This window comes from Streptomyces boetiae (assembly GCF_031845405.1).
Lineage (GTDB): Bacteria > Actinomycetota > Actinomycetes > Streptomycetales > Streptomycetaceae > Streptomyces > Streptomyces boetiae.
The window spans coordinates 1-56387 of record NZ_JAVREN010000004.1; the positions used below are offsets into that span (position 1 = coordinate 1).

Here is a 56387-nt window from a genome sequence, read left to right on the forward strand (position 1 = left end):
GTTGGGGTGTCCGTGAGGGCCGGGAGGAGGGCCGCCAGGCCGGCCGTCAGTGTGGCCAGGGCCGCAGCGGCGGCGGCCGGTACCGCCACCCGGCGTGCGCGCAGCCGGCGCTCGCCCGCCGTGATCGCCCGCGCCACGTTCACGCCGGGTCCGGCGGGCGGCGGGGCGTCCGCGCGCAGGGCAGCGAGCAGCCACGCCGCTTCGCGGGCCGCGTGCTCGTCCGGAAGGTCCGGGCCGGGGCCTTCTGGCGGGCCGCCCGGGCCTGGTGCGTTCACGGCCGTCCCTCCTTCGATCCCGTTTCACGCGACGCCGGAACGTCCTTGCGGGTGTCCCCCGGCGCACCGCGCCCATCCGCCGACGTGGGCCGTTCGCCCGGCTCCGGCCGCGGGGCCGCCCATTGCGCCGGGTCCGGCCGTTCTGCCCGTATCGGCTGTCGGCCCGGGCCGGCCGTGCAGTCCGGCCCTACCGGCAACTCCGGCCGCCCGGCGGGCCATTCCTCCTGCCGCGGCCGTTTCGCCGACGCCGGCCGTCGCTCCGGTTCTGTCGGCCGCGACCATTCAGCCGACGGCGACCGTCGCTGCGGCTGCGTGCGTTCTGCCGGCCCCGGCCACTCAGCCGACGGCGGCCGTCGGCCCCGCTCCGTGCGCCCGGCCACCCCTTCCGCCGACGCCGGCCGTCGGGCCGGTTCCCGCCGTCCCCGCCCCGGGCGTTCGCCGTAAGCCGGGTGCAAGGAGACCGACAGCAGCTCCCGGAGGCGGCCCAGGCCGCGGGCGGTGAGGGATTTGATGTTGCCCTCGGAGCAGTTGAGGATGCGGGCCACCTCGGCCACGGGGAGGTCGCACAGGAAGCGGAGGACCAGGACGGCGCGCTGGCGCGGGGGGATGCGGGTGAGGGCCGTGTGGATCACGGCGCGGGTCTCCGTGTCGCGGGTGGCGGGGGCGGGGGGCAGGCCGGGGGTTTCCTGGGGGGCGCCGGTGAGGCGGACGCGGGTCCAGGCGAGGCGTTGTTCGCTGAGGAAGGCGCGGACCAGCATCGCGTCCACGTAGCGGTCGAGGTCGGCGGCGGCCGAGGCACGGTGCCAGTGGACGTACAGGCGGGTCAGCGTGGTCTGCACGACGTCGTCCGCGCGGTGCGGGTCGCGGCACAGCAGGTGCGCGACGCGGCGCAGGGCCGGGAGCCGCGCCGCCACGTAGGCCGTGTACGCCGCCACGCCGTTCTCATCCCGCCGCACGCCCCGTCACGACCCCTTCCGCGACACCTCCCACAGCCACACGCCCCCCACCCACCTCTCCTCCTGGCCGAGCAGGGCCCGCAGGGTGACACGCAGGGCGGCGTCGCGCGGTTGCGGGGACAGGACCAGCAGCCCGGCCCGCCAGAACGCCAGGTCCTGCCGCGCCCGCTCCCGTTCCGCCTCCCCGATCTCCGGTACGAGCCCGGTGTCGGCGACGTCCCGCAGCAGCGCGGCCGTGGGCCGCGGCACCGGCCCGTACACGCCCCGGCGCTCCTCCCCGGCCGGGCCGACGAAGTACCCGCCGGGGACGGCGAAGCCCAGGTCCGCGACGGTCTGCCAGCGCAGGGCCGCGGCGTCGTGGGGCGCGGGCAGCGGCACGGGCACCAGCGTCCGGCCCTCGGGCAGGTACTCCCGCCAGGTGCCGTCCGCGACGAACGCCGGGACCGGCGGCCGTTCGTCCGTGGCCAGGGGCGTGGGAACGATCGGCACCAGCGCCGCCGCGACCGCGGACCAGCCCGCCACCCGGACCGCCCGGTCCCGCGTCGCCGCGAGGCCGTCGCAGGCCAGCGCGACCAGGATGCCCAGGGCCGGGACGGCGGCCATCGCCATCCGCGACTCGATGACCGACTCGAACAGCGGCAGCCCGTCCACCAGCCGCCACGGGCCCGGCAGTTCGACGCCCGTGCCGGGCACGGGTATGGACCGGCCCAGCGAGAGCACCACGGCCGCCGCGGCCGTGAACGCCAGGGCGCGGGCCCGCGCGTCCCGCCACAGCCAGGCCGTCACCACGGTGGCGAACGCCAGCAGCGGCCAGCCGAGGAAGGCGTTCTGCTCGGTGCGGTTCAGCGCCAGGGCGTCGGCCGTGGCCTCGTCGCCGGCCAGCGAGCGCCCGGCGAACTCCACAATGGCCAGCGGGGAGTTGCCCGTGGGCCCGTGCTCCAGCCCGGTGTAGCTCTGCGGCCCGAAGAACTGCCAGGCCAGGGGGTACGCCAGCAGCAGCGCCGCCACGCCCCCCGCCACCGCCAGGCCCCGGGCCACCGGCAGCAGCGCGGCCCGCGCCTCCCGGGGCCGGGCCGCCGCCCAGGCCACGGCGAACAGCAGCAGCCCCACCGCCGCCAGCAGCAGGGCCTCCTCGCCGAGGAAGACCTGGTAGGCGGCGAACAGGCCCAGCAGCACGCCGTCCCGGGCCGCCCCGTTCCGCAGCCGCATCGCCCGGTCCGCGATCAGCGGCATCATGAAGAGCACCGCGAAGTTGGGGTGCGCGTTGGCGTGGCTGACCATCGGCGGCCCGAAGGCGCACAGCGCGCCGCCGAGTGCCGCCGCCCACCGGGAGCGCACGAAGCGCCGCAGCAGCAGCCAGTACCAGGCCGCCGCCGTGGCCGCCAGGCCGCCCGTGAGCACCACCGCCCACGTGACCTCCGGGCCCAGCACGGCCGTCAGCGGGGCCAGCGGCACGGACAGGCCGAACATCGCGGTGTTCGCCATCAGGTTCACGCCCAGCGGGGCGTTCTGGAGCGTCGTGAACAGCAGGTCGCCCAGGCGCAGGTGCAGGACGTTGTCGGCCGTGACCGCGAAGAACCACTCCCACTGCGTCTGGTCCTGCCCGCCGTCCACCAGGTAACGGCCGTCCAGGTCCGCCCACAGCCCGCCGAACAGCACGGCTGCGAGCGCCAGATAGCCCGCCACGACCAGCCGGTCCGCCGGACGGGGCCCGCGCGTCAGCAGCCGCGCCAGCTCGCCCAGCACCCGCAGGTAGTCCACCGCCCGCACCTTCGAGCCGACCTGGTGCGACCAGCGCACCGGCACCTCCGCCACCGGCCAGCCCGCCCGGCCGAATCCCCGCAGGATCTCGACGTCGATGCCCCACCCGTCCAGCCGGGAACGGGAGAACGCCGCCCGCGCGCGCTCGCCCTCGAACAGCTTGAAGCCGCACTGGGTGTCCCGCAGGCCCGGAACCGCGACGGCGCGGATCAGGACGTTCCCCGCCTGGCCCAGCGCCTGCCGCAGCCGCGGCTGGCGCACCTCGATCCGCGCCCCCGGGTGCGCGCGGGAGGCGACGGCCGCCGCGTATCCGGCGTCCAGGCGCTCGTGCAGCGCCGCCAGCTCCTCCACGGGCGTGGCCAGGTCGGCGTCCATCACCAGCACCCGGCGCCCGCGCGAGGCCAGCACGCCCAGGCGCAGCGCGTGCCCCTTGCCGTGGTTGTGCCCGCCGCCGCCCACGCGGCGCACCCGCGGCTCCTCCCTGGACGCCGCCTCCACCACGGCCGCTGTCCCGTCGCGCGAGCCGTCGTCGGAGACGATCACCTCCCAGGCCGCGTGCCGGCCGGGCGAGGAGCGCAGGTAGCGGCAGATCAGGTCCAGCGTCCGGCCCAGCCGCCGCTCCTCGTTGTACGCCGGGATGACCACGGTGAGGTCCACTTCGGCGGCGGCGGTCGGCAGGGTCCCGGGGGTCTCGGGTGTTTCGCACAGCACGTGCTCATGACCGCCCCGGACGCCCCGGAGGTTGTGTGACCTGCGTCACGGGTGGGCGGGGCCGCACGGCGGCTGTCAACACGGCGCACGCGGGCGAACGCCGTCAGCGGGCCGGGCGGGGCGGGCCGCGCCGGTGCTTCGGCTAGCGTGCGGCTCTCATGGAGGGACGGACGATGGCAGACTCCGCAGACATCTTCGCCAAGTGCCGCGACTGGACGGCGGCTCGGGAGGCGCGCGCCGCGCGGACCTACCCCTACTACCGCCCGCTGACGGAGAGCGGCGGCGGCGCCGAGGGCGTGGTCGACGGGCGCCGGGTCGTGATCGCGGCCTCCAACGACTACCTGGCCCTGGCCTCCGACCCGCGGGTCGTCGAGGCGGGCGGCGCCGCGCTCCGCCGCTTCGGCACCTCCTGCTCCGGCTCCCGGCTCCTGAACGGCACTCTCGCCCTGCACGAGCGCCTGGAGGGCGAGCTCGCCGCCTTCCTGCGGCAGCCCGCGGCCCTGGTCACCACCACCGGCTTCCAGGCCAACCTCGCCCTCGCCTGCCTCCTGGGCCGCGGCGACCTGCTCCTGCTGGACCAGCACAGCCACGCCTCCCTCCTCGACGCCGCCCGGCTGGGGCAGGCCCGCCACCTGCGCTTCCGCCACAACGACCGGGCGGACCTGGCCCGCCTGCTGGGCGCGAGCGGGACCGGGACCGGGAGCGCGGCTGGGACCGGGGCCTGGGTCCGTGGGGGCCGGATGGCCGTCACCGAGGGCCTGTTCTCCATGGGCGGCGACCTGGCCGACCTGCCCGGCCTGGCCGCGACCCTCGCCGAAGCCGCCCCCGCGCGCCTGGTCGTGGACGGCGCCCACGACATCGGCCTGCTGGGCGAGCACGGGCGCGGCGCGGCCGAACTGCTGGGCGCCGAGGGGTCCGTGGACCTGATCACCGGCACCTTCTCCAAGTGCTTCGGCTCGGTCGGCGGCTTCCTCGCCGGGCCGGAGGAGGTGATCGACTACCTGCGCCACCGGGGCCGGTCCGTGCTCTTCTCGGCCGCCGCGCCCCCGGCGGCCGTCGGCGCGGCCCTGGCCGCGCTGGGGATCGTCCGCGCCGAGCCCGAGCGCCGCCGCCGCGTCCTGGCGCTCAGCGCGTGCCTGCACCGCCTGCTGCGCGAGCTGGGCTGGGACACCGGGAGCAGCCTCATGCCCGTGGTGCCGGTGCACGTCGGGGACGACGCGGCCTGCCTGCGGCTGTGGCAGGGGCTCTTCGACGCCGGGGTCTTCGCGAACGCCATCCTGCCCCCGGCGGTCCCGCCCGGCCGCGCGATGATCCGCCTCTCGGTGACGGCCGCCCACACCGAACGCCATCTGGCCGTCATCGCGGACGCCTTCGCCACCCAGGCGCGCACGGCCGTTCCCCGCGCCCGCGCGTCCCTGCCCGCTCTCCCGAGGTAGGGGGAACGGGGAACGGTCCGCGGGGCGGGCGCGGTGACGGTCCGGCGGCGGGTCAGCCCTCGGGCAGCAGCAGCGGGCTCTTGGTCAGGGTGCGGAAGCTCTCCAGCGGGTCCGCGACCAGGCGGCGGGTCTTCAGGTCCAGGATGCCGCCGACGCTGGTCAGCTCGGCCGAGGTCTCGCCCTCGGCCGTGGTGATGCGCTGCTCGATGCGGAAGACCTTCCCCCCGCCCCAGGTGAAGGCGCAGCTCACGTCCACCTCGTCGCCGGCGCGCAGCTCCCGGTGGTACCGGATGCGGTTCTCCAGGACGACGGGGCCGATGCCCTGGGCGAGCAGGTCGGCCTGGCGTATCCCGGCCGCCTCCAGCAGCGACCAGCGGGCGTGCTCGCAGTACTGCAGGTAGACGGCCTGGTTGAGGTGGCCCTGGGTGTCGGTCTCGTAGCCGCGCACGGTGACGCGGACCGCGAAGGGCGCGCCGGAGGAGGCGGACGGGGCGGACGGGGTGGTGGTCATGGTGCCGATCCGTTCGGGGGAGGTCAGGACGCGGGGGCGGCCAGCTCGGCGAGCACCGCGTCGGTGAAGGCGGGCCACGCCTCGGCGGCCCAGGAGCCGAAGGCCCGGTCGGTGAGCACGACGCAGGCCGCGGGCACGGCGGCGGCGTCCGGGTCCACCCACAGGAAGGTGCCGGACTGGCCGAAGTGCCCGAAGGTGCGGGGCGAGGAGGAGGACCCGGTCCAGTGCGGCGACTTGTGGCCGCGCAGGGAGAAGCCCAGGCCCCAGTCGTTCGGCCGCTGGTGGCCGAAGCCGGGGAGCACGCCGTTCAGCCCCGGGAAGACGACGGAGGTGGCCTCGGCCAGCGTGCGCGGGTCGAGCAGCCGGGGGGCCAGCAGCTCGGCGGCGAAGCGCGCGAGGTCGGCCGCCGTGGAGACCCCGTCCCTGGCGGGCGAGCCGGACAGCTCGGTGCCGCTCATGCCCAGCGGCTCCAGCACGGCCTGGCGCAGATACTCCCCGAAGGGCATCCCGGCGGCCTTGGCCACGTGCTCGCCCAGCACCTCGAACCCGGCGTTGGAATACAGCCGGCGGGTGCCCGGCGCGGCCATCTCCCGGTGCTCGTCGAAGGCCAGCCCGGAGGCGTGCGCCAGCAGGTGGCGGACCGTGGAGCCGGGCGGCCCGGCCGGCTGGTCCAGCTCGACCGCGCCCTCCTCCACGGCGATCAGGACCGCGTACGCGGCCAGCGGCTTGGTCACCGAGGCCAGCGGGAACGGCCGGTCCTGCGGCCCGCGCCGGGCGTCCCCGCCGTCCGCGGTGAGCACCGCGGCGGCGGCCGTCCCCACGGGCCAGGCGTCGATCAGCTCCAGGCTGCGGATCAGCATGGGTCCGAGCGTAGCGCGGGGGTCTGACACGGCCGATACGCGGTCGAAACAGCGGGTATCTAGCGTCCAGGCGCGGGCTGAACGGCCGGCGCCGCGCGCCCGGGCCGAGCGACCGGGAGGGGTGGCGGGTCCGGGAGGCGCGGCGGGTGCGCACCGGTCCGGCAGGCGCGGGACGTTCCGGCAAGGCGTGGGCAGGAGGCTGTGGGATGGATCTCAGTGCGGCGGGCTTCGTGCCCAGCAGGGTCTCCGGGCCCCGGGAGGCCAGGGAGGCGATCGCCGCCGAGGGCGCGGCCCTGGTCCCGGGGGTGGCCGGCGAGGCGGAGGCCGTCGCGTTCGGCCGCCGCGTGATGGGCGCCAGGGCCGTGCGGATCGGCACCCAGATCGAGGCCACCAAGGAGCGGCAGGAGCGCGAGGGCCGGACCCTCGCCGCCCAGCCGCCCGACGCCCGGGGCCGCACCCGCGCCTTCGCGCCGACCGATGAGCGGATGGTGGCCCACAACGACGGCTTCGCGTTCGGCGACCTGGCCCCCGACTACCTCTTCCTGTGGTGCGAACGCCCGGCCGAGCGCGGCGGGGAGTCCTTCCTCATCGACACCCGGCGCCTGATCGCCCTGCTCGCCGCCGCCGAGGAGACCGTCGCCCTGGCGGATTTCTGCCGCGAGGTCCCCGTGGACCACTCCGAGCCCCACCACCCCCAGGACACCCTGGCCCCCATCGTCCGGATGACCCGCTCCGGCCGCTTCCAGGGCCGTTACCACCCCTACCTCTCGCCCGCCCCCGGGGAGCGCGAGGCGGCGCACTGGCCGCTGGTGCGCGCCTGGGAGGAGGCGGTCGTCCGCGCCCGGGACACCGGGCCGATGTTCCGCGCCGAGGCGGGCGACCTGATCTGCGTCGACAACTACCGCGTCCTGCACGGCCGGGACGGCCACAGCGACCCACGCCGCCGCGTCTGCTCGATCTGGGGCTGGTCCACCGAGGCCGTCGCCGTCCCCGAGGGCCCCCTCGACTTCATCGCCCCCCGGTCCGCCGCCTGAACCGGTCCGCCGCCTGACCCCCGCCGGTGGCCGACGCCCCGCGCGGGCGCGGTGACCGAGCGGTGAACATCCCGGGCCAACCGGCACCTTCCGCCCGGCGAGGCTTGCATGGAGCGCACTCCAGGGTTTTAGCGTGCAGGTATGACCCTGACACGGCAGGAGCAGGCACCGGACCTGATCGGCGAGGAGCCCGAGGGCTGCGACCGGGGGCCGGGCCTGCGCCCGCTCCCGGAGGGCCGGGACCGGTACACCATCAGCGAGGTCTCGGCGCACACGGGGCTGAGCGTGCACACCCTGCGCTGGTACGAACGTATCGGGCTGATGCCGCACATCGACCGCTCCCACACCGGGCAGCGCCGTTACAGCGACAAGGACGTGAGCTGGCTGGCCCTGGTCAACAAGCTCCGGCTGACCGGGATGGCCGTGGCGGACATGGTCCGCTACGCCGACCTGGTGCGTCAGGGCGAGCACACCTACGCGGAACGCCGCGCCCTGCTGGTCGCCACCCGGCAGAGCGTCCTGGACCGCATCGAGGAGCTGCGCAGCACGCTCGCCGTGCTCGACTACAAGATCGACCTGTACAGCTGACCGGGTACGGACGGAAAGGCCCACCACACCCAATGAGCACTCCCACCATCGCCACCGCCACGCTGGGCAACGCCGGACCCGAGGTCGGCGTCCAGGGCCTGGGCTGCATGGGCATGAGCTTCGCCTACGGGCCCACGGACGCCGACGAGGCGCGCGCCACCCTGGACCGCGCCCTCGACTTGGGCGTCACCCTGTACGACACCGCCGACATGTACGGCTTCGGCGAGAACGAGACCTTCCTCTCGCCCTTCTTCCGCGCCCACCGCGACGAGGTCACCATCGCGACCAAGTTCGCCATCGTCATGGACCGCGAGGACCCCGCCAAGCGCGGCGTGCGCAACGACCCGCCCTACATCCGCGAGAGCGCCGAGAACAGCCTGCGCCGCCTGGGCGTGGACGTGATCGACCTCTACTACATGCACCGCCGCGACCCCGGCGTCCCCATCGAGGAGACCGTCGGCGCGATGGCCGAGCTGGTGAAGGAGGGCAAGGTCAGGCACCTCGGGCTGAGCGAGGTCACCGGGCCCGAGCTGCGCGCCGCGCACGCCGTCCACCCCATCGCCGCCGTCCAGTCCGAGTGGTCCGTCTTCTCCCGGGACGTGGAGCGCACGGCCGTGCCCGCCGCGCAGGAGCTGGGCGTGGCGTTCGTCCCCTACTCCCCGCTGGGCCGCGGCTTCCTGACCGGGTCGTTCGCGGACGCCTCGGCCGAGCTGACCTCCGACGACTTCCGCCGGATGCAGCCGCGGTACAACGGCGCCAACGCCGTGGCCAACGCCGCCCTGCTGGAGCCGCTGCGGGCCATCGCCGCCGCGCACGGCGCGACCCCGGGGCAGATCGCCCTGGCCTGGGTCCACCAGCAGGCCGAGGTCTGGCAGGACCTGACGGTCATCCCGATCCCGGGCACCCGCCGCCGCTCCCGCGTGGAGGAGAACACCGCCGCCAGCCGCATCCGCCTGAGCGCGGAGGAACTGGCCACGCTGGACGGCATCGCCGAGAAGGTCGCCGGCACGCGCTACCCGGACATGTCCTTTACCTCCGCCGGGCGCGAGTAGTCCCCGCGCCCCGCGGGTAGCCGCCACTGGACGGATCACCAGCGGCCCCGGCCCTCGCCGCCGTTCCCCCGGGAACGCGGGCGGCGGCCGGGGCCGCGTCACCGGCCCCGCGTCACCGGCCCCGCGTCACCGGCCCCGCGTCAGGGGTGCCGCCTCACAGCTCCGCCAGCAGCTCCGACTTCTTCCGGGTGAACTCCTCGTCGGTGAGCAGGCCCGCCGAGTGCAGCTCGCCCAAGTGCCGGATGCGGTTGGCGATGTCGGCCGGGTCGGAGCGGCGGGGGCGGCCCTCCAGGAGGTCGGTGCCGGCCGGCTCGGCGGCCCGCACCGCCTCCAGAACGGCCGCCGCCAGCGGCAGCGACTCGTGCACCAGGCCGTAGCCCAGGCCGAAGACCACGGCGGCCGGGTCCTGGTCCGCCGGGCCGCCCGCCTCCGCCGGGGCGCCGTCCGCGCCGCGCCGGCGCAGCCGCAGGTGGCCGCCGGATATCTCGGGGGAGCGCCACTCCACGCCCGCCAGCTCCCCGACGGGGAAGGACTGGTCCCCGGCCTTCCACTTCGCCGAGGAGGCCCCGGTCCAGAACCAGCGGAAGGAGACCACCTTCCCGTCGAAGGAGACCTTCCCGTCGAACGCCTTGAACTGCAGCGGCGCGGGCGGCGCGGCCACCAGGTACCCCTCGGCCTCCTCGTCGGCGGCCGGGCCCAGGGCGGTGCGCAGCTCGGTGGCGTAGTAGTCGGCGAGCGTCTCGCGCTCGGAGGGCAGCACCAGGCGGTAGGGGTCGGCGGCGTGCCGCAACTGGCCCGCGGCGGCCTCCAGCAGCGGGTCGGCGCCCGGGCGCGGCACGGCGTGCAGCACCACGGTGCCCTTGCGGGCCCCCGGGCCCAGCTCCACCGAACTCAGCGCCTCGTAAGGGATACGGCGCTCGCCCAGGACCTGGAAGAGCTTCGGCGTGCGTATTCCCCGTTCGAAGCGGATGAGCACGGCGTCGGTCTCGAATTCCCACCTCGCGTGGATTCCGGCCAGCACATCACCCATGCGGCTCATCGTATGCGGCGCGTCGGACGAAACGGCGGCCTCCGCGCGGGTGTGTTCCTGGTGTGTTCCTGCCAGAAGCGCATTCGAAGACCCGCTCAGGCGGGGCGTTCCCGCGCCCTTCCCTCGCGCGCGCAGCGTGTGAACGGCGCGCACGAGGGCGCCCCCGGCGCGCAGGTGACCTCCTCCACCTCGCCCGCGCCCACCCGCGCCAGGTTCCGCAGGCTCTCGGTACCCGGCTCGTAGTAGCCGCTGTGGCCCTCGGAGCCGGCGGCGCTCAGCACGTGCGCCCCGAACTCCGGGGCCGCCGGGTCCGCGCCGTGACCCAGCGGGCCGATGGCCAGGTGCGGCACCTCCCGTATCCAGTCGCCCTCCGCCCGCAGCGCCCACACCCGCGCGCCGGTGCGCAGGCCGTTCACGTCCTCGGCGCGCATGCCGGGGCTGCCGGTCACGGCGATGTCGGTGATGCGGCCGGGCAGCCGGGGCGCGGCAACGCCGCAGACCACCGAGCCGTAGGAGTGGCAGAACAGCGCGACCGGAACCCGCCCCGGCAGCGCGCGCACGGCCTCGGCCAGCCGCTCGGCGCCCGCGGCGGCCGGGGCGGCGATGGCCGCGGACATGGTCAGGCCGTCGGGCGCGTCGTAGTCGGCCCAGGCGATGACGGCCGTGCGCAGAGCGCCGGGCCGCTGCACGCGTTCCTGCCGGTAGAGGGCCCGGGCCATGCCGGAGGGGGCGGTGTGCCGGCCGCGGGTGCGTTCGAAGGTGAGGAGTTCGGTGTCCGCGCCGGGGACGACGAGGGAGATCCGGGCGGCGCGCTCCAGGTCCCCGAAGACCTCGGCGGCCCGGCCCCGGCCCGTGGGGTCGAAGGCCAGGAAACGCCGCTCCGGGCGCAGCATCGACTCCAGCCGGTGCATGCGGCGGCCCGCCTCGTGCCGGCCGGCGGGGGAGAGGCGTTCGTCACGCATCCGGCCCCGTTCCTCGCGGCGCGCGTCCTCGATGGCCAGCCGGTTGGCGCGGTAGCGCAGCGCCAGGGGCGCGCCGGGCAGGTTGCCCACGACGAGGGGGTAGCGCTCGGCCAGCCCCGCACGCTGGGCGGGCGTCAGGCCGGCGAAGTACCGCGCGATCCTCGCCGGTTCCGCCTCGGGATCGGGCAACGCCCGCCCTCCGGCCGCCCCCCGCCCCCAGGCCGCGAGCTGCCGCTCGTACACCCCCGGCTCCGCCCCCTCCCCCGCCACCACCCACCCGGCCCCGGCCAGCACGACGAACACGACGGCCAGTACGGGAAGTGTGCGCCTCGCGACGGCCCACCGCGCGGGCGCGACCGGAGGCCGCGAGGCGCCTGGGGCCTTCGCCACGGTCGGCCGGGCCGGCGCGGGGGGAGCCGGCCGCTGCGCGGGCAGGGACGCCGGGCCCATGGCCGTCGCGCGCCGCGCGGTCTCCGCGGTCTCCGCGGTCTCCGCCGGAGGCGGGCCCGCGGCCGACGGCGGCACGGCCGTCGCCGGTGCCTCCCCGTCCGGGGGCCGGGACCGTGGGGGCGGCGACAGCCGCGCGGGCGGTGGCGCGGCGGGACCTTGCGCCCCCGTCCGGGCGGACGGAACGGTGGGGGAGGAACAGTTGCTCAGCACTGCCGAGCCATCATAGGTGGCCGTCCCGGCCCCCGCCGGGCCGCCCGTCACGGCCTACGAAGAGCGCGGTCGCCGGGCGAAAGCCTGCGGCCCCATCGGGGCGGCAGCCCCGGCCGGCCGGCGGCTGACGCGGAGGCGCCCGGCCGCTTTCCGGGGGACGGCCCCGACCGCCGGGTCCCGCGACCGGGCGGAAGCCCGGGGCGTACGGCGGCGGGAGGTGACCCCGGCGCCAAGCACGACCCCACCGGGCGGCAGCCCCCGTCGGCCGAAGGCGAGTGCGGCGGCCCGCCCGCCCGGCCAGGGCACAGCACGGCGCCCGCCGGGCGGAGCCGGCGGGCGCCGTGGGAGCGGGGCAAGCCCGCCCGGGGAGGGCTACGCGTCGCCGCCCGCCGGGCCCGGGTCGGCGGCGGAGACGTCGAGGAGCTGATAGCGGTCGATGGCCTGCTTCAGCGCCGAGCGGTCGATGCGGCCCTGGCGGGCCAGCTCGGTCAGCACGCCCACCACGATCGACTGCGTGTCGATGTGGAAGAACCGCCGTGCCGCGCCGCGGGTGTCCGCGAAGCCGTAGCCCTCGGCGCCCAGCGACTGGTACGGCCCCGGCACCCAGCGCGCGATCTGGTCGGGAACGGACCGCATCCAGTCCGAGACGGCCAGGACCGGCCCCTGAGCGTCCTGCAGCGCGCGCGTGACGTACGGCACCCGCTGCTCCTCCTCCGGGTGCAGCAGGTTGTGCTCCTCGACGGCCACGGCCTCGCGGCGCAGCTCGTTCCACGAGGTGGCCGACCACACGTCGGCCCGCACGTCCCACTCCTCGGCGAGGATGCGCTGGGCCTCCACGGCCCACGGCACGGCCACGCCGGAGGCGAGGATCTGCGCCGGGATGGACCCGGCCTCCCCGGCCCGGTACCGGTACAGGCCCTTGAGGATGCCCTCCACGTCCACCCCGTCCGGCTCCGCGGGCTGGGCGATCGGCTCGTTGTAGACGGTGAGGTAGTAGAAGACGTCCTCCGCGTTCTCGCCGTACATCCGGCGCAGGCCGTCCCGCACGATGTGCGCGATCTCGTAGCCGAACGCCGGGTCGTACGCCACGCACGCCGGGTTCGTCGAGGCGAGCAGGTGCGAGTGCCCGTCCGCGTGCTGCGTGCCCTCGCCGGTCAGGGTCGTGCGCCCGGCGGTCGCGCCCAGCACGAAGCCGCGCGCGAGCTGGTCGCCCATCTGCCAGAACTGGTCGCCCGTGCGCTGGAAGCCGAACATCGAGTAGAAGACGTACACCGGGATCAGCGGCTCGCCGTGTGTGGCGTACGCCGAGCCCGCCGCGATCAGCGAGGCCGTACAGCCCGCCTCGGTGATCCCGTCGTGCAGCATCTGCCCGTCGGGGGCCTCCTTGTACGACAGCAGCAGCTCGCGGTCCACCGACTCGTAGACCTGCCCCAGCGGGTTGTAGATCTTGGCCGAGGGGAAGAGCGAATCCATGCCGAAGGTGCGGTACTCGTCCGGCGCGATCGGCACGAAGCGCTTGCCGATCTCCTTGTCCCGCATCAGGTCCTTCAGCAGCCGCACGAAGGCCATCGTCGTGGCTACCTGCTGCTGCCCCGAGCCCTTGCGCACCGCCGCGTACGCCTTCTCGCCCGGGAGCCGAAGGGGCTTGGCGCGCACCACGCGGGTGGGGACGTAGCCGCCCAGCTCCCGGCGGCGGTCGTGCATGTACTGGATCTCCTCCGAGTCCGGGCCCGGGTGGTAGTACGGCGGCAGGCCGGACTCCAGGTCGCGGTCGGGGATGGGCAGCTTCAGGCGGTCGCGGAAGCCCTTGAGGTCGGCCACCGTCAGCTTCTTCATCTGGTGGGTGGCGTTGCGGCCCTCGAAGTTCGGCCCCAGCATCCAGCCCTTGACCGTCTGCGCCAGGACCACGGTCGGCTGGCCCTGGTGCTCCAGCGCCGCCTTGTACGCGGCGTACACCTTGCGGTGGTCGTGGCCGCCGCGGCCCAGGTGCAGGATCTGGTCGTCGGACATGTTCGCGACCATGGCCCGCAGGCGCTGGTCGCCGCCGAAGAAGTGGTCGCGGATGTACGCGCCGGTCTCGGTGGCGTAGGTCTGGAACTGGCCGTCCGGCGTGGTGTTGAGCTTATTGACCAGCACGCCGTCGCGGTCCTGGGCCAGCAGCGGGTCCCAGGAGCGGTCCCAGATGAGCTTGATCACGTTCCAGCCGGCGCCGCGGAAGACGGACTCCAGCTCCTGGATGATCTTGCCGTTGCCGCGGACCGGGCCGTCGAGGCGCTGGAGGTTGCAGTTCACCACGAAGGTGAGGTTGTCCAGGCCCTCGCGGGCGGCCAGGGAGAGCTGGCCCAGCGACTCGGGCTCGTCCATCTCGCCGTCGCCCAGGAACGCCCACACGTGCGAGCGCGAGGTGTCCTTGATGCCGCGGGCGTGCATGTAGCGGTTCATCCGGGCCTGGTAGATCGCGCTGATCGGGCCCAGGCCCATGGAGACGGTCGGGAATTCCCAGAAGTCCGGCATCATCCGCGGGTGCGGATAGCTGGAGAGGCCGTGCGGGGCCTTGGAGCGCTCCTGCCGGAACGCGTCGAGGTTCCCCTCGGAGAGGCGGTCCAGCAGGAAGGCGCGGGCGTAGATCCCCGGGGACGCGTGCCCCTGGAAGTAGATCTGGTCGCCGCTCTCCCCGCCGTCCTTGCCGCGGAAGAAGTGGTTGAAGCCGACGTCGTAGAGAGAGGCCGAGGAGCCGAAGGTGGCGATGTGCCCGCCGACCCCGATCCCGGGGCGCTGGGCGCGCGAGACCATCACGGCCGCGTTCCAGCGGGTCGCGTTCAGGATCTTGCGTTCGACCTCCTCGTTGCCGGGGAAGAACGGCTCGTCCTTGGTCGCGATGGTGTTGACGTAATCCGTGCTGCGCATCTCGGGCACGGCCACCCGCTTCTCACGGGCGCGCTCGATCAGGCGGAGCATGAGGTAGCGAGCCCGTCCCCGGCCTCGCTCGTCGACGGCCGCGTCGAGCGAGTCGAGCCACTCCCGGGTCTCCTCGGGATCGAAATCCGGGACCTGGCTGGGAAGGCCACCAATGATGATCGGGTTGCGATCTGATCCGGAAGCCACGCTGTTCCTTCACTGTGAGTTGTCTGCTCTGCATGTGTCGCGCCGCCTCCATCGTGGACCTCGAAAGGCGAAACGTCATCTCTACCGAGCGGTAACCGGGGGCCCGCAGCCGTCACGCACCGTGGAGAACGCCCCGCGCCCCCCGCGCGCCCCGGCCTGCGGCGCGTCCGGGGCGTCAACGTTTGGCCGGGCTCGGCGGCCGGGTACTTGCGCGATCCGTCCCGCCCGTGTGGACTACGCCCAAGCCGCGCGCACGCGCGGGCGACCCGAATTTTCCGACTTGAGGGACAGGAGCAATCCGTGAGCGCGACCGCGGACCACGCGGAGGAGCGGACCAATCCCGCCGCGAAGCTGGGATTCCAGCCCGGCCAGGTGGTCCAGGAGATCGGCTACGACGAGGACGCCGATCAGGATCTCCGCGAGGGAATCGAGGCCATCACGGGCCAGGAGCTCGTCGACGAGACGTACGACGACGTGGCCGACGCGGTGGTGCTGTGGTTCCGCGAGGACGACGGCGACCTCACCGACGCGCTGGTGGATGCCACGACGCTGATCGACCCCGGGGCGCCGGTGTGGCTGCTGACGCCGAAGACCGGCCGCGAGGGCTACGTCGAGCCGAGCGAGATCGGCGAGGCGGCGACCACCGCCGGCCTGGCCCGCACCAGCAGCGTCAGCGCCGGCAAGGACTGGTCCGGCAGCCGCCTGGTCACGCCCAAGGCGGCCGGCAGGAAGTAACGCGCGCGGCCCCGCCCGCCGGGCCGGGCCCCGGGACGCCCCGGGCCCGGCCCCGCTCCGCTCTGTGCCGCCCCGGCCCGCCCGCGGGCGCCACCCCGGGTGGCCGGATCCGCGCGAACCGAAGCGGCGTAGGCTGTGGCGCGTCACCCATGTCCCCGACAGGGAAACGGATTACCCGCCCATGGCGATCGAGCCCGGCACCAAGGCCCCCGACTTCCGGCTGCGGAACCAGCACGGCCAGACCGTCGGCCTCGCGGACTACCGCGGCGCCAAGAACGTGGTCCTGCTCTTCTATCCCTTCGCCTTCACCGGCGTGTGCACCGGCGAGCTGTGCGCCCTGCGCGACGAGCTCCCGGCGTTCGTCAACGACGACACCCAGCTCCTCGCCGTCTCCAACGACAGCCCCTTCGCGCTGCGCGTCTTCTCGGAGCAGGAGGGCCTGGAGTACCCCCTGCTCTCCGACTTCTGGCCGCACGGCGAGGTCTCCCGCGCCTACGGCGTCTTCGACGAGGACAAGGGCTGCGCGGTGCGCGGCACCTTCATCATCGACAAGGAGGGCGTCGTCCGCTGGACGGTCGTCAACGCCCTGCCCGACGCGCGCGACCTGAACGACTACGTCAGCGCCCTCGCCACTCTGTGAATCGCCGCCCCGGTCCGGGGGAATCCTTCCGGACCGGGGCGCCGCCCCGGCCGGGCCAGGCCGGGGCCCACGCGCCCGGCGCAACCGCGCACGCTCACCACCGGGGCCCGCACGCCCCGGCCGAAGGAAGGGAGGCCCCGTGGCAGGGGTCAGCCTCAGCAAGGGCGGCAACGTCTCGCTGACCAAGCAGGCGCCGAACCTCACCGCCGTCACCGTGGGCCTGGGCTGGCAGGCCAGGACCACCACCGGCGCCGACTTCGACCTGGACGCCAGCGCCCTGCTGACCGACGCCAGGGGCAAGGTCCTCAGCGACCAGCACTTCGTCTTCTTCAACAACCTCTCCTCGCCCGACGGCACCGTCGAGCACCTGGGCGACGAGCTGGTCGGCTCCGCGACGGCCGGCGCGGGCCCCGCGGGCGGCGGGGACGACGAGGAGATCCGCGTGGACCTGGCCGGCATGGCCCCCGAGGTCCACCGGGTGGTCTTCCCCGTCTCGATCTACGACGCCGACTCCCGCCACCAGAACTTCGGCCAGGTCACCGGCGCCTACATCCGCATCGTCAACCAGGCCGACGGCCGAGAGCTGGCCCGCTACGACCTGACCGAGGACGCCTCCTCGGAGACCGCGATGATCTTCGGGGAGCTGTACCGCCACAACGGCGAGTGGAAGTTCCGCGCCATCGGCCAGGGCTACGCCTCCGGCCTGCGCGGCATCGCCCTCGACTACGGCGTGAACGTCTAGCCGAGCGCCCGTCGCGCGGGGCCGCGCGCGCCTCCGCCCACCGGCGTACGACCCGGGCGGGGGAACTCCGCGGCGCGCCGGAGCGTTGGTGGGCACGGCGGCCGGGAGACCGCCACGCCGGGGCGGCGTGAGGGAATGCCGGCGTGGGTGCTCCGGCCGGCGGACGGGACGGGGTCGGCCCCGCCCCCTCCGGCGCGCGCCGGGTACACTCCCCGCTGGCACATGGGGGCCCCGGGGAGAACCGACCGCCGACAACCGCCCGCACATCCGCGCCCCCGCGCGGGAGACTGGACAACTTGTGATTCTGCGAACCTTCGGCTGGTCCTTCGCCTTCACCGCCATCGGCCTTCTCGCCGCCCTGTACTTCTGGGGCTGGGAGGCGTTCGCGGTGGTGGCGATCCTCTCCGTCCTGGAGATCTCCCTCTCGTTCGACAACGCCGTGGTCAACGCCGGCGTGCTGAAGCGGATGAACGAGTTCTGGCAGCGCATCTTCCTGACGGTCGGCATCCTCATCGCCGTCTTCGGCATGCGGCTGGTCTTCCCCGTCGTCATCGTCTCGCTGACCGCCTCCGTCGGGCCCATCGAGGCCGTGGAGCTGGCGGTGGACGACCCGGACCGCTACTCCGAGATGGTCACCGACGCCCACCCCTCCATCGCGGCCTTCGGCGGCATGTTCCTGCTGATGATCTTCCTCAACTTCGTCTTCGAGGAGCGGGAGATCGTCTGGCTGCGCTGGCTGGAGCGCCCGCTGGCCCGGCTCGGCAAGATCGACGCCTTCTCCGTCGGCGTGGCCCTGGCCGCCCTGCTGCTGACCGCGACCACCGTCGCCTCCCAGGCGTACCAGCACGGCGGCCACCACTCGGACGAGTCCGAGACGGTGCTGCTCTCCGGCCTCGCCGGCCTGCTGACGTACCTGATCGTCGGCGGCCTCTCGGGCTACTTCGAGAACCGCCTGGAGGAGGACGAGGAGCGGCTGGCCGAGGCCGAGGAGGCCGCGGCCCGGGCCGGGAAGCAGCCCAGCGCGGTCGGCCTGGCCGGCCGGGCGGCGTTCTTCCTGTTCCTGTACCTGGAGGTGCTGGACGCGTCGTTCTCCTTCGACGGCGTGATCGGGGCGTTCGCCATCACCAACGAGATCTTCTGGATGGCCCTGGGCCTGGGCATCGGCGCTCTCTACGTCCGGTCGCTGACCATCTACCTGGTCCGCCAGGGCACCCTGGACGACTACCGGTACCTGGAGCACGGCGCGCACTACGCGATCGGCGCGCTGGCCGTGATGCTGCTGATCTCCATCCGCTGGCACCTGCCCGAGGTCGTCACCGGCCTGGTCGGCGTCGGCCTGATCGGCGCCGCGTTCTGGTCCTCGGTGCGGCAGAACCGCCTCGACGCAGCCTCGGGCGAGCCGGGGGCCGAGAAACCCACGGTCAGCGTCTGACGGGCCGGGCCGCCGGCCCACGTGTGAGCCGGCCCCACGTGTGAGGCGGGCCCGGGCACGGGAAGGATTGCCCCGGGGCCCGGGTCCGCCGTGTCACGGGGCCCGCCGCGCACGCGCGTGCGCGCGTTCACCCCGAGCAGGCCCGCGAGTTCACGCATTCGCGCATTCACGAAGAGGTGGGTTGGCCATGTCCTCCCTGTGGTCGTACTGGCGGAACAGCGGCGGGGCCAGGCAGAAGTTCGACACGGTCGGCGGCATGTCGACCTACGCGGTCGAGCTGACCCGGCGCAACCCCACCGCCCCGCTCACCGCCGAGGGCGCCGAGACCGGCACGCTGCGCGTCGAGCTGTCCTGGCGGATGCGCACCTCCGACTTCGGCCGCTCCAGCGATTCGCCGCTGTGGCGCCGGCCGCTGGAGATCTTCAAGCCGGCCGAGATCCAGGGGCACTCGCAGGGCGTGGCCACCATCGACTTCGACCTGGCCTGCCTCTACGAGCTGCAGGACGGCTCGCGGGGCGTCGTGCAGGCCCTGGGCGGGCTGCTGGGCGACTTCACGGACCCGCCGTATATCAAGCTCAGCGGCGACGACCGCTTCGGCACCGGCTCGGGCGAGAACCTCTACATCAACCTCGACCACGCCGACCAGTTCAAGCGGCTCCTCGTCTTCGTCTACATCTACGACGGGGTGCCCGCCTTCGACCGCGCCGACGCGGTCGTCACCCTCGTCTCGGCGGCCGGCCAGAACATCGAGATAGGTCTCACCGATCCGGCCTCCGGCGCCCGCTCCTGCGCGGTGGCCCTCATCGAGCCCCAGAAGGGCCGCCTTGTCGCCCGCCGCGAGGTCAAGTACGTCTACGGCTTCCAGTCCGAGATCGACCGCCTCTACGGCTGGGGCATGTCCTGGGGCCTCGGCAAGAAGGAGGGCCGGGCGCGGGCCTAGAATCCCGCGCCTCGCGCCCCGCGGCAGGCCCCGCTCAACTCGGGCCCCGCTCAATTCAAGAACTGCGGACCCTGGGGCGGGAGGGTGAAGGCGGGGTCGGGCTGAGGGTAGCCGTAGGACGGGGCGGCGCCGTCGGTGGCGTGCGGCGGGGGCCCGGGAGCCGCGGCGCGGACCGGGGGCGTTCCGGCCGGTGGTGAGGACGGGGCGCGGCCCGCCGGGGCGATGCCGTAGGAGGCGGCCAGGGCGGGGAGGCCGCCGGTGTAGCCCGCGCCGCCCGCGCGGAAGTCCCAGCCGCCCGCCGCGCGCCGCAACTCGCCGCAGACCACGGCCGTTTCCCCCTCGCCCGGGGCCAGTGCCAGCAGCGCGAGCACCGGCGCCGGAGCCGGCGCCGCCGCGTCGTGCAGCAGCAGCCGCGCCCCGCGCACCCCCGCGAACCCGCCGTCCGCCGAGGCGGCCAGCACCACCCGCCGCACCCCCGCGTCCAGCCGCCCCAGCTCCGCCTCCACCGTCTCCCGCCGCCCCTCCGCGTCCCGCCGCCGCGGCAGCCGCCGCACCAGCCCCGTGGGGTGCCGCGGCTGGTTGTAGAAGACGAAGTCCCCCTGGGAACGCACCCGGCCGCCCGCGTCGAGCAGCAGCGCCGAGAGGTCGAGCCCCGGCCCGCCCCGCCCCGCGCCCGGCGGATCGCCCCACCGCAGCACGGCGCGCAGCACGGCAACGGGAAGGTGAACAGTCGCTCCCCTCTCCAGCGCACGCGTCATGGAAGGAATCCTGCCTGCGGCCACACTGACGAAACAATGCCCCGCTTACGATTGCCGGGGATCCGGTGCGCCGAACGCGGGAGGCGGCCACGGGAGAGCACGCCCCCTACCGTGGGGCACGTCCACGCAAGCGACCAGCACGTCGGGGAGATCTATGCGGCATTACGGGCACCTGGCGCCCGCCCAGCGTCGAGCGTTGTTCCACCGGGAGCCCGCCGAGTTCGGCCCGGCCTCCCCGGTCAGGACCCTGGGCGTCGCCCTGGGCGCCACCCTCTACTGCCCGGCCACCCGCCCCCGGCTCGCCGCCGACGTGCGGCGGCAGGCCGCCTCCGGGGTCGTGTCCATGGTGCTGTGCCTGGAGGACTCCATCAGCGACGCCGAGGTCACGGGCGCCGAGGAGAACCTCGTGCGCCAGCTGCGGCGCCTGCACCGCGAGTGCGCCGTCGCCGACCTGCCGCTGCTCTTCGTCCGGGTGCGCACCCCCGAGCAGATCACCGGCCTGACCGGGCGCCTGGGCCCCGCCGCCGAGCTGCTGTCCGGGTACGTGGTGCCGAAGTTCACCGCCGCCAGCGGCCCGGCCTTCCTGGAGGCCCTGACCGGCGCCGAGGTGATGTCCGGCCGCCGCCTGCTGGCGATGCCCGTGCTGGAGTCCCCCGAGCTGCTGCACCTGGAGACCCGCGCCGAGGGCCTGGCCGCCGCCGCCCGCGTCATCGAGAAGTACCGCGACCGCATACCGGCCGTCCGCCTCGGCGTCACCGACTTCTGCGCCGCCTACGGCCTGCGCCGCAGCCCCGACATGACCGCCTACGACGTGCACATCGTCGCCTCCGTCATCGCGGACGTGGTGAACGTCTTCGGCCGCGCCGACGGCACCGGGTTCACCGTCACCGGGCCGGTGTGGGAGTACTTCCGGGCCCAGGAGCGGATGTTCAAGCCGCAGCTGCGGCGCAGCCCGTTCAGCGGCCGGGCCGAGGAGCTGCGCGCCCGCCTCATCGAGCACGACATGGACGGCCTGCTCCAGGAGATCGAGCTGGACCGGGCCAACGGCCTGCTCGGCAAGACCTGCATCCACCCCTCGCACGTGGCCCCCGTGCACGCGCTGTCCGTCGTGACGCACGAGGAGTTCAGCGACGCGGCCGACATCCTGGCCACCGGGCCCTCCGGCGGCGGCGTCCTGCGCTCCGCCTACACCAACAAGATGAACGAGGTGAAGCCGCACCGCGCCTGGGCGGAGCGCACCATGCTGCGCGCCGAGGTCTTCGGCGTGGCCCGGGACGGCGTGGACTTCGTGGACCTCCTCGCGGCGGGCATCGGATGAGCGCCCGCGACGTAGGCGCCCGCGACGAGAGCGCCGCCAACGACCCCATCTGGCCCGGGACGTGGGTGGCCGAGCGGCTCGGCGTCCGCCTGACCGGCGAGGACGGCGGCGAGGCCCTGCGCGGCATGCTCGGCCTCGCGCTGCGCCGCAACCCGCGCCGCGCCCACCTGCTGGTCTCCGCCGTGCTGGGCAAGCACGTCCCGCAACGGCCCGCCACCGTCCACGGCGCCGGCATCGAACTCGGCCGCCGCGTGCGGGCGTTGCTCGGTGAGGAGGCGGCCTCCCGCGCCGTGGTCCTGGGCTACGCCGAGACCGCGACCGGCCTGGGCCACAGCGTGGCGGACGGCGTCGGCCCCGGCACGCACTACCTGCACTCCACCCGCAGGCCCGTGGCGGGCGTGGCTCCCGCCGGGGGCTTCGAGGAGGAGCACAGCCACCACACCTCCCACCTGCTGCTGCCCTCCGACCCCGGCCTGCTGACCGGGGGCGGCCCGCTGGTCCTGGTGGACGACGAGCTGTCCACCGGCCGCACGGTCCGCAACACCATCGCCGCCCTGCACCGGCTGCACCCGCGCCAGCGCTACGTGGTGGCGGCCCTGGCCGACCTGCGGCCGGAGGAGGAGCGCGCGGCGCTGGCGAAGTTCGCCGCCGAGCTGGGCGCCGCCGTGGAGGTCACCTCCCTCGCGCGCGGCCGGGCCGAGCTGCCGGACGGCGTGCTGGAGCGCGGCGCGGCCCTGGTCGCCGCCCACGAGGGCGCCCCCGAGCCGGCCGGGCCCCACGCGGCACGCCCCGAGGAGGTGGCGCTGCCCTGGCCCTCCGGCGTTCCGGACGGCGGGCGCCACGGCTTCGGCCCCGAGCACCGCCGCCGCCTGGAGGCCGCCCTCCCGGCCCTCGGCGCGGCCCTGGCCGCCGCGCTGCCGCAGGGCGCGCGGCGCGTCCTGGTCCTGGGCACCGAGGAGCTGATGTACGTCCCGCTGCGCCTCGCGGACGCGCTGGAACGTTCCCTCACGGGCGGGGAGGGCCCCGACGCCCCCGAGGTCCGGTTCTCCACCACCACGCGCTCGCCCGTGCTCCCCGTGGACGACCCCGGCTACGCCATCCGCAGCCGCCTCGCCTTCCCCGCGCACGACGACCCCGCCGACGGCCCCGGGCCGCGCTACGCCTACAACGTCGCCGGCCGCGAACGCCCCTGGGACGCCATCGTCCTGATCACCGACGCCGCCGGCGACACCCCCGCCCTGCGCGCCCCCGGCGGCCTGCTCGACCGCCTCGGCGCCCATGCCCCGGGCCTGCTGCTCGCCGTGGTGCCCGCGACGCCCCCGCTGCCTCCGCCGCTGCGCGGGCCCGCGTTCTCCTCCTACGCCCCCGACGAGGTCGGCTGGCTCCTGCAGGACCTCTCGGACGTCACGCTGGAGGCCCCCGCCGAGGAGCGCGAGGAGGCCATCCAGTCCGGCGGGGCCCACTACGCCGAGTCCCTGCCCGTCGAGTACCAGCCCAGCGCCGCCTACCAGCGCCTCTTCCACGCGGCGCTGGACGCCTCGGCCACCCGCGTCGCGCGCGCCGTCGGCACCGTCACCGAGGCCGTTCTCGCGGAACGCTCCGCGCCCGGCCGCCCGCCCGTGCTGGTCTCGCTGGCCCGCGCCGGGACCCCCGTCGGCATCCTGATGCGCCGCTGGGCCCGCCACGCGCACGGCCTGGACCTGCCGCACTACGCGATCTCCATCGTCCGGGGCCAGGGCATCGACACCACCGCCCTGCGCTGGCTGGCCGCCCACCACGACCCGGCCTCCGTCGTCTTCGTGGACGGCTGGACCGGCAAGGGCGCCATCACCCGCGAACTCGCGGATGCGCTGCGGCCGTTCGAGGGCTTCGACCCGGAGCTCGCCGTCCTCGCGGACCCCGGCGGCTGCGTGCGCACCTACGGCACCCGCGAGGACTTCCTCATCCCCTCCGCCTGCCTCAACTCCACCGTCTCCGGGCTGATCTCGCGCACCGTGCTGCGCGCCGACCTCGTCGGCCCGGACGACTTCCACGGCGCCAAGCACTACCGGGAGCTGGCCGACGCGGACCTCTCGGGGCACTTCCTCGACACCGTCGCCGCGCGGTTCGCCGACCCCACCATCGCCGGGGGCGCCGTCGCCGACGCCGCCGCGCTGCTCGCCGCCCCGGCCCACTGCCGCGCCCCCTCCTGGGCGGGGTGGCGCGCCGTGGAGCGCATCAGCGAGGAGTACGGCATCCACAACGTCAACCTCGTCAAGCCCGGCGTGGGGGAGACCACCCGCGTCCTGCTGCGCCGCGTTCCCTGGCGCGTGCTCGCCCGGCGCGGCGCGGGCGCCGACCTGGACCACATCCGGCTCCTGGCCGAGCAGCGCGGCGTCCCGGTCGAGGAGACGGACGACCTGCCCTACAGCTGCGTCGGCCTGATCCACCCCCGCTACACCAGGGGCGCCACCGGCGCCGACGGAAAGGCCGCACCGTGACCGCACCCGCAGCCCGGGCCGCCTCCCCGGCCGTCGTCGCCACCGACCTGGACCGCACGCTGATCTACTCGGCCGCCGCGCTGGCCCTGGACATGCCCGACGCCGAGGCCCCGCGCCTGCTGACCGTCGAGACCTACCAGGCGCGCCCGCAGTCCTACGTCACCGAGCGGGCCGCCGCCCTGCTGGCCGAACTCGCCGCCCACGAGGGCGCGTTGCTCGTCCCGACCACCACCCGCACCCGCGAGCAGTACCGCCGCGTCCGCCTGCCGGGGCGCGTTGCCCCCTACGCGATCTGCGCCAACGGCGGGCACCTGCTGGTGAACGGCCGCACCGACGAGGACTGGAACGCCTCCGTCCGCGCCGCGCTCGCCGCCGGCTGCGCCCCGCTGGCCGAGGTCCGCGACCACCTGCGCCGCGCGGCCGGCCCGGCCTGGCTGCTGAAGGAGCGCGTGGCCGAGGACCTGTTCGCCTACCTGGTGGTGGACCGCGAGGCGATGCCGGACGCCTGGCCCAAGGAGCTGGCCGCCTGGGCGGAGCCGCGCGGCTGGACCGTCTCCCTCCAGGGCCGCAAGCTCTACGCGGTGCCCCGGCCGCTGACCAAGTCGGCCGCCGTCGCGGAGGTCGTCCGCCGCACCGGGGCGGGCTCGGTCCTGGCCGCCGGGGACTCGCTGCTGGACGCGGACCTGCTGCTCGCGGCGGACCGCGCGTGGCGGCCGGGCCACGGCGAGCTGGCTGCCGCCGGCTGGAGCGCCCCGCACGTCACCGCGCTCGCCGCACGCGGCGTCCGCGCGGGCGAGGAGATCCTGCGGGCGTTCCTCGCCGCGGTCGCCTCCTGCGCGGCAGCGCCCGGCTGAACGGGCCACAGCCGGTCGGGCGTTGACGGTCGCGGCGGCTGCGGCTGCTGCGGCTGCTGCGGCTGCGGCGGCTGCGGCGGCGGCTGCGGCGGCTGCGGCTGAACGGCGCCCCGCCGACCGGCCCTTCACCGCGGCGGCTGGCGAACGGCCGTAGCGGGCGCGGTGGTTACCGGCCCTCGTGAGCCGCCCGCCGCGAGGCGCCCGCACTGAGCTCGCGCCGCCGCCGCTCCACCAGCTCGCGGCGCCGCCCCTCCTCGGCGTCCGCCTGCGGGTTGCGCGCCTTCCAGTAGGGGTTGTCGTGCGGCAGCCGCCCGCTGACCCGCCCGTACATGCCGAAGGTCATCAGCACCAGCCCCACCGCGAAGCTGAAGATCACGTTCGGCATCCCGAAGTTGAGGACGTTGGCCTCCGTCTCCAGCAGCGCCAGGTTGACGAAGCCGCTGAGCACGAACGCGACCCCGATCAGCAGGTTCAGGGAGGAGGCGACGTTGCCGCCCCTCAGCATCCCGGCGAACAGCAGCAGCCCGACCACGATGGACAGCAGGCCCAGCGCGCCGTTCGTCTTCAGCCCCCACACCGACTCGTCGCCGGTGTCGAACATCCCGATCCCGGCCGTCACGCCCCGCACCCCGAAGATCACCAGGCCCAGGCCCATCAGCCCGGCCCCGATCCGGTAGACGCGGCTCAGCCGCCGGTCCACCGGCAGGTGCTCGTCCAGGCGGGCGCGGCGCAGCAGGCCGCGCGGCCCGGTGTGCGGCAGGCGGGGCTCGTCCCGCGCGGTGTACGTGGCCATGGCACCCGGCCTCCTCGGTTCAGCGGTTCGGCGCTGGTTCGGCGCTCACGTCGGAGGCCCCGGGTACCCGCCCTGGCCCGGCCCTACCGCGGCCCGCGGATGTCCTCCACGACGGCGGCGACCACGGCCCGCACCGCCTCCGTCTCCAGCAGGAACGCCCAGTAGTCGGGGTGCCGCCCGCCCTCCTCCAGGCCCGCGACGGCCCGCTCCAGGCGTTCGACCGCGGCGTCCAGCGGCCCGGCGTGCCGCGGCTCGGGCACGCTGCGGCCCGTCATCGCCAGCCGCTGCGCGTCCCGGATCACGAAGCGTGTCCGGTCGATCTCCTTGCGCGGGTCGAAGGAGACCTCGTTCAGCCGCCGCAGCCGCTCCCCGGCCGCCGAGACGGCCTCGTCGGTGCGGCCCAGCAGCGCGTGAACGGCCTTGATCGCGTCCGTCGCGTCGCCGAAACGCTGCTCCTCCCGCGCGCGCCGCGCCTGGCGCAGCCGCTCCTGCGCCTGCCGCACGGACGCCTCCGCCTGCTCGGGCACGCGCTGCAGGTCCTGCCAGCAGGCCGCGCTGAAGCGCCGGCGCAGCTCGCTGAGCACCGGCTCCACCTGCCCGGCCCGGGTGGTGATCGCCTCGGCACGGGTGCGCAGGCTGGCCAGCCGGCGGTCGATCTCCTCGGCCCGGGCCGGCAGCCGCCCGGCCTCCGCCGCGATGGCACCGGCCCGGCGCAGCACCTCCTCGGCCCGCCGGATCGTCGCCTGCACGCCGTGCCGCCCGGCGCCCTCGTTCAGCCGCCGCAGCTCGGGGCCCAGCGCGGCCAGCGCCGCGGCCTGCTCCTCCGCGCGCAGCCCGGCCGCCCGCGCCGCGTCCAGCGCCCCGGTCGCCTCGCGCAGCGCCTGCCGGGCCCGCTCCACGGCGGGCGCCACCTGCGCGAGCTGCGACTCGGCGCGCTCCAGCAGCGGCGCGATGCCGCGGGCGTAACGCTCCAGCTCGCCCTTCGTCTCCAGCAGCCGCTGGCGGGCGGCCAGCAGCGCGTGCCTTGCGCGGTTCGCCGTGTCCGCGTCGAGCGCCGGGCCGTCGAGGTCGTGGGCGTCCACGACGGTGATGTACTCCTGGCTGGCCGCGTCCACGCGCGCCCCCAGCGCCCCGAACTCGGCCGCGGCGCGCGCCGCCTGGGGCGTGTCCTCGGCCGCCGTGACGGTCTCCACCGAGATCCTGAGGTCCCGCTGCGCGGTGTCCAGCTCGTAGAACGCGGAGGCCGCCGCGTCCTTCGCCTCCTGCGCCGCCGCCCGCAGGTCCTCCGTGCGCCCCCGCCCCCAGCGCCGCGTCCCGCCCCCGGCGAACGCCCCGGCGAACACCCTGGCAAGCAAGGCCCCGAGCAGCACAACAACCCTCACGCGGCCCATTCTCCCATCCGGCTCGCGGTTTACGGGGGGCTACGCCGCGCCGTGTAGTCTGAGACACCGATCCCCGGGTGCATAGCTCAGCGGTAGAGCGCCGCCCTTACAAGGCGGATGTCGGCGGTTCGAACCCGTCTGCACCCACTCCGCCGCGGTCGCCGCCGCCGTCGGCCAGGGCGCGGTCGCAGGTCACGCAGTACCGGCCCTCCTCCCAGGCGGCCAGCGCGTCGCGCGCCCGCTGCAGAGTCCTGCCGGTGTACACGCCGAACCCGATGCCGCCCGCCATGAGCAGCAGCCCGAGCAGGAGCCCCCCGCCCCCGGTCAGCGCGAGCAGGGCCCCCACGGCGACCATCAGCCCCGCGAACCAGTACTGCCCCTCCGGCACCACCGGCGGCGCGACCACCCCCCGCCCGGGCGCCTCCCTCGGCAGCGACTCCAGCACCCGCCGATTCGTCCAGACCTCGCAGTTCCCTTTGTCGCAGGGCCCGTTGCCCATCTTTCCCTCCCGCCTCGCCCGGTCGCCCCGGAAACTTACGACGCCCCGCGCGCGGGGACCAGTCAACCGGCGGAACGTCCGGCCGAAGGAGGGTCGTTCTCCAGGCGTGCCGTGACGCGTTCGAAGACTCGCGTCAGCAGGTCCAGCTCTGTCGGCGTCAGGTGGTCGAGGAACAGGTGGCGCACCGCTTCGACGTGCCGGGGGGCCGCGGCCTCGATCGCCTCGCGGCCCGCCGGGGTGATGACCACCCAGGCGCCCCGGCCGTCCTCGGCGCACTCCTCGCGGGCCACCAGGCCGCGCTTCTCCATGCGGGTGACGTGGTGGGACATCCGGCTCTTCTCCCACTCCACGGACCTGGCCAGGTCCAGCAGGCGGTGCCGCCCGTCGGGGGTGTCGGTCAGGCCGACGAGGACCGCGTAGTCGGGGCCGGAGAGGCCGGACTCCGCCTGGAGCAGGCGTGACAGCCGGCCGTCCAGCCTGAAGTGCACGGCGAGGTAGCTCCGCCAGGCGCGCTGTTCCGCCGGGGTCAGCCAGCGCGGTGCCGCGCCCGGCTCGCCCTTCTTGTCCATGCGGAGGAGTGTAGCCGGGATGGTTGATGGGTCACCTATGCGCGGAAGGAGGTTGACGCGTCAACAGAAGTGGTTGATGCTTCACCTATATGCGGCGCCGCATCTCATCGGACCCGTCTCACTGGGGAGAACCATGAGCATGTCACCGAAGACCGGCCTCGACGCACTGCTGACGCCGGAGGAGAGCGCTCTGGTGCTGATCGACCACCAGCCGTTCCAGTTCGCGAACCTGCACAGCCACGACCCGGCGCAGATCGTCAACAACGTGGTCGGGCTGGCCAAGACCGCCAAGGGCTACGGCGTCCCCACGATCCTGACCACGGTTCTGGAGGAGCGCGGCGGCCACCTGATCCAGCCGCTCCAGGACGTCTTCCCCGACCAGAAGCCGATCAACAGGACGTTCATCAACACCTGGCAGGACCAGCGCGTGGTGGACGCCGTGAAGGCGACCGGGCGCAAGAAGCTGATCATCGCGGGCCTGTGGACGGAGATCTGCGTGGCCATGCCCGCCCTCCAGGCGGCCGGCGAGGGCTTCGACGTCTTCGTCGTCACCGACGCCTCCGGAGGCGTGTCCGCCGAAGCCCACGACATGGCCGTGCGGCGCATGGTCCAGGCCGGGATCGTCCCGATCACGTGGATCGCGGTCAGTGGCGAGCTCCAGCGCGACTGGGCGCGGACGGGGGCCATCACCCCCGAGGACCAGCTGGCGCTCATGGCCCACACCGGCGGCACCGGCGTCGCGTTCGCCTGGGAGATGCAGCTTCTCAACACCCCCGCCCCGGCCCCCGGGGCCTGAGCCCCGGCTGCCCCCGCCCGGCCCACGGACCGGGCGGGGGCCCCGCCTCAGCCCAGGGCGTTCAGCGCGAACTCCCAGGGAAACGCCCGCGCGTCGCCCCGCTTCGGCGGGTGCGGCTCGCCCGGGGCGAATGCCACGCGCACGCCCTGCTCGCGCAGCGTCTCCACGGCCCGCCGTCTAGCACGAACGGACGGGGCGCCCGGTCAGCTCCTCCAGCTCCCCGGGTGATCAGGACGCGGCGGTCGGTGACCATGGCGGTGCGGTATTCGGTCCAGTCGGGGTGCTCGCCGGCGGCGCGGCGGTGGTAGGTGACCAGGGCTTCGACCCCGGGGGAGTGGGGGTCGGTGGCGGGGCCGGTGAGGGTGGTGGTGCCCTCGACGAGCCAGGTTGAGACCCAGAACTGCAACCGGAACCTCGGTCTACTTGTCGGCTTCGGGGCCGTACCACTGAAGCGCCTGCCCGGTTACCGTCGCGACGCACTCGAGGTCTCGATCGCGATGCAGCAGAGTCAGACCCTGCAACTCGGCCGTGGCGGCTACGACGAGGTCCACCGGGCCCGCGCTGCGGTGTTGGCCGCGCTGGGTCAAGGCGTCCTGGACCTGCCATGCGCGGTCGTACGCGCGGTCGTCGACCGGTACCCATCCGAACAGCAGCCGCATGTCCTCGATGCCCTGTTCGCGGTCGGCGGCCGAGCGGGCGCTGTAGAAGAATTCCAGCTCAGTGATGGGGCATAACGCGATGAGTCCGGCCGCGGCGGCCTGGTCCCAGCCGTACTGTTCCGCGTCGCTGTGCATGAACCGCGCCAGGGCGCTGGTATCGATGAGGAACTGCGCGGCGTTCACCGTCGGTAATCCCGCTTGTCCTCGAAGAGGCCCAGGTCGAAGGCGCCCTCCCCGGCCGCAGCCCGTAGCCTGGTGAGCGCGAGCGCCCGCCGCCGGTTCTCCAGCACCTCGCGCAGGGCGGTGTTGACCGTCTCCTTCTTCGTGCCCGTCCCCAGCGCCCTGGCCACCTCGGCGACCAAGTCGTCATCAAGATCGATCACAGTCCGGCTCATCGATGCACCACCTTTGATATCGCAGACTCATTAAAGTATATCGCGCATGGCATCATGGTGTCGTGCCCTCCGGCGCCGCCGCCTCGCCAAGATCGTGAACGGTTGCATCCGGGGCACCCGCACCTCAACCACCTCACACAGCGTGACCAGCGAGCCCACCGGCGTGGATTTCCCGGACCACGGCGTTGAACGTCTGGGCCCGTTCGGGGAGTTCGCTGCCCTTGGGCTTCCTTGACCGGGTGGCGGAAGCCGCCAGCGGGGGGGTGGTCAGGACGTGAGGTCCGCGCCGTAGACGTGGGAGATCGTGAGGGTGATCAGAACGCGGCGGTCGTTGACCATGACCGTGCGGTATTCGTTCCAGTCGGGGTGTTCGCCGGCGGCGTGGCGGTAGTAGGTGACCAGGGCTTCGACCTCGGGGCCGTGGGGGTCGGTGCCCGGGCCGGTGAGGGTGGTGGTGCCTTCGGCGGTGGCCCAGGCGCGGCCGTCGGGGCGGGTGACCTGGAGGGCCGCGCGGGGGTCGCGGCGGAGGTTGGCGGTCTTGGCCAGGCCGTGGCGGGTGGAGATGAGGATGACGCCCGCCTCCCGGTCGTAGAAGGGGAGCACGGGCGAGAGTTGCGGGAGGCCGTCCGACTTGATCGTGGCCAGGACGCCGAGGCGGCTGGAGGCCAGCAGCGCGTGCGGGTCGAAGGGGGTCGCGGTCATGCCGTCATCTTCTCCCGCCGCGCGTCCGGGCGTTGCTCACCGGGTGCCCATGTCGAGCGTCCAGTAGTGGCCGCCGGGGCCGCCCTCGTGGTGGGCGAAGCCGAATTCCTGGGCCGCGCAGTTGAGGATCAGGTTGCGGTGGCCCCAGTTCCACCGCTCGTCGTCCTGCATCCAGAAGCGGACGGCCGCCTCGGCGGTGGGGAAGCCGGTGGCGACGTTCTCCGCGCGGAAGGCCGTGTATCCGGCCTGGCTCATCGGCTCGCCGTCCTCCCAGGCCAGCTTTCCGCCGGGGCCGCGGTGCATATTGAGATCGTCGTTGACCCACTCGATGGGCTGGCCCGCCAGAAAGGCGTTGTGCGCGCGGGCGATCTCCTGAAGCTGCGAGGAAAGGGTCAGCGCGCTGGGGCAGGCGCTCATCGAGGCGCCCGAGGCGTTTCCGTTCGGCGGGTATTTCTCCGGGTGCAGGCGGGCGTCGTTGATCAGGTCGAAAAGCTGCTGGTCCACGGTGTTCCTGCGTTTCCCGATCCGCTTGATGACGCGAATCTTCCCTATGCGACGCGGGAGGCGGCGTATGGCCTTGATGGGCGTGGTGGAGCTATCCATAAGCCCAGGCTAAAACGGGGAAGGGTGATCTTCCAACGGGGAAAGTTTCTTTTCGAACCAGTGGTGGGCGTACGGCTCCTCGTTGAATGCGGGCACTTCCTCGAATCCGAAGGAGCGGTAGAGGCCGATCGCGGCGGCGAGCGCCCTGTTCGTGTCCAGACGCAGGGCGGAACGGCCGTGGCGGGCCGCGCGCGTCTCCAGCTCGGACAGGAAGCGGCGGCCCAGGCCCAGGCCCCGCGCCTGGGGGGCGACCCACATCCGCTTGACCTCCGCCGGGGCGCCGGGCGGCAGCTTCAGCCCCGCGCAGCCCACCGGCTCGCCGTGCAGCCGGGCGACGAGGAACAGGCCGCGCGGCGGCCGGAGTTCGCCCGGGTCGGGCAGCAGGCTGCGGGCGGGGTCGAAGCCGGTGTCGAGGCGGCGGGCCAGCTCGGCGGCGAAGGCGCCCAGGCAGTGCCGGGCGTCCGGGTGGTCCGGGTCCACCTCGTCGAGGGCGACCGTGGCGGCGGTCAGCAGCCGGTCCACCTCGGCCATCGCCGCGACCAGCCGGGCGCGCTGGCCCTCGTTGAGCGGCGCCAGCAGGGAGCCGGCCAGCTCGTCGCTGCGCCGGTCCAGCACGGCCCGCTCAGCCCGCCCGGCCTCGGTGAGCCGGACCGTGCGCACCCGCCGGTCCCCGGGGTGGGGCTCGACCGTCACCAGCCCGTCGCGCTCCAGGGCGCGCAGCAGGCGGCTGACGTAGCCCGAGTCCAGGCCGAGGCGGTCGCGCAACCGCCGCACGTCCCGGCCCTGTTCCCCCACCTCCCACAGCAGCCGGGCCTCGCCGATGGGCCGGTCGCGCCCCAGGTAGCGGTCGTGGAGCACGCCCACCCGCTCGGTGACGGCGCGGCTGAAGCGCCGCACCTGCTCGATCCGCGCCGCGTCCGCCGCCGCGTTCTCCGTCACGCTCTCGTCCATATCTCTGACTTTAGTCAGAGAGTGGCCCGGCCGTCGAGGTGGTCTCCGTGGCGAGCCAGGTGAGGTAGGCGTCGCTGCCGTGGGTGATGTCGGCGGCGATGATCTCGGGGGTGTCGTAGGCGTGGGCGGCGCGGAGGTGGGCCTCCGGGGCCTCGTAGCGCGCCGCGGGGGTCTTGAAGAGCACGCGCCACTCCTCGTCGGTGCGGATCTCGCCCTCCCAGCGGTAGACGCTGGTGACCGGCCCGTCGGCCTGGGCGCAGGCCGCGACGCGGGCCTCGACGGGGGAACGGGCCAGGGCGAGCGCCGCCTCGCGGCTGTCGGTCGTGGTCAGGACGGTGAGGTGGCCGGTCATGCCGCAGCCTTTCGGGAGAGGGGTGGGGTCAGGTGAACGCCCGGCGCCGGGGCGGTCGTCCGGCCGCGGAGGGTCAACGGCCCGCGCGCGGCAGGGGCTTGGCCATCACGAGCTGGCACGTGTCGCCGTCCGGCAGGGGCGGGCCCGGCTCGTCGGTGCGCACGAAGCCGCAGCGTTCGTACAGCGCGATGGCGGGGGCGTTGCCCGGAAGCACCGCCAGGCGCAAGGCCGTTCCGCCGGAGTCGCGTGCCCACCGCTCGACCTCGGCCAGCAGCGCGGCGCCGACGCCCTGCTCCCGCGCGGCCGGGGCGACCCACACCGACCGCAGCTCGCGCAGGCCGCCCTCGCCCGGAACGCCCGAGGCCAGGCCGAGGGGCGCGGCGGAGGGCCCGAGAGCGACCGGATTGCGGAAGCCGGGCAGGGACAGGCGGGCGCGCCAGCGCTCCTCGCCGCCGTGCGGCCAGTCGGCCGGGCGGGAGGTGAACGCGTGCGGCGCCTCCGTCAGCGCCGCCAGGCGGGCGTCGCGCCACAGCGGCCAGTCCTGGGCGGTCAGGGACTTCAGGCGCACCATGCCCCGGAGTCTCGCATGTCCGCTTCGCGCCCCCGCGCTGTCACCCGGCGCGCAGGCCGCGGGTCCGGCGTGCGCGCCCGGCGAGGGGATTGCGAACATGACTGTTCGCAGATGTGGGTAGCCCCCTAGCATCCGCAGGACGGCCGGGGGACGCCGTCGGCGAGCGATGTGGAGGGCCCATGCGCATCAGGACACTGTCGGCCGTACTGGCCGCGACGGCCTTGGTGTCGGTGGCGACGGCAACCTCCGGGACGGCAACGGCCGCGGCGGGGGCGGCCGTTGCGGCCCAGGACGGGGACTGCCCGGAGCGGATGATCTTCGAGGCCGGCGGGCACCTCGACCCCGGCGCGCGGGTCTACGACGCGAGCAACGCCACGCTGCCCGAGGGCGTGGAATTCACGCAGATCCACTACTCCGCCTCCATCTGGCCCTACCCCGGCGACCCCGAGCCGATGGACCGGTCCGTGGCCGAGGGCACCGCGACGCTGCTGGACGCCGTCCGCGAGCACCACGCCGCCTGCCCCGCCACCCGCCTGACCATCTCCGGCTATTCGCAGGGCGCGATCGTCGCCGGGGACGCGCTGGAGGCCCTCTCCCGCGACGAGGCGATCCCGCACCGGCAGATCAACGGCGTCCTCTACGGCGACCCGCGCCGCGTCGGCGTCAACGGCGGGCCCGGCGGCATCCAGGGCAACCTGCCCGGCATCATCCCCGGCCTGACCATGCAGGGAGAGCGCGGCTTCGGGGACCTGCGGGTGCGGCAGTACTGCAACACCAACGACGGCATCTGCCACTCCGAGAACCTCCTCACCAACCTGGTGTGCTTCGCCAACGGCGTCGTCGGCTACTTCGAGGGCGACCACGACTACGTCATCGACCCCTACCGCCACGGCGGCACGGGCGACGTCCTCATCGAGCAGCCGCCGCGCATCGCGGCCTGCGGGCCGCCGCTGCCGATCCAACTGCCCACGCTGTGGGAGCTGTTCAACGGCAACGCCCGCGCCGCGGGGCGCGCGCTGGACGAGCTGCGGGAGGTGCTGTGGCCGCTCCTGCCGGAGGAGATCCGGGCGGCCCTTCACCGGCTGCTGCCCCCGGAGGCGGCGCCCTGAGACGGCCCGAGGGGGGCCACGAGCCGGGCACCGGCTGCCGCCGGCCGCCCGGCTCCCCGGCTGGGCCGCGTCCCGGGCGCACTACGGGCCGGGCGCGGCTCGGCCGGTGGCTCGGCACGGGGGCAACGGCCGGGTGCGGATCGGCACGGGGCAACGACCCGGTGGGGGCGGGTCGGCGTCGCGACCGGACCCGGCTCGGCCGGGGGGACGGGCGGGCGCCCGCGACGGCGTCGGCCTTGGTCGCGGCGTCGCCCATGGCGACGGCGTCGGGGCCGGCCGAGCCTCGGGCCGCAGGCTCGGGGCGCGCGGAGACCGCGCCCCGGCGGGCGGCCCGCCCGGCCGTGCGTCCGAAAACCGCGGCCTTCCCGCTCCCGCGTCAGTCCAGCAGGCGTGTCGCCAGCGTCGCCAAAGGGGCCTCCAAGGCGCGGAGGCCGTCGAGGTCGTTGGAGACCAGGCGGGCGGTGACGAGTTGGGCCGTGGCGGCGACCAACGCCGCGCAGGCGAAGCGGCGGTCCTCCGTGTCCGCGCCGAAGAGGGCCGCGATGGTGTCCGCGAAGCGCCGCTGGTTGGCCTGGCGCCGCTCGATCGCCTCGGGGCCCGCGGCGTAGACCTCGACCAGGAACAGGCGGGCCAGCGCCGGGCGTTCGGCCAGGGCGTCGAGGTAACGGCCCAGCAGCGCGCGGAAGGTCTCCGACGGCGCGGCAGCCGGGCCCTCCGGAGGGTCGAGCACCCCGGCCAGGTCCTCGGTCGCGGCGTCCAGGGCCTGCACGAAGCAGTCCTGCTTGGAGCGGAACTGCTGGTAGAACGTCTCCCGCGAGACGCCCGCGCCCCGGATGATGTCCGCCACGGACGTTCCCGCGTAGCCCTGTTCCAGCATGGCCTCCGCCATCGCCGCGAACATCCGCATCCGCTGGGAGCCGACGACCTGCGCCCGGGTGAGCCGGTGGCGCCCGCTGGGCAGCGGGCCGGCGGGGGGCGGCTCGGCCGCCGCGCCCTCAGTCCTCGCGCGGGCCGCCCCCGACGCCTGCGCCGCCGCCTCTGCCTCCGCCACCTCTGCCTCCGCGCTCCGGGTCCGGCTCCAGGCGCAGTGTAGTGATCGTGGTCGCGAGCATCTGGTAGTGGCCCACCAGCAGCAGGAACTCCACGGCCTGCGGCTCCGCCAGGTGCGCGCGCAGCGCCGCCCAGGCCGCGTCGTCCAGGTCCTGCCGCGCGTCCAGGGAGTCCACGGCGGCCAGCAGCGTGCTTTCGCGCTCCGTCCAGCCCTCGGCCTGCGGTCCGGCGACGACCCGCTCGACGTCCGCCGCCGTGACCCCGGCGCGCCGCCCCAGCCGCACGTGGTGCTCGAACTCGTAGGCGCAGGAGCGCAGATGGGCCACCCGCAGGATGATCAGCTCGGACTCGCGGCGGGGCAGGGTGCCGCGCGGCATCAGGCGGGAGGCGAAGCGCAGCCAGCCCTTGAACAGCCGGCGGTTGTGCCCCAGCGTGAGGAAGAGGGCGGGCGGGGCGGTCCCGGCCACGCGGCCGGATACGCGGCTGAACGCCCAGAGCAGCACGCCGAGTTCGCGTCGGCCGCCGGGGGCTATGCGGGGGGTGGAGGCTGTGCCGGGCAGGGGTGCGTCGCTCATTGTGTTTTCCTCTTCGCTTCTCCGCCCGCGCGGCACGGCGCGCCTATCGTCCTCGCCTGCGGCCCGGCAGCCGCGCGTGCGTCGCTCATCGGGCCTCCCGGGGCGCGCCGGTGGTGGACGGGTCGGTGGCCGCCGCCGTCGTCGGCGCCGTCGCCGAGCCGAGGACGCGGAAGGCCACGCGGCTGAGGAGCCGCATCACCACAGCGTAGAGCGGGGGCGCCACGCGCTGAAGGAAGTGCAGCACCCGGACCTGCCGGGAGGTGTGCACGAGGTAACGCCCGCGGCGGACCCCGTCGAGAATGGCCTCCGCCACGGCCTCGGGCGTTGCCGCCCGCCGCCGGAACGCGGCCTGGAAGCGGCGGAAGGCCGGGCTGCGCCGGTCCACGCCGACGATCTCCACGGTCTCGGTCAGCGGCGTGTTCACCGCGCCGGGGCAGACCAGGGTCACCCCGATCCGGTGGCGGCGCAGGTCGAAGCGCAGCACCTCGCTGACGCCGCGCAGCCCGAACTTGCTCGCGCTGTACGCCGCGTGCCATGGCAGGCCGAGCAGCCCGGCCGCGGAGGAGACGTTCACCAGGTGCCCGCCGCGCCCGGCCTCGATCATCGCGGGCACGAAGGACTCGATGACGTGAATGGGGCCCATCAGGTTGACCTCGACCATGGCGCGCCAGTGCCGGTTCTCCAGCGTCTGGACCGTGCCCCAGGTCGAGATGCCCGCGACGTTCATCACCACGTCCGCGGCCCCGCCCTCGGCGTGGATCTCCTCGGCCATCGCCCGCACGGCGGCGTGGTCGCTGACGTCCGCGGCCCGCGCGTACGGCACGGTGCCGCCCGCGGCCCTGATCTCCGCGGCCGTCGCCTCCAGCCCGGCGGCGTCGAGGTCGGTGAGCAGCAGCTCCGCGCCCTCGGCGGCGGCCCGCAGCGCCGTGGCCCGCCCGATCCCGCCTGCCGCCCCGGTGACGAACACGCGGCGCCCGGCGAGGTCCAAGCCCCCTGATCGACGACTCATGCGGCGCAGGCTAGCAGTTCATGAACACTGCTGTACATGGAGCCTCCGTGCAGCCCCGCCCGTGGCGGGGCGCCCGCGCGGGCGGTCAGGGTCAGGGGGCTCCGGATGCCGGCGGTGCCACCGCGGACGGACGCCCCTCGTTCGCCAGCAGCGCGCTGTACGCGCCCTCCGCCGTCCGGCCCGGAGCCGTCCCGGGCGGAGCGTGGCCCAGAAAGGAGGCCGTCGTCCCGTCGTGCAGTATCCGCCCGCCCTCCAGAACCGCGACGTGGTCCGCCTCCTCGGCGAGGTCCCCCACGTCGTGGGTGGACATCAGCACCTGCACATCCCCGCGCAGCCCGGCCAGGATGTCGCGGAACACGCGGCGCTGCCGCGGGTCCATCCCGGCCGTCGGCTCGTCCAGGAGCAGGATGCGGGCGCCGTGGACGAGTGCGGCGGCCACGCCCACCCGGCGGAGCTGGCCGCCGGAGAGGCGGCCGGTCTTCTCCCCGGCCCGGTCGGCGAGTTCGACGCGGCGCAGGGCGCTCGCCGCTCCCTCCCAGGCGTCGGCCCTGGAGAGTCCCTTGAGCCAGCCGACGTAGGCGACGTACTCGCGGGCGGTCAGCGAGGGCAGCGGGGTGACGGTCTGAGGCAGCCAGGCGACGGCCCGGCGGTATGGTGCGGAGGCGAAGCCCAGCTCATCGCAGGTGACCGTCCCGGCGGTCGGCCGGATGACGGAGGCGGCCAGCTTCAGCAGCGTCGACTTGCCCGCGCCGTTCGGACCCAGCAGGATCGTCAGCCCGGCCGGGAGCCGGTAGGTCACCTCACGCAGCGCGGGGCTGCGGCGCCGCCGGCGGTACGCGTAGGTGCAGGCGGTGAACTGGAGGGTCATGTCGGGCTCCTCGGGCCGCGCAGCAGGGCGGCCAGGCCGGTGATGAGGACGAGGGCGGTGCCGAGAGCCGCGTGCGGCGCCCCCGGTGGCTCGGGCAGGATCGCCCACGCGTACGGATCCCCGGCGCTCCGGAAGCCGATCAGGACCACGGCCAGGACCCACGCCACCGGCACCATGACGGCGGGCTGCCCCGCGAAGGGCCGGACGCACAGCAGCAGCCCGGTGAGGAACGCGGAGTTCCGGCCCGCCGCCGCGACGGCGGCGGAGTCCAGGGCCGCGCCCAGCCCCAGGCAGAGGGCCACGGCGGCGAGCGTCACCGAGGCGACCAGGAGGGCGTCCATGGCCCGCACCGGGCGGACGCCGGACGCCTCGGCGGGCGGCAGCCGGGCGTCCAGGCAGAGTGCGACGGACGCCACCAGCGGGATCGGCGCGAACAGCATCACCCGGGTCTGGCCGGTGCTGCCGCTGCCGGAGATCGTCAGTGAGGGCAGCGCGGCGGAGCCGTCCTGGATCACCAGCGCCAGGAGCGCCAGCACCGTCAGGCCGAGCGGCAGGGCCACGAGCGCCCGCCGGGCCTTCAGCCACCAGATCACGCCTCCGCCCCGCAGGCCGCGGCGAGCGACCGCCGGTACCAGCGCACCTGCTCGGCCGGGGACGTTTCCAGGACCTCGGCGACCTCCGCGCGCAGGGCCTCGCCCCGGGCCCGGTCGTAGTACGGGTCCCCGCGCAGGAACTCCTCCAGCACCCCGGCGACGCCCGTCCGTTCGGCCGCCCACAGCATGACCAGCCTGCCGGTGCGCGGCTCGGGACGGGAGCAGGGGAAGTGCAGGGCCTCGTCCACCACGCGGTAGCGCACCGTGCCCTGGCGCTCGCCTGTGGTCAGACCCAGGCGCCAGGTCTCCGGAGTGGACGGCCGGGCGTAACGGCCGTCGGCCAGCGAGTCGGTCACCGTGTCCGGCGCGCGGGGAACGATGCCCAGGTCGACGAGGTCGGTCAGGGCCGAGGCCACCTCCTCCCGGACGGCGTGGACGTCGCGCGCCGTTGCCTGCGGCATGCACACGCGCGGAGCCTCGCCCGCGCACCGCATCGCCACCTGCCCGGTGGCCAGCGGCGGGTGCGTGCCCCAGTCGCGGGTCACCGAATACGCCACCGAGACGCACGCGGCCAGCAGTGCGGCTCCCAGCGCCAGGCGGGGCAGGAGGCGCAGCCCGGGAACCCACAGGAGGGCAACGGCCAGGGCCACACCGAGTGTCGGCAGCGCCTGGGCGGCCAGCGAGGTCCACGTCGCGGTCTCGCCGAACACCAGCCGGGTCGGGTACTGCCCGAGGGTGTGGCGCCGCCACGGGACCGAGGTGGCCCGGGAGGTCGCCACGACCAGCCAGACGGCAACGGCCATGACCGGAGCGACGATCACGCGGGGCAGGTGCCGCGCGGCTGCGAAGCCGACGACGGCGTGCGCCGCGCTCAGCAGCAGGCCGAGCAGCAGGGGGCCCAGGGCGGAGGGTGCGGGCAGCGCCTTGCCCTGGATCAGGGCGAGGGAGACGGGCAGGAGCAGCATGAGCCAGGCCAGCGCCACGACCGGTGCCAGGGCCTGAGCGGCCACGGCGTACCGCGAGCGCGCCGGAGCCAGCTCCCAGACGGCACCGCGGGCCAGGCGCCCGCCCTCCCAGGCACCCAGGGCCGCGGCAACGCCGTAGGCCAGGGCGTAGGAGGTCTGGAGCGCCGCCGACACGAGGGTCGGGGCGTAGCCGAGATCCTGCCGCAGCGCCGCGTCCGAGGTGACGTTGACGTAGTAGAACAACGTCAGCCCCACCGTGAACGGAAAGGCCCACAGGGCGCTGCTGGAGCGCAACAGGGTGCGAGTTCTCACGGATTCCTCATGTGACACGGCGGCGTGGGAGCGTGGGGCCCCCGGCCGCCTGGCCGGCCGGGCTGTCCGGCGGCTAGGGGGTGGTGTCGACCCAGACGTCGCTGACGAACAGCAGGCAGCAGGAGCCGCCGTTGGCGATCCGGTCGGTCTCGAAGTAGTAGCTGCCGGGCGACAGGCCGGTCCAGATCCCGGTGCTGACCTCATCGGGCCGGAAGCAGGCCGTCGCGCGCCTGGTCTCACCCTGCTGGTCGTCGGGCCAGAAGGAGATGTCCTCCCACAGCTGCACGTCGACCAGGTCCTGGTTTCCCCACTGCTGGCTGCACCCCTCGAAGGAGACCCCCGTGTTCGACTGGTCGTCCCAGCGGCGGGACTGCTCGCCGTCGGTCCAGCTGTGGATATAACTGGACCAGTCGGCGTGGGCGGCGGGGGCGTTGAGAAGCCCCAGCAGGGCCACGGCCGCGGTGGCGAGGGCCGAGCGGCGCACAAGGCGGGCAGGACGCACGGGTCACTCCAGTCGGATCGACGGGGCTGAGGACGGCTGGTCTGCACTTTTCCTTCATGACGTGAAGGGCGCGTGGGGGGCTCGGGCCGCACGCAGGTTATCCATCCAGTGACGCTCAGGCAATATCCCGTCGTCGAGAAGGTGAACAACTGCCGTGAGTTGAGGGGGTATCAGGCAAGACCGGCGGCGCCGCGCCCGGGTGACCAGGAAGCTGTTGGGCCCCGTGGTGCCAGACTGCCGCGCATGGTGGCTCTTCTGGATGGCGCCCCGGTCGGGGGCAAGGCGCTGCGGGCGCTGGCGCTCGTCAACTACGGGCACTTCACGACGATGCGGGTGGACGGGGAGGGCCGGGTGCGCGGGCTCGGGCTGCACCTGGAGCGGCTGGAACGGGACTGCCGGGCGGTGCTGGGCGCCGCGCTCGACCCGGGCCGGGTGCGGCGGGAGGTGGCGGCGGCCGTTCGGGGAGAGGCCGGGGCGGTGGTGGCGCGGGTGACGGTCTTCGACCCCGAGCTGGGAGTGGGGGAGCCCGAACGCCCGGCGCGGCCACGGGTGTTGGTGACGACGCGCGCGGCCGGGGCGGGGGAGCCGGGGCCGTTGCGGGTGCGGTCCTGCGTCTTCGCGCGGGAGGCGCCCTCGGTCAAGCACGTGGGGCTCTTCGGGGCGCTCCACCAGCGCCGGGCGGCGCGGCTGGCGGGCTTCGACGACGCGCTGTTCACCGGCCCGGACGGGCTGGTGTCCGAGGGGCCGACGTGGAACGCGGGCTTCGTGGCGGAGGACGGCACGGTGGTGTGGCCCCGGGCGGAAGCCCTGCCCGGGGTGACGAGCGCGCTGCTGCGGCGGGACGTTCCGCACGAGGCGGCGCCGGTCCGGGTGGGCGAGCGCCGCCTCGTGGCGGCCTTCGCGACGAACGCGGCGGTCGGCGTCCGCCCGATCGCCTCCGTGGACGGCCGGGAGCTGGACGCCGCGCACCCGGTGCTGGAACGCCTGCGCGCGGCGTACGGGGCGGTGCGGGCCGAGTCGTTGACGTGAGCGGGCCACGACGCCCTTGCCGGGCCGGGGCCCGTCCGCCGCTCCCGGGGACCCGGCCCCGGCCTCCGGGCTTCGGGCCCGGGCCGCTGCCCGCAGCCCCTGCCGCAGAGCGGCCCTGGCGGGCGGCCCTGCGGGCCGGCCTCCCCGCGTTGCGGTTGCCAGCCCAGGGCCCCGGGCCCCATGGCCCGGGCAGTGCGGCCCCCGCGCCCCCGCCGCCGTGCGGTTTCAGCGAGCGGCCTGGCGGGCCCGGCCCGCCCGTCCCTGTCCGGTCGCCCGGCCGTCCGGGCCCGCCCCGGCCGTCCGGCGGCCCGCCCCGCCACCCCCCCACCGCGGGCAGCGGTCAGCGCAGCGCGTACGCCCGGATGATCGTCTGTTCCACCGTGTTGCCGTCCGCGTCGGCCGCGCGGGCGCGCAGGGAGACGTGGCCCGTGTCGGGATGGTGCAGCAGGGCGCGGCCCGCGACGACGGGGACGCGCTGCCAGTGCGCGCCGTCGTCGTAGGAGACCTCCACCCCCAGGGAGGCGAGGGCGGCCGGGGCGGAGCCGGGGTTGCGCTGCACGCTCACCGGGACCGCGAACCACCCGTCTCCGCGCGCCGAGTTGGCCGCGTCCAGGCGGGGGGAGAAGCGGACGGCCTGGAACGGCAGCGCGTCCGTGCGGCCGTCGTACTCCGCCTCCCACACCGCGCTCACCCGGGTCGAGGTCTCCGCCACCGACCGGGTGGCCTCCGTCTCCACCCGGTACCGGCCCGCCGGCTGCTCGCCCTCGATCCGGCACTCGATGGCGTTGGACTCGCACACCTCAGCGCCGTCCCGCTCCACCAGGATGTGCGCGCTGTCCAGCAGCGAGGTGCCCACGGCGTCGGCGGACTGCCCGAACAGCGGGACGCGGAACGCCATCCCGCGGCACGGAATCCGCTTCGCCCAGGTCGTCTCCGAGCCCTCGGGGCCGGGGCCGGGCAGCGAGGGGCCGAAGACCGCGCCGCCGTTCCAGCGTTCCGCGTAGTGCCTGCCGGGCCGGTAGTCCAGGCCGCGCAGCTCCTGCGTGGCCTCGGCGGGCGGCGGCGGGCTGCCGGGGGCCGGCGGGTTGCCCTGGGACAGCTCCGCGAACCACCGCACGCCCTCGGCCGAGTACAGCTCCTCCCGGGTGTGCGGCAGGGACATCGGCAGCCCGCGGCCCGGCATGAGCAGCGTCGGTCCCTCCGCCGCCGTCGAGACGCCCAGGGCGGACTTGGTGGCCGAACGCCCGGAGCCCTGGGGCAGGTGCTCCGCCCGCACGCAGGCCAGCTCGGCGTCGGTGACCCGGCGGGTGCCGGTGGAGGGCCGGTCCGGCGTGAACCACGCCAGGTGGTAGGCGTAGGGGGAGTCCGCGAAGCCGCCGTCCGGGCCCCGTGCCGCGAACGTCGCCCGACGGCCGCCGGTGAAGCGGCCCGCCGGGGCGTCGGGCCCGAGCTGGGCGGTGCGCACCCGGTCCAGGTCGGGCGCGTCGATCATGGTCCAGAAGACGCCCCCGTCCTCGCCCGCCGCCGCCATGCCGAACGCGGCGTGCACCAGGGAGGCGTCCTCGCGTTCGACGTCCACGGCGACCGGCCGGGCCGTGCGGGCGTCCACCGTGAGGGTGCGGTCGCCCGCGATCTCGATCCACGGGGCGATCACCAGGTCGAGCGTTCCCCCCTGCCGCGGGTCGCCCTCGCGGATCTCCGTGGTCAGCGTGTAGGCGCCGCGCGGCAGGCGCAGGCGGACGGTGCCGCTGGGGTCCGAGACGGGCTCGACGCCGGGCAGTTGCCCCGCGTAGGCGCCGGGCATGACCGAGAAGTCGCCGGAGGGACGGCCGTCCCGGCCCAGGACGTGGATGGTCACGTCGTAGCTCTCCGCCTCGCGGACCACGCCCAGGGGCGTGGTGACGGAGGTGCCGTCCGCGCCGGTGGCCACCACGCGCGCGGTGTGCGCGCCGTCGCGCAGGCCCTCGCCGCGGGTGTCGGCCGTGACGGCAACGTCCGCGGTGCCGCCCGCGGGAACGGTCAGCCGGGTCTCGGAGAGGGTGAACGCCGCGCTGGGCGTCCCCCCGGGACCGGCCGCGTCGGTCACGGCCAGGTCGAGCGTGACGTCGGCCTCGCCGGTGTTGCGGTACGTCAGGGTGCGGGCGACCGGCTCGTCGTCGGCGTGCGGCCAGGCCGCCTGCCCGAAGGCGAGGGAGGGCTGCTCGGGGAGAACGCTCTGGGTGATCGCCCGGGAGAGGTCGGCCAGGCCGGCGCCCTGCTGGTGGGCGGAGGCGCCGGGCACGGGCCGGGCCGAGGCCATCAGCGCGGCCTTGACCTGCGCCGGGGTCCAGTCCGGGTGCTGCTGGAAGAGGAGGGCGGCGGCCCCGGCGACGTGCGGGGAGGCCATGGAGGTGCCGGTGCCGGAGGCGTGGGTCTCGTCGGGGTCGCCGAGGTTGCTGTCGGAGGAGCGGGCGGCGACGATGCCGACGCCCGGGGCGAGCAGGTCCGGCTTCACGGCGTGGTCGCCCAGGCGCGGACCCTGGCCGGAGAACGGCGCGACCGCGCCATCGCGGTCCACCGCGCCCACCGCCAGGGCGGCCTCGGCGCTGGCGGGGGAGCCCAGGGTGTACGGGCCGCCCTCGCCGCTGTTGCCCGCGCCGGTGACGAACAGCGTGCCGTTCTGCTCGGTCAGCCGGTTGACGGCCTCCTCCAGCAGGTCGGTCCTGAGGGTGTCCGGGCCGCCGCCCCCAGGGGCGGCCGACGCCTTGAATTCACCAGCGGCGAGTCGTTCACGATGCGGCCCCACACGGTCCTCTACGCACCCGCACCGTCCGCCCCGCAGGACGCCCACGCGCCCGCACCCGCTGACGAGGCTGAACCCGCGCCGCCGACGATTGAGAATCCAAGGCATGAGACGTGACCGGTGGCAGGTCCGAGCGCAATGTGACGTTCGCGGACCTCGCCGCCGTGGTGGAGTGCGAGAAGGGGCCGTTCTTCGTCAAGGCGATGCGCAATCGGCCCGGCGGCCGACGAGACTCCATCGTCCGGGAGGAGGTGATCAATCCGTTCGTGCGGGCCGTCTCGCCCGCACTGCTGTGGGCCGCCTACGACGACCACTGGATCGCCCTGGGGTTCGAGATCGTGGACGGCAGGCGCGCGAATCTCCGGCCCGGGTCGCCGGATCTGCCGGCGGTCGTCGGGCTTCTCAACGCGAGCGCCGAGCTGGAGTGTCCCGACGCCGCCCGCGACTGGCCGGAGACCCGCTGGGACCGCTTCGCAGCCACCGCGGGCGAGGCCGAGCTGTTCCGGGGCGACTCGCTGCTCCACGCCGACATCAACCACACCAACCTGCTGATCGGGGACCGGGCCTGGGCGGTGGACTGGGGCTGGCCGACCCGCGGTGCGGGGTTCATCGATCCGGCCACGCTCGTCGTCCAGCTCGTCTCCGGCGGCCACACCCCGGAGGCTGCCGAGTCGTGGGCGGCCCGCTGCACGGCCTGGTCGGAGGCCGCCCCCAAGGCCATTGACGCCTTCGCCGCCGCCGAGGTGCGGATGTGGCGCGAGATGGCGGAACGGCGCCCCGGCCGGCCGGCCCGCAGGGCCCTGGCGGACGCGGCCGAGGCATGGGCCGAGCACCGCGGCGTCGCGGGCCTGTGACGGGACCCCGCGCGGGCGAACGGCCTTTCCGGGCGGGCGTCGAAACGGGCAGTTTCTGCGGGAGTTGTCGGTTCTCGGTGACGGCGCAGACCTCGGGTTGCGGCCCTGAAGATAGCCGTCCGGCGGCGGTGGCCGCACCAGCCCACCATTAGGTAGCCTGAAGCTGTATAGTGCGACTCGTGGCGGTTGCTCTGCGCTCGAATGCCGGCGTTACGTTCCAGTGCGCCTTCCACGTGGTGTGGTGCCCGAAGTACCGGCGTCGCGTCCTAGGTGGAGGGATCGAGGCACGGCTCAAGGAGATCATCAGGGAAGTCGTCACTGAGAAGGGCGCGTGGCTGGTCGAGTTGGAGGTCATGCCGGACCACGTTCATCTCTTGGTGGAGGTCGATCCGCGGTTCGGCGTGCACCGGCTCGTGAAAGCAATCAAGGGGCGGTCCTCCCCCGTACTGCGGGAGGAGTTCCCGGCGCTGAAGTCGCGCCTGCCCACGCTGTGGACCAACAACTACTTCGTGGCCACGGTCGGCCAGGCACCGCTGGAGGTGGTGAAGAAGTACGTCGAGAACCAGAAGAACGTATGAGCTGAGAGTGGGAGTGTCCCATGCTGGCTGGCCGGAAGTATCGCTTGCGCCTCACCCCAGAGCAGGCCCGGATGGCGGAGGAGTTCGGCAGTATCTGCCGGTCGGTGTGGAATACCGGCCTCGAACAGCGCCGGGAGTACCGGCGGCGCGGGGCGTGGATGAACTACGTCCCCCAGGCCGCCGAACTCGCCGACGCCAAGCGTGAACACGAGTGGCTGCGCGCCGCCCCCTCGCACGTCCTCCAGCAGACCCTGAAGGACCTCGACAGGGCATGCAGGACCCATGGCACGTTCAAGGTCCGCTGGCGTTCCAGGGCCCGCTGGAACCCCTCGTTCAGGTTCCCCGCCGGGAACCTCATCACCGTCGAGCGGCTGAACCGCAAGTTGGGCCGCGCGAAGCTGCCCAAGCTGGGCTGGGTCGCCTTCCGCTGGTCCCGCCACCCCGGCGGTGAGGTCCGCTCGGCCACCGTCTCCCGCAGGGCCGGGCACTGGTACATCTCCTTCCTCGTCGAGGACGGCGTTCTCACCCCCGGACACCACGCGGGCACACCCGTCGGGGTCGACCGGGGTGTCGCCGTCGCGGCGACGACGAGCACTGGCAACGTCCACGACCGCGAGTTCACCACCGGAGGGGAGAGAATCCGGTACCGGCACCTTCAACAGCGCCTGGCCCGCACTCATAAGGGCTCGGCGAACCGCCGCAAGACCCTCGCGTCCATGAAGCGGAACATGGGCCGGGTCACCGACCGACGCGCCGACTTCCACGCTCAGCTCGCGAACCAGCTCACCACCCGCCACAACGTGGTCGTGCTGGAGGATCTGCGCACGAAGAACATGACCGCCTCGGCCAAGGGCACCAAGGCGGAGCCTGGCCGCAACGTCCGCCAGAAGGCGGGACTCAACCGGGCGATCCTCGACAAGGGCTGGCACCGCATGGAGCGGGCCATCCGCAACGCAGCACGCTCGACCGGAACCGAAATGGTCCTGGTCAACCCCGCGTACACATCGCAGACGTGCAACCGGTGCGGGCACGTGGACCCGAAGAACCGCAAGAGCCAAGCGGTCTTCGAGTGCACGGCCTGCGGCCACCGGGACCACGCCGACGTCAACGCCGCGAAGAACATCCTCAGCGCCGCAGGGCATGCGGTGCCAGCCTGTGGAGACCTCGCCGTTGGGCGGTCGATGAAGCAGGAACCCCCGGGACCCCGCGAGGCAGTACCGGTCCAACTCGCTTCCCAGCTCGTTGGAATCCCCCGGCGTTAGCCGTAGGGAGGAAGTCAACACAGTCGTGAGGACCCCACGCAATGAGGGAGAGACGCCGTGAACGGTGAAGCGCCGGTGGATCTGCGAACCGATCAGCCGCACTCCGCCCGGATGTACGACTATCTGCTGGGCGGCAAGGACCACTACGCCGTGGACGTGGAGGCCGCGGAGAAGGCGCTGGCCTCCTTCCCGCTGCTGCGCACCGCCGCCCGGGAGAACCGCAAGTTTCTGGGGCGGGCCGTGCGTCACCTGGTCGAGGAGGCCGGGATACGGCAGTTCATCGATCTGGGCTCGGGGCTGCCCACCGCCGAGAACGTCCACCAGGTCGCGCAGCGCGTGGACCCCGCCTCCCGGGTCGTCTACGTGGACAACGACCCGATCGTGCTCGTGCACGGCAGCGCCCTGCTGGCGAAGAACGCGCAGACCGCCGTCGTGCAGGGCGACATCCGCGACCTGGGGGCCGTCTTCGAGCACCCGAGCACGCGGCGGCTGATCGACTTCAGCGAGCCCGTCGGCGTGCTGGCCGTGGCGATCCTGCACTTCGTCGGCGACGACGAGAACCCGGCCGGGATCGTCCGCACGCTGCGCGAGGCGGTGCCCGCGGGCAGCCACTTCATCCTCTCCCACGCGACGGCGGACATCGCGCCCGAGGCGGCGCTCGGCGTCCAGACCGCCTACCGCGCCCAGGGCGTTCCGCTGACCCTGCGCACCCGGGAGGAGTTCGCGGTCTTCTTCGACGGGCTGGAGCTGATAGAGCCGGGCATCGAGGTGGTCAGCGAGTGGCGGTCGACCGTGCCGGAGGCGGAACGGCCGGCGCACGCCGACGTGTCCTGGTACGGCGGCATCGGCCGCCAGTAGGGCGGGGAATGGCTGCCGCGGCGGCTCCTGCCGGGGGCGGGGGCCGCGCGGCAGGCCGGGTCAGGTCGTCGGAAGGGACTCCGCGGCGGGCGCCCCGGCGGGCGGAGCGGCCGGGGCCTCGGCGGCCGTGGCCGGGCGCAGCAGGCGGGCGGCGACCACGCCGGCGGCGAGCAGGGCCAGCAGCGACAGGCCGGTGGAGATCCAGCTCGCGCCGAGCAGTTGGCCGCCGAGGTAGCCGATGCCGACGCTGTAGGCGGTCCAGGCCACGGCGGCGACGGCCGACCAGGGCAGGAAGTCCCGGGCCCGCCGCCGGGCCACGCCCGCGCCCAGGCTGACCACCGCGCGCCCGGCCGGGGCGAACCGGGCCAGCACCACCAGCGGGCCGCCGCCCCGGGCCAGGGCCGTCTCGACGCGGGCCTGGGCCGCGGCCAGTCGCCGCGAGCGGGCGATGACGCGGGAGAAGCGCGGGCCGCCGCGCAGCGCGAGCCGGTAGGCCAGCAGGTCGCCGGCCACGGACGCGGTGGTGGCGCACAGCACCAGCAGGAAGAGCTGCGGCAGGTGCGTGTCCGCGTCGGGGGAGGGGAGCCCGGCCACGTCGGCCGCGGTGCCGGCCGCCACGGTCGCGGCGGTCACCACGAGGGCGCCGCTGGGCAGCACGGGGACGAAGACGTCCAGCAGGATCGACAGCGCGATGATCACGTAGATCCAGGGTGCATAGAGCAGTATCCCCAAGGTCTCCTGCACGATGCTCCCCGTTGTTCTTCCAGCTGTCCCTGTGATGTCCACGTGTCCGGCACGGGGCGGGACGCATGGAGCACGCGGCGCGCGGAGGGGCGCGTGCCTTACCAGACGCGCCCTTGCGTAAGTCGGTTCCGCCGACCAGCGTACGCCCGGGTTCCCCCCCGAGCGCATGCGGGTGCGTGTGGTGGGCATCTCAGTGCCCGTCAGGTGCAGGGTGACGGATGCGGGCGAGGAGAGTTAACCCGACGGAACGGCACACGGCAGCGACCGACACCGAGGGAAGGCGACGGAATGAGGGCAGCGGCACTGGTCACGGGTGCGGCGGCGGCGATGGCGGCGGTGCTGGCCGCCTCGGGCACGGCGGCGGCGGGCGGGCCCCGGCCGGGGGTGCTGGTGGAGGGCGGGCGTTTCGCGCCCCTGGCGGAGGGCGCCCCGGTGCCCGGGGCGGTGACCTACGACACGGAGCTGGTGCCGCCGGGCGCCCGGGCCGTGGTCGCGCAGCGGGTCGCGGGGGACGGGCGGATGTCGGTCGTTCTCGCCGTCCGCGGCCTGGTCCCCGGGCACACCTACGGCTCCCACGTGCACACGGACCCCTGCGGGGCCGACCCGGCCGACGCGGGTCCGCACTACCAGGACGTGGCCGGGGAGGCGACGCCGCGGAACGAGATCTGGCTGGACGTGACGGCGGACGAACACGGCCGGGGCTGGGCCGCCGTCACCCAGGACTGGGTCTTCCGCCCCGGGGAGGCCGGGGCGTTGGTCCTCCACGAGCACGCCACCTCCGACGGCCACCACGGCACGACCCCCGGCGACGCGGGCGACCGCGCGGCCTGCCTGACCGTCCCCTTCCTGGGGGGCCCGGCGGCGGGCTAGCCGTCGCCCCACCCGGGGGGCCGGGTACCCTGGGGGCGTTCGAAGGGGAGTAGCTCTTCGCCGGAACGTCGACATACTGGCCCGCCGCCGCCCGCAGGGGCGGCGGTCGGCCCGGCGCCCGGGGCGGACGGTGCGGCTGGCGCGGGAACGCGCGGCGCGGCCGTTCGTAGCGAGACCTTCGGCCCGCAGTGTCGTTCACCGACGCTGCCGTGCCGAAGCTCTGCGCGCTCGCTCCCGCGGACCGGCGGCACGGCGGCGCCGACCGTCAAGGAGCTTTCGTGTTCAGCGTCACCACCGCCGCCGTCACCTTCGGCGTGATCTTTCTCGCCGAGCTGCCCGACAAGACCGCGCTGGCCGGTCTCGTGCTGGGCACCCGCTACCGCGCCTCCTACGTCTTCGCGGGCGTCGCCGCGGCGTTCGCCGTGCACGTGGCCCTCGCGGTCGCGGCCGGCAGCGTGCTGACCCTGCTGCCGCAGCGGCCCCTGCGGGCGGTGGTGGCGGCGATGTTCGTGGCCGGGGCCCTGCTGCTGCTGCGCGAAGCGCGCAAGCAGGGGGAGGCGGGGCAGGAGGAGGTGCCCACGCCCGGGGGGACCTCGTTCTGGAAGGTCGCGGGGAGCGGGTTCTCGCTGATCCTGGTCGCGGAGTTCGGGGACCTGACCCAGATCATGACCGCGAACCTCGCCGCCCGCTACGACGACCCGCTCTCCGTGGCGGTGGGCGCGGCGCTGGCCCTGTGGGCCGTCGCGGGCCTGGGCATCGTCGGCGGTCGCGCCCTGATGCGCCGCGTCCCCCTCCGCCTGATCACCCGGGTCGCGGCGGCCCTGATGCTCGCGCTGGCGGCCTTCAGCGCGTACGAGGCGATCACGGGCTGAGTCGCGCCCCCGCGCGGGGGCGCGCCCGTGAAGCGCGGGGCGCGCTGCGGAGTAGCGCCGCGGGCGACGAACGCCTCCGGCGCGGCGGGCGCTTCGGAACGTCCGGCGGGCTCCGGAGCGCCCGCGGCGCGGCAACGGCCTGGGAACGTCCGTCGGGGCGCCTCAAAGCGTCCGGCGCGGGAGGCGAACATCTTGGGCGCGGCGCGGGGGACGCGGCCCGGCGTGGGCCTCAGCGCGGCAGCCCAGGAGGCGTCCCGGCGCGAGCTTCGCCACGCCCTGCGCGCGCAGGGACCGCGCGGGGCGCGTGGTGGAGCAGCGGCCCCGGCGGCGGATGCCTCCGGCGCGGCGTGTGCGGCGCGCTCCTTCGAGGAGCAGCGCGGGCTGCGGGCCCGCACTGGGCCCGCGCGGCGCATGCCTGAGGCACGCGCCCGGCAACGTCCGGCGCGGGCCCAGGGCCGTGCCGGTAGCGCCGCAGGCAGTCGCAGCCAGTGACTCCGCCCGTCGGGCCGGTCGGGGAGGCGGGCGGAGCCACTTTGTTTGGGTACGATACAAAAGCGGGGGGCGGGGCGCCAGCCCTCAGGGGCGGCGGGGTGCCTCCGCCGTCGAGCCGCCCAGTTCCGCGCCGAGGGTGTGGACCAGCTCGGCCAGGTCGCGCGGGCGGTCCGGGCCCCACCAGTCGCCCAGCAGCTCGGCCAGGGCGTTCTCCCGCGCCGCGGCCAGTCGCGCGGCCACCTCCCGGCCCGGCGCGGTGGGGGACAGCGCGCGCCCGGGGCGTTCCACCAGGCCCCGTTCCGTGAGCTGCCGCGTCGCCGCCTCGATCACGGCAGGCTCCACGCCCACCCGCGCGGCCAGCGGCTCCGGGTCCACCGCGCCGTCGCGGCAGGCCCGCAGCAGCAGCCAGCTCGCCGCCGGCAGCAGGTCCGCGCCCGCCTCGCTGCCGATCCGGGCGTAGAGGTCGCGCCGCCCGGCCCGCGTGCCCAGGACCGACAGCGCCCGCGCGCACTCCTCGCAGGAGCTGCGCGCCACCGGCGTCGGCGGCACCGCCTCGCCCACGTCCGCCGCGCCGCGCACGCTGCCGCGTAGCGGGTCCTCGCGCAGTGCCCAGGCCAGCAGGTGGGCGAGGACCACCACGGGCACGGCGTACAGGAAGACGTCCGTGATCGCCGTGGAGTAGGAGCCGAGCACCCGCTCGCGCACCGCGCCCGGGAGTTCGCCGATGCCGCGCGGGTCGTGCAGCAGCGAGTCCGGCGTCACCCCCGGCGGCAGCGGCGCCCCGCGCAGCGCGTCCCGCAGCAGGTCCTCCAGTCGGCCGGTGAAGGCCGTTCCCAGCACCGCCACGCCGAAGGCCGCGCCGATGGAGCGGAAGAACGTCACGCCCGAGGTGGCCACGCCCAGGTTCGCGTAGCCCACGGCGTTCTGGACGGCCAGCACCAGCACCTGGAGGACCAGGCCGATGCCCAGGCCGAAGACGGCGAACGTCAGGCTCATCTCGGCGTCGCCGCTGCGGGCGTCGAGCCGGTGCAGCAGGAGCAGGCCCAGCGCGGTGACGGCCGTCCCGGCGACGGGGTAGAGCTTCCAGCGGCCGGTGCGGCTGATCAGCTGGCCCGAGAGCGTGGAGGTCAGCAGCAGGCCCAGCACCATCGGCAGCAGGTGCACCCCGGAGAGGGTGGGGGAGATGCCGTGCACGACCTGGAGGAACGTCGGCAGGTAGGTCATCGCGCCGAACATTGCGAAGCCGACGACGAACGCGATGCCGCAGCAGACGCTGAAGGTCCGCACCGCGAACAGGCCCAGCGGGAGCACGGGTTCGGCCGCGCGCCGCTCCACCAGGACGAACGCGCCCAGGCAGGCGGCGGCCAGGACCGCGAGGGCGGCGATCTGCCAGGAGCCCCAGGCCCAGGTGGTGCCGCCGAGCGAGGCGATGACCACCAGCGCGGCGGCCACGGCCGCGATCAGGACGGTGCCGGCGTAGTCGATCCGGTGGCGCCGCCGGGGCGCGGGGATGTGCAGCGCCGTCGCGATGACGGCCAACGCCACGGCGCCGACGGGGAGGTTGACGTAGAAGACCCAGCGCCAGGAGAGGTGGTCGGTGAACAGGCCGCCCAGCACCGGCCCGAGCACGCTCGTGGCGCCGAACACCGCACCGAACAGGCCCTGGTAACGGCCGCGGCTGCGCGGCGGGACCAGGTCTCCGACGATCGCCATGGACAGCACGATCAGGCCGCCGCCGCCCAGGCCCTGGAGGAAGCGGAAGCCGATCAGCTCGGGCATGTTCCGCGCCAGGCCGCACAGCGCCGAGCCGGCCAGGAAGATGAGAATCGCCACCTGGAAGAGGCGTTTGCGGCCCCACTGGTCGCCGAGCTTGCCCCACAGCGGGGTGCCGGCCGTGGAGGCGAGCAGGTAGGCGGTGACCACCCAGGAGAGGTGGTTCAGGCCGCCCAGGTCGCTGACGATGGTCGGCAGCGCGGTGGCCACGATCGTCTGGTCCAGGGCCGCCAGGAACAGCCCGAGCAGCAGCGCGCCGAGCGAGAGCCACAGGGTGCCGCGGGCGTCCGGGGCCGGGCGGCCGGCGTCGCCGGGCGGGCCGGGTCGGGCCGTCACGGGCGCCTCCTCGCGGGGTGGGCGGGCCGGGCGTTCCGGCGGGGGCCGAGGGGGCGGCCTCCCTCTGTCATTTTGTCCTGTTTCGCCGCGCCCGGCTTGTTGAGCAGAATGTCAGCACCGCTCGTACGGGTGGGGCATAATCGCTGCGAATCGACCGGGAGGAGGGCCGGATTGACCGACCAGCCTGAGTGTCTGATCTGCGGTCGTCCGGCTCTGCCCGGCGGCGACCCCTCCTGCGACTGCCTCACCCACTTCCTCTCCCGGCCCGTCCGCCCGCCCGAGTACGGCCCCGATCCGGCCGATGTCGCGCGTTTCCCGCTGGAGGCCCACGCCCTCCCCGGCCCCTCCGGCGCCCCGCCCGCCCCCGCCTGGGCCCGCGGCGCCGAGGACGGCGGCGCCGAGGACGGCGGCGGGAGTTACGGGGACAGGGGCCACGGCGGCGAGGACCGCGCGGGCCACGGCGCCCCGCACGACGGTGCCGAGGACCGCGGCGGCGACTACTCCGGCGGCGAGGAGCCCGGCGCCGGGGGCCCGGGCGGCACGGCCCCCGAGGCGGCCCCCCTGCACGGCTCCTACCGGGCCCCGCACCGGCCGCCCGCCTCGCACCGCAAGCCGCGCGGCCGTACCCGGATCGCGGTCGCGGCCGGCGGCGCCGTCGCCGCCATGGTCGGCTCCGCCGCGCTGGCCGCCTCCCTGCTGTCCGGGCAGTACGGCCGCATCGACGAGATACCGCCCGACGACGACCGCGACGACCCCAGCCACGCCCTCCCCGACGAGCTCCCGCCCGCTCCCGAGGACGGCGAGACGCCCAACACCGCCGACACCGGGCCGCGCGAGGCCATCCCCACCCCGGGGGCCGACGAGGAGGCCCCGGAGGGCTCCGGCCCCCCGCCCGAGGAGTCCGCCTCCCCGCCGGCCGACGTCCTCCAGAACGGCGGCGCGCCCACCGGGCCCGGCGCACCCGAGGGCAGCGGACGGCCCGCCCCCTCCACGACGCCCCCCACCCCCTCGGACGGGCCCACTCCGCCGGGCGGCGAGCCAGGGAACCCGTCGCCGAGCCGGCCGGGCGGCGAGGACCCCGACCCGGGCGGCGGGCGCCCTGAGCTGCGCGAGGGCGACCGCGGCCCCGAGGTGGCCGAACTCCAGCGGCGCCTGCGCCAGTTGAGATGGGTCTACACCGGCCCGGTCACCGGCGTCTACGACCGGGGGACGGCCGAGGCCGTGACGCGCTTTCAGATCGCCTACGGCGTGGAGGGCGACCCGGAGGGCGTCTACGGCCCGCCGACCCGCGCGGCCCTGGAGAACCACACCACGGACCCCCCCGAGGACTGACCCGCGCGCCGCCGCGCGCCCCAACCCGCCCCCGGCGCAGGCGGGTCACAGTAGTCCGTGCACGCGGGTAGCAGGGCCCTGGCCGAAGCATTAGCATCACCGCCCAAAGGTGTCGCACGGATGACAACGCGGCGAAAGCGCGCCGGGCCGTCCGGGCGGCACCCCCCGCCGCTGAGGGTGCCCCCGGGTTCCGCGGCGCGTGGAGCTCCGGCCGGTCGCCGCCCTCGCCCCGTGCGGGAGCGGGCAGCCGTCCGGTCGTTCCGCCACCGCGCGCCGCCGGGGGCCCGGGCCCGCCGCCGAGCCGCGCGGCCGGGCAGCGTCCGCGCCGCGCGCTGCCCGCGCCACCGGCCGCCGGTGCGCACGGCAGGACGCACGGAACCGCACGGCACACCGCAGGGCACCGCACGGCAAGAGGACAGCGTGACAGGCAAGCAGAGCAGACGGCGCGAGAGCGCCGCCCGGCCCGCCGGGGCACCCCCGGAGAACGCGACCCCGCGCCCGGCCCGCAAGGGCCGCAGACTCGCGCGGACCCGCCGCGGCAGCATCCGGCTGTCCCTGATCCTCCTCGTGGTCATCCCCGTGTGCGCGATGACCGCGCTCTCGGCGGTCGGCTCCGTCTACTTCTACGGCCAGTGGCGCCAACTCGTGGAAACCGAGGAGGACTTCCTCACCTCCTCCGCGGTCACCCAGCCGCTGCGCGAATCCCTCCAGGCCGAACGGCACGCCGCCCTCACGTGGATGGCCACGGGCGGCGACCGTGCCGCCCTGGTCTCGGCGCGCCAGCGCACGGACGAGCTCGTCGCCGCCTACCGCGCCGCCCGCCTGGACCGCGTATGGGCCCGCGTCCCCGCCTTCGCCCCCGTCCACGACGTGATGGAGAGCCGCCTCGCCGAACTCGACAGCACTCGCGCCGCCACCGACGACGGCAGCGCCGGACGGGCCGAGGTCTACGACCAGTACACCGCGGTCATCACCGCCGACATCGGCCTCCTGCAGCCCATGGTCCGCCACGTGGACGGCAGCGGCGACCTCAACGAGGGCGTCTTCGACCTGATATCCATGGCCCAGGTCGCCGAGTTCATCTCCCGCGAACGCGCGTTGCTCACGGCCGCCACCGCCTCGCGGACGATGACCGCCGCCGAGCGCGACGCCCTCACCTCCGCCGTCGCCTCCCGCGACCAGGTGCTCGGCGAGGTCACCCCCGAACTCCCCGCCGACCAGCGGATGCGCCTGACGCGGATCTTCGGCGGCGACGACGGCGAGGCGCTGGCCGCGGCCGAGCGCGTGGTGATCTGGGAGAGCCGCCCCGAGGAACTGCCCGCGGGCGGGCTGACCGAGGACACGGCACTCGACGTCCCCGTGCTCACCAACGCCCAACTGCGCGCCCCCGGCGCCGTCGAGGGCGCGTTCGCCCAGGAGTACCTCGTCCACATCGCCGCCCTGCTCGACCTCAGCGGCCGGGAGGCCGAGCAGGCCCGCACCGGCTTCCTGACCGCCGCCGCCATCGGCCTGGCCGGCATCCTCGGCTGCGGCATCGTCACCTATCGCATCACCCGCTCGCTGATGCTGCGCATGTCCAGCCTCCGCCGCGCCACCCTGGAGCTGGCCCGCGAGCGCCTGCCCGACCTCATCGCCCGGCTGCGCCGCGGCGACCCCGTGCCCGAGGGCGGCGGCCTGCCCACCCTGGACTACGGCACCGACGAACTCGGCCGCGTGGCCCAGGCGTTCGACTCCGCGCAGCGCACGGCCGTCGCCGTCGCGCTGGAGCAGGCCGAGCTGCGCGAGGGTGCCCGCCGGATGTTCCTCAACATGTCCCGCCGCATGCAGGTCCTCCTGCACCGCCAGCTCACCGTCATCGACGGCATGGAGCACAAGGCCACCGACCCCGAGGACCTCGCCGACCTCTACGCCGTCGACCACCTCGCCACCCGCATGCGGCGCAACGCCGAGAGCCTGACCATCCTCAGCGGCGCCGCGCCCGGCCGCCGCTGGCGCGCCGCCGTCGCGCTCACCGACGTGCTGCGCAGCGCCGTCTCCGAGGTCGAGAACTACAGCCGCGTCGTGGTCGAGGCCGGCGAGGACGCCGCGGTCGTCGGCCCGGCCGTCGCGGACACGGTGCACCTGCTGGCCGAACTCATCGAGAACGGCACCGGGTTCTCGCCGCCGAACACCGAGGTCCACGTCCGCCTCGTGCCCGTCGCGCAGGGCATGGCCGTGGAGGTCGAGGACCGGGGGCTCGGCATGCCGGCCGAGGAGCTGCGGGCCGCCAACGAACTCCTCGCCCACCCGCCCGAGTTCAGCGTCGCAACCCTGGGCGAGGACCCGCGCCTGGGCCTCATCGTGGTCAGCCACCTGGCCGCCCGCCACGACATCACCGTCACGCTGCGCCCCTCCTCCTACAAGGGCGTCCTCGCCGTCGTCCTGCTCCCCAAGGAGATCCTCGACGCCGTCGGCGCCGCGCCGCTGTCCTCCGCCGACTCCTCGCGCACCGCCCGCCACCTGGCCGCCGT

51 protein-coding genes, 1 tRNA gene and 2 pseudogenes (1 of these 54 running past the window's edge) are annotated in these 56387 nt (G+C 75.0%); 24 read left to right on the forward strand and 30 right to left on the reverse strand.

The genetic code is table 11. From position 1 onward, the window contains the following. The 3 genes and pseudogenes from RM780_RS03485 to RM780_RS03495 all read right to left on the reverse strand — a co-directional run. A pseudogene (locus RM780_RS03485) lies at positions 1–275 on the reverse strand (hypothetical protein); the annotation flags it as partial. Next, a complete protein-coding gene (locus RM780_RS03490) occupies positions 272–1210 on the reverse strand; it encodes a sigma-70 family RNA polymerase sigma factor (protein ID WP_311628951.1) in 939 nt (312 codons plus the stop codon). The pseudogene RM780_RS03485 and the gene RM780_RS03490, both read right to left, overlap by 4 nt. A 27-nt stretch (positions 1211–1237) precedes the next feature. Next, positions 1238–3700: a glycosyltransferase gene (locus RM780_RS03495; RefSeq protein WP_394812883.1), complete on the reverse strand. Its 2463-nt coding sequence runs from the start codon at positions 3698–3700 to the stop codon at positions 1238–1240. A gap of 176 nt (positions 3701–3876) precedes the next feature. Here RM780_RS03495 and RM780_RS03500 point away from each other — a divergent pair, with 176 nt between their 5' ends. Beyond that, the gene (locus tag RM780_RS03500) at positions 3877–5139 is read left to right on the forward strand and encodes an aminotransferase class I/II-fold pyridoxal phosphate-dependent enzyme (protein WP_311628953.1); all 1263 of its coding nucleotides are present in this window, start codon (positions 3877–3879) and stop codon (positions 5137–5139) included. 52 nt (positions 5140–5191) lie between these two features. Here RM780_RS03500 and RM780_RS03505 read toward each other — a convergent pair whose 3' ends face one another. Next, positions 5192–5650: an acyl-CoA thioesterase gene (locus tag RM780_RS03505; protein ID WP_311628954.1), complete on the reverse strand. Its 459-nt coding sequence runs from the start codon at positions 5648–5650 to the stop codon at positions 5192–5194. 23 nt (positions 5651–5673) lie between these two features. After that, entirely contained in the window at positions 5674–6510 is an 837-nt protein-coding gene (locus RM780_RS03510) for a serine hydrolase domain-containing protein (protein ID WP_311628955.1), read from the reverse strand. Positions 6511–6716: 206 nt separating this feature from the next. On the opposite strand from RM780_RS03510, the gene RM780_RS03515 reads away from it, so the two are divergent. The 3 genes from RM780_RS03515 to RM780_RS03525 all read left to right on the forward strand — a co-directional run bounded on the left by RM780_RS03515 (position 6717) and on the right by RM780_RS03525 (position 9184). Then, positions 6717–7544 (forward strand): TauD/TfdA family dioxygenase, encoded by an 828-nt coding sequence (locus RM780_RS03515; RefSeq protein ID WP_311628956.1) that lies wholly within the window; start codon positions 6717–6719, stop codon positions 7542–7544. A gap of 141 nt (positions 7545–7685) precedes the next feature. Then, a complete protein-coding gene (locus RM780_RS03520) occupies positions 7686–8132 on the forward strand; it encodes a MerR family transcriptional regulator (protein WP_311628957.1) in 447 nt (148 codons plus the stop codon). A gap of 32 nt (positions 8133–8164) precedes the next feature. Next, positions 8165–9184 carry an aldo/keto reductase gene (locus RM780_RS03525; protein ID WP_311628958.1) on the forward strand — a complete coding sequence of 340 codons (1020 nt, stop codon included), beginning with the start codon at positions 8165–8167 and terminating at the stop codon, positions 9182–9184. A gap of 154 nt (positions 9185–9338) precedes the next feature. On the opposite strand, the gene RM780_RS03530 is transcribed toward RM780_RS03525, so the two are convergent. The 3 genes from RM780_RS03530 to aceE all read right to left on the reverse strand — a co-directional run bounded on the left by RM780_RS03530 (position 9339) and on the right by aceE (position 14941). Continuing rightward, complete coding sequence (locus RM780_RS03530) at positions 9339–10214, reverse strand: DUF4429 domain-containing protein (RefSeq protein ID WP_311628959.1); 876 nt, start codon at positions 10212–10214, stop codon at positions 9339–9341. A 95-nt stretch (positions 10215–10309) separates the two neighbouring features. Next, complete coding sequence (locus RM780_RS03535) at positions 10310–11479, reverse strand: alpha/beta hydrolase (protein ID WP_394812877.1); 1170 nt, start codon at positions 11477–11479, stop codon at positions 10310–10312. Positions 11480–12208: 729 nt separating this feature from the next. Continuing rightward, a complete protein-coding gene (gene aceE, locus RM780_RS03540; protein ID WP_311628960.1) occupies positions 12209–14941 on the reverse strand; it encodes a pyruvate dehydrogenase (acetyl-transferring), homodimeric type in 2733 nt (910 codons plus the stop codon). Between the two features lie 300 nt (positions 14942–15241). On the opposite strand from aceE, the gene RM780_RS03545 reads away from it, so the two are divergent. The 5 genes from RM780_RS03545 to RM780_RS03565 all read left to right on the forward strand — a co-directional run bounded on the left by RM780_RS03545 (position 15242) and on the right by RM780_RS03565 (position 19430). Further along, entirely contained in the window at positions 15242–15676 is a 435-nt protein-coding gene (locus tag RM780_RS03545; protein WP_311628961.1) for a DUF3052 domain-containing protein, read from the forward strand. 181 nt (positions 15677–15857) lie between these two features. Next, positions 15858–16316: a peroxiredoxin gene (locus tag RM780_RS03550; protein ID WP_311628962.1), complete on the forward strand. Its 459-nt coding sequence runs from the start codon at positions 15858–15860 to the stop codon at positions 16314–16316. Between the two features lie 139 nt (positions 16317–16455). Further along, positions 16456–17058: a TerD family protein gene (locus RM780_RS03555; protein ID WP_311628963.1), complete on the forward strand. Its 603-nt coding sequence runs from the start codon at positions 16456–16458 to the stop codon at positions 17056–17058. 298 nt (positions 17059–17356) lie between these two features. Beyond that, complete coding sequence (locus RM780_RS03560; RefSeq protein WP_311628964.1) at positions 17357–18490, forward strand: DUF475 domain-containing protein; 1134 nt, start codon at positions 17357–17359, stop codon at positions 18488–18490. A 187-nt stretch (positions 18491–18677) separates the two neighbouring features. Next, positions 18678–19430 carry a Tellurium resistance gene (locus RM780_RS03565; protein WP_311628965.1) on the forward strand — a complete coding sequence of 251 codons (753 nt, stop codon included), beginning with the start codon at positions 18678–18680 and terminating at the stop codon, positions 19428–19430. Positions 19431–19480: 50 nt separating this feature from the next. On the opposite strand, the gene RM780_RS03570 is transcribed toward RM780_RS03565, so the two are convergent. Then, entirely contained in the window at positions 19481–20188 is a 708-nt protein-coding gene (locus RM780_RS03570) for a TerD family protein (protein WP_311628966.1), read from the reverse strand. 154 nt (positions 20189–20342) lie between these two features. On the opposite strand from RM780_RS03570, the gene RM780_RS03575 reads away from it, so the two are divergent. The 3 genes from RM780_RS03575 to RM780_RS03585 are packed head-to-tail and all read left to right on the forward strand — an operon-like array spanning position 20343 to position 24840. Further along, positions 20343–21506, forward strand: a complete 1164-nt coding sequence (locus RM780_RS03575; protein ID WP_311628967.1) for an HpcH/HpaI aldolase/citrate lyase family protein — start codon at positions 20343–20345, stop codon at positions 21504–21506. Then, positions 21503–23986, forward strand: a complete 2484-nt coding sequence (locus tag RM780_RS03580) for a phosphoribosyltransferase (RefSeq protein ID WP_311628968.1) — start codon at positions 21503–21505, stop codon at positions 23984–23986. Before RM780_RS03575 ends, RM780_RS03580 begins: the two co-directional genes overlap by 4 nt. Next, the gene (locus RM780_RS03585) at positions 23983–24840 is read left to right on the forward strand and encodes an HAD family hydrolase (protein ID WP_311628969.1); all 858 of its coding nucleotides are present in this window, start codon (positions 23983–23985) and stop codon (positions 24838–24840) included. The genes RM780_RS03580 and RM780_RS03585 overlap by 4 nt, the downstream gene beginning before the upstream one ends. A 166-nt stretch (positions 24841–25006) precedes the next feature. Here the strand turns inward: RM780_RS03585 and RM780_RS03590 are convergent, their stop codons facing one another. Beyond that, on the reverse strand, positions 25007–25633 hold the full coding sequence (locus RM780_RS03590) for a DUF4383 domain-containing protein (RefSeq protein ID WP_311628970.1): 627 nt from the start codon (positions 25631–25633) through the stop codon (positions 25007–25009). Positions 25634–25716: 83 nt separating this feature from the next. Then, a complete protein-coding gene (locus RM780_RS03595) occupies positions 25717–27024 on the reverse strand; it encodes a coiled-coil domain-containing protein (RefSeq protein ID WP_394812878.1) in 1308 nt (435 codons plus the stop codon). Positions 27025–27090: 66 nt separating this feature from the next. Here RM780_RS03595 and RM780_RS03600 point away from each other — a divergent pair. After that, positions 27091–27162, forward strand: a tRNA-Val gene (locus RM780_RS03600). Between the two features lie 414 nt (positions 27163–27576). On the opposite strand, the gene RM780_RS03605 is transcribed toward RM780_RS03600, so the two are convergent. Beyond that, a complete protein-coding gene (locus RM780_RS03605; RefSeq protein ID WP_311628972.1) occupies positions 27577–28083 on the reverse strand; it encodes a MarR family winged helix-turn-helix transcriptional regulator in 507 nt (168 codons plus the stop codon). Positions 28084–28216: 133 nt separating this feature from the next. Between RM780_RS03605 and RM780_RS03610 the strand changes: the two genes are divergently transcribed. Beyond that, complete coding sequence (locus tag RM780_RS03610; protein ID WP_311628973.1) at positions 28217–28879, forward strand: hydrolase; 663 nt, start codon at positions 28217–28219, stop codon at positions 28877–28879. Positions 28880–29102: 223 nt separating this feature from the next. Here the strand turns inward: RM780_RS03610 and RM780_RS03615 are convergent. The 8 genes and pseudogenes from RM780_RS03615 to RM780_RS03650 form a co-directional block, all read right to left on the reverse strand. Continuing rightward, positions 29103–29255, reverse strand: a pseudogene (locus RM780_RS03615) (PPOX class F420-dependent oxidoreductase); the annotation flags it as partial. Between the two features lie 43 nt (positions 29256–29298). After that, positions 29299–29721, reverse strand: a complete 423-nt coding sequence (locus RM780_RS03620; protein WP_311628974.1) for a PIN domain nuclease — start codon at positions 29719–29721, stop codon at positions 29299–29301. After that, positions 29718–29933, reverse strand: a complete 216-nt coding sequence (locus tag RM780_RS03625) for a type II toxin-antitoxin system VapB family antitoxin (protein WP_311628975.1) — start codon at positions 29931–29933, stop codon at positions 29718–29720. The genes RM780_RS03620 and RM780_RS03625 overlap by 4 nt, the downstream gene beginning before the upstream one ends. A gap of 267 nt (positions 29934–30200) precedes the next feature. Next, positions 30201–30635, reverse strand: a complete 435-nt coding sequence (locus RM780_RS03630; protein ID WP_311628976.1) for a PPOX class F420-dependent oxidoreductase — start codon at positions 30633–30635, stop codon at positions 30201–30203. Positions 30636–30671: 36 nt separating this feature from the next. Beyond that, the gene (locus RM780_RS03635) at positions 30672–31238 is read right to left on the reverse strand and encodes a CAP domain-containing protein (RefSeq protein WP_311628977.1); all 567 of its coding nucleotides are present in this window, start codon (positions 31236–31238) and stop codon (positions 30672–30674) included. Positions 31239–31247: 9 nt separating this feature from the next. Beyond that, a complete protein-coding gene (locus tag RM780_RS03640; RefSeq protein ID WP_311628978.1) occupies positions 31248–32189 on the reverse strand; it encodes a bifunctional helix-turn-helix transcriptional regulator/GNAT family N-acetyltransferase in 942 nt (313 codons plus the stop codon). Between the two features lie 10 nt (positions 32190–32199). Beyond that, complete coding sequence (gene cutA / locus RM780_RS03645) at positions 32200–32541, reverse strand: divalent-cation tolerance protein CutA (RefSeq protein WP_311628979.1); 342 nt, start codon at positions 32539–32541, stop codon at positions 32200–32202. A gap of 73 nt (positions 32542–32614) precedes the next feature. Then, positions 32615–33112: a GNAT family N-acetyltransferase gene (locus RM780_RS03650; RefSeq protein WP_311628980.1), complete on the reverse strand. Its 498-nt coding sequence runs from the start codon at positions 33110–33112 to the stop codon at positions 32615–32617. A gap of 179 nt (positions 33113–33291) precedes the next feature. On the opposite strand from RM780_RS03650, the gene RM780_RS03655 reads away from it, so the two are divergent. Beyond that, the gene (locus RM780_RS03655; RefSeq protein ID WP_311628981.1) at positions 33292–34221 is read left to right on the forward strand and encodes a cutinase family protein; all 930 of its coding nucleotides are present in this window, start codon (positions 33292–33294) and stop codon (positions 34219–34221) included. Between the two features lie 376 nt (positions 34222–34597). On the opposite strand, the gene RM780_RS03660 is transcribed toward RM780_RS03655, so the two are convergent. The 7 genes from RM780_RS03660 to RM780_RS03690 form a co-directional block, all read right to left on the reverse strand. Next, a complete protein-coding gene (locus RM780_RS03660) occupies positions 34598–35272 on the reverse strand; it encodes a TetR/AcrR family transcriptional regulator (RefSeq protein WP_311628982.1) in 675 nt (224 codons plus the stop codon). Continuing rightward, positions 35217–35846: a carboxymuconolactone decarboxylase family protein gene (locus RM780_RS03665; protein WP_311628983.1), complete on the reverse strand. Its 630-nt coding sequence runs from the start codon at positions 35844–35846 to the stop codon at positions 35217–35219. Before RM780_RS03665 ends, RM780_RS03660 begins: the two co-directional genes overlap by 56 nt. An 85-nt stretch (positions 35847–35931) precedes the next feature. Further along, positions 35932–36855, reverse strand: a complete 924-nt coding sequence (locus tag RM780_RS03670; protein WP_311628984.1) for an SDR family oxidoreductase — start codon at positions 36853–36855, stop codon at positions 35932–35934. A 91-nt stretch (positions 36856–36946) separates the two neighbouring features. Then, positions 36947–37723, reverse strand: a complete 777-nt coding sequence (locus RM780_RS03675) for an ATP-binding cassette domain-containing protein (RefSeq protein WP_311628985.1) — start codon at positions 37721–37723, stop codon at positions 36947–36949. Continuing rightward, on the reverse strand, positions 37720–38316 hold the full coding sequence (locus RM780_RS03680) for a hypothetical protein (protein WP_311628986.1): 597 nt from the start codon (positions 38314–38316) through the stop codon (positions 37720–37722). The genes RM780_RS03675 and RM780_RS03680 overlap by 4 nt, the downstream gene beginning before the upstream one ends. Further along, positions 38313–39593: a DUF7224 domain-containing protein gene (locus RM780_RS03685; protein WP_311628987.1), complete on the reverse strand. Its 1281-nt coding sequence runs from the start codon at positions 39591–39593 to the stop codon at positions 38313–38315. Before RM780_RS03685 ends, RM780_RS03680 begins: the two co-directional genes overlap by 4 nt. A gap of 73 nt (positions 39594–39666) precedes the next feature. After that, positions 39667–40095, reverse strand: a complete 429-nt coding sequence (locus tag RM780_RS03690) for a hypothetical protein (protein WP_311628988.1) — start codon at positions 40093–40095, stop codon at positions 39667–39669. A gap of 243 nt (positions 40096–40338) precedes the next feature. Between RM780_RS03690 and RM780_RS03695 the strand changes: the two genes are divergently transcribed. Then, entirely contained in the window at positions 40339–41124 is a 786-nt protein-coding gene (locus tag RM780_RS03695; RefSeq protein WP_311628989.1) for an aminotransferase class IV, read from the forward strand. Between the two features lie 340 nt (positions 41125–41464). Here RM780_RS03695 and RM780_RS03700 read toward each other — a convergent pair whose 3' ends face one another. Then, on the reverse strand, positions 41465–43909 hold the full coding sequence (locus RM780_RS03700) for a S8 family peptidase (protein ID WP_311628991.1): 2445 nt from the start codon (positions 43907–43909) through the stop codon (positions 41465–41467). Between the two features lie 110 nt (positions 43910–44019). Here RM780_RS03700 and RM780_RS03705 point away from each other — a divergent pair, with 110 nt between their 5' ends. The 4 genes from RM780_RS03705 to RM780_RS03720 all read left to right on the forward strand — a co-directional run bounded on the left by RM780_RS03705 (position 44020) and on the right by RM780_RS03720 (position 47458). Continuing rightward, positions 44020–44760, forward strand: a complete 741-nt coding sequence (locus RM780_RS03705; protein WP_311628992.1) for a protein kinase — start codon at positions 44020–44022, stop codon at positions 44758–44760. A gap of 179 nt (positions 44761–44939) precedes the next feature. After that, a complete protein-coding gene (gene tnpA / locus RM780_RS03710; RefSeq protein ID WP_311628993.1) occupies positions 44940–45338 on the forward strand; it encodes an IS200/IS605 family transposase in 399 nt (132 codons plus the stop codon). A gap of 20 nt (positions 45339–45358) precedes the next feature. After that, positions 45359–46600, forward strand: a complete 1242-nt coding sequence (locus tag RM780_RS03715) for an RNA-guided endonuclease InsQ/TnpB family protein (protein ID WP_311628994.1) — start codon at positions 45359–45361, stop codon at positions 46598–46600. Positions 46601–46675: 75 nt separating this feature from the next. Further along, entirely contained in the window at positions 46676–47458 is a 783-nt protein-coding gene (locus RM780_RS03720; protein WP_311628995.1) for an SAM-dependent methyltransferase, read from the forward strand. Between the two features lie 60 nt (positions 47459–47518). Here RM780_RS03720 and RM780_RS03725 read toward each other — a convergent pair whose 3' ends face one another. Continuing rightward, on the reverse strand, positions 47519–48202 hold the full coding sequence (locus RM780_RS03725) for a DedA family protein (RefSeq protein WP_311628996.1): 684 nt from the start codon (positions 48200–48202) through the stop codon (positions 47519–47521). 288 nt (positions 48203–48490) lie between these two features. Between RM780_RS03725 and RM780_RS03730 the strand changes: the two genes are divergently transcribed. Continuing rightward, complete coding sequence (locus tag RM780_RS03730; RefSeq protein ID WP_311628997.1) at positions 48491–49072, forward strand: superoxide dismutase family protein; 582 nt, start codon at positions 48491–48493, stop codon at positions 49070–49072. A 278-nt stretch (positions 49073–49350) separates the two neighbouring features. After that, entirely contained in the window at positions 49351–49944 is a 594-nt protein-coding gene (locus tag RM780_RS03735; protein WP_311628998.1) for a TMEM165/GDT1 family protein, read from the forward strand. Positions 49945–50520: 576 nt separating this feature from the next. On the opposite strand, the gene RM780_RS03740 is transcribed toward RM780_RS03735, so the two are convergent. Further along, the gene (locus tag RM780_RS03740; RefSeq protein ID WP_394812879.1) at positions 50521–52545 is read right to left on the reverse strand and encodes an MDR family MFS transporter; all 2025 of its coding nucleotides are present in this window, start codon (positions 52543–52545) and stop codon (positions 50521–50523) included. Between the two features lie 171 nt (positions 52546–52716). Between RM780_RS03740 and RM780_RS03745 the strand changes: the two genes are divergently transcribed. Both RM780_RS03745 and RM780_RS03750 read left to right on the forward strand, forming a co-directional pair. Next, complete coding sequence (locus RM780_RS03745) at positions 52717–53877, forward strand: peptidoglycan-binding domain-containing protein (RefSeq protein WP_311628999.1); 1161 nt, start codon at positions 52717–52719, stop codon at positions 53875–53877. Between the two features lie 420 nt (positions 53878–54297). Next, a protein-coding gene (locus tag RM780_RS03750; protein ID WP_311629000.1) for a sensor histidine kinase crosses the window boundary here: on the forward strand, positions 54298–56387 show its 5' portion. 634 nt of this gene lie beyond the right edge of the window; 2090 of the gene's 2724 nt are visible here — the first part of the coding sequence; it begins with the start codon at positions 54298–54300; the stop codon falls past the right edge of the window.

Coding starts and splice junctions, on each gene's coding strand:
- RM780_RS03595 (WP_394812878.1), bottom strand. CDS start 27,024: ATGGGCCGCGTGAGGGTTGTTGTGCTGCTCGGGGCCTTGCTTGCCAGG.
- RM780_RS03640 (WP_311628978.1), bottom strand. CDS start 32,189: ATGGACGAGAGCGTGACGGAGAACGCGGCGGCGGACGCGGCGCGGATC.
- RM780_RS03695 (WP_311628989.1), top strand. CDS start 40,339: ATGGTGGCTCTTCTGGATGGCGCCCCGGTCGGGGGCAAGGCGCTGCGG.
- RM780_RS03625 (WP_311628975.1), bottom strand. CDS start 29,933: ATGAGCCGGACTGTGATCGATCTTGATGACGACTTGGTCGCCGAGGTG.
- RM780_RS03610 (WP_311628973.1), top strand. CDS start 28,217: ATGAGCATGTCACCGAAGACCGGCCTCGACGCACTGCTGACGCCGGAG.
- RM780_RS03530 (WP_311628959.1), bottom strand. CDS start 10,214: ATGGGTGATGTGCTGGCCGGAATCCACGCGAGGTGGGAATTCGAGACC.
- RM780_RS03675 (WP_311628985.1), bottom strand. CDS start 37,723: ATGACCCTCCAGTTCACCGCCTGCACCTACGCGTACCGCCGGCGGCGC.
- RM780_RS03575 (WP_311628967.1), top strand. CDS start 20,343: ATGCGGCATTACGGGCACCTGGCGCCCGCCCAGCGTCGAGCGTTGTTC.
- RM780_RS03550 (WP_311628962.1), top strand. CDS start 15,858: ATGGCGATCGAGCCCGGCACCAAGGCCCCCGACTTCCGGCTGCGGAAC.
- RM780_RS03650 (WP_311628980.1), bottom strand. CDS start 33,112: ATGGTGCGCCTGAAGTCCCTGACCGCCCAGGACTGGCCGCTGTGGCGC.
- RM780_RS03580 (WP_311628968.1), top strand. CDS start 21,503: ATGAGCGCCCGCGACGTAGGCGCCCGCGACGAGAGCGCCGCCAACGAC.
- RM780_RS03590 (WP_311628970.1), bottom strand. CDS start 25,633: ATGGCCACGTACACCGCGCGGGACGAGCCCCGCCTGCCGCACACCGGG.
- RM780_RS03500 (WP_311628953.1), top strand. CDS start 3,877: ATGGCAGACTCCGCAGACATCTTCGCCAAGTGCCGCGACTGGACGGCG.
- RM780_RS03605 (WP_311628972.1), bottom strand. CDS start 28,083: ATGGACAAGAAGGGCGAGCCGGGCGCGGCACCGCGCTGGCTGACCCCG.
- RM780_RS03570 (WP_311628966.1), bottom strand. CDS start 20,188: ATGACGCGTGCGCTGGAGAGGGGAGCGACTGTTCACCTTCCCGTTGCC.
- RM780_RS03635 (WP_311628977.1), bottom strand. CDS start 31,238: ATGGATAGCTCCACCACGCCCATCAAGGCCATACGCCGCCTCCCGCGT.
- RM780_RS03730 (WP_311628997.1), top strand. CDS start 48,491: ATGAGGGCAGCGGCACTGGTCACGGGTGCGGCGGCGGCGATGGCGGCG.
- RM780_RS03665 (WP_311628983.1), bottom strand. CDS start 35,846: ATGAGCGACGCACCCCTGCCCGGCACAGCCTCCACCCCCCGCATAGCC.
- RM780_RS03520 (WP_311628957.1), top strand. CDS start 7,686: ATGACCCTGACACGGCAGGAGCAGGCACCGGACCTGATCGGCGAGGAG.
- RM780_RS03510 (WP_311628955.1), bottom strand. CDS start 6,510: ATGCTGATCCGCAGCCTGGAGCTGATCGACGCCTGGCCCGTGGGGACG.
- RM780_RS03715 (WP_311628994.1), top strand. CDS start 45,359: ATGCTGGCTGGCCGGAAGTATCGCTTGCGCCTCACCCCAGAGCAGGCC.
- RM780_RS03565 (WP_311628965.1), top strand. CDS start 18,678: ATGTCCTCCCTGTGGTCGTACTGGCGGAACAGCGGCGGGGCCAGGCAG.
- cutA (WP_311628979.1), bottom strand. CDS start 32,541: ATGACCGGCCACCTCACCGTCCTGACCACGACCGACAGCCGCGAGGCG.
- RM780_RS03655 (WP_311628981.1), top strand. CDS start 33,292: ATGCGCATCAGGACACTGTCGGCCGTACTGGCCGCGACGGCCTTGGTG.
- RM780_RS03505 (WP_311628954.1), bottom strand. CDS start 5,650: ATGACCACCACCCCGTCCGCCCCGTCCGCCTCCTCCGGCGCGCCCTTC.
- RM780_RS03515 (WP_311628956.1), top strand. CDS start 6,717: ATGGATCTCAGTGCGGCGGGCTTCGTGCCCAGCAGGGTCTCCGGGCCC.
- RM780_RS03525 (WP_311628958.1), top strand. CDS start 8,165: ATGAGCACTCCCACCATCGCCACCGCCACGCTGGGCAACGCCGGACCC.
- RM780_RS03670 (WP_311628984.1), bottom strand. CDS start 36,855: ATGAGTCGTCGATCAGGGGGCTTGGACCTCGCCGGGCGCCGCGTGTTC.
- RM780_RS03630 (WP_311628976.1), bottom strand. CDS start 30,635: ATGACCGCGACCCCCTTCGACCCGCACGCGCTGCTGGCCTCCAGCCGC.